This window comes from Paraburkholderia sediminicola (assembly GCF_046026855.1).
Taxonomy (GTDB): domain Bacteria; phylum Pseudomonadota; class Gammaproteobacteria; order Burkholderiales; family Burkholderiaceae; genus Paraburkholderia; species Paraburkholderia sediminicola_A.
The window spans coordinates 55,956-111,815 of record NZ_JAQQET010000020.1 but is presented as its reverse complement, the minus strand read 5'-3'; the positions used below and the strand labels follow the sequence as shown (position 1 = coordinate 111,815).

The 55,860-nt window shown below is 62.4% G+C and carries 58 protein-coding genes and 1 riboswitch (1 of these 59 cut by a window edge); of the genes, 46 read left to right on the top strand and 12 right to left on the bottom strand.

The window, feature by feature from the left end:
* Positions 1–157 precede the first annotated feature (157 nt).
* The 4 genes from pilQ (at position 158) to PQR40_RS22390 (ending at position 4,780) form a co-directional block, all read left to right on the top strand.
* On the top strand, positions 158–1,762 hold the full coding sequence (pilQ, locus tag PQR40_RS22405; RefSeq protein ID WP_408509891.1) for a type IV pilus secretin PilQ: 1,605 nt from the start codon (positions 158–160) through the stop codon (positions 1,760–1,762).
* A 106-nt stretch (positions 1,763–1,868) separates the two neighbouring features.
* Positions 1,869–2,420, top strand: a complete 552-nt coding sequence (locus PQR40_RS22400) for a shikimate kinase (RefSeq protein WP_325043536.1) — start codon at positions 1,869–1,871, stop codon at positions 2,418–2,420.
* Complete coding sequence (gene aroB / locus PQR40_RS22395) at positions 2,420–3,505, top strand: 3-dehydroquinate synthase (RefSeq protein WP_408338214.1); 1,086 nt, start codon at positions 2,420–2,422, stop codon at positions 3,503–3,505. The genes PQR40_RS22400 and aroB overlap by 1 nt, the downstream gene beginning before the upstream one ends.
* Positions 3,506–3,628: 123 nt before the next feature.
* Positions 3,629–4,780: a deoxyguanosinetriphosphate triphosphohydrolase gene (locus tag PQR40_RS22390; protein ID WP_408338282.1), complete on the top strand. Its 1,152-nt coding sequence runs from the start codon at positions 3,629–3,631 to the stop codon at positions 4,778–4,780.
* Between the two features lie 233 nt (positions 4,781–5,013).
* Here PQR40_RS22390 and PQR40_RS22385 read toward each other — a convergent pair whose 3' ends face one another.
* Positions 5,014–5,394 (bottom strand): ElaB/YgaM/YqjD family protein, encoded by a 381-nt coding sequence (locus tag PQR40_RS22385; protein ID WP_408236089.1) that lies wholly within the window; start codon positions 5,392–5,394, stop codon positions 5,014–5,016.
* A gap of 341 nt (positions 5,395–5,735) precedes the next feature.
* Positions 5,736–6,461 carry an OmpW/AlkL family protein gene (locus PQR40_RS22380; RefSeq protein ID WP_408338216.1) on the bottom strand — a complete coding sequence of 242 codons (726 nt, stop codon included), beginning with the start codon at positions 6,459–6,461 and terminating at the stop codon, positions 5,736–5,738.
* Between the two features lie 187 nt (positions 6,462–6,648).
* Here PQR40_RS22380 and PQR40_RS22375 point away from each other — a divergent pair, with 187 nt between their 5' ends.
* From PQR40_RS22375 to gltD, 3 genes are all read left to right on the top strand, one after another.
* Positions 6,649–7,356, top strand: a complete 708-nt coding sequence (locus tag PQR40_RS22375; RefSeq protein WP_054036587.1) for a transposase — start codon at positions 6,649–6,651, stop codon at positions 7,354–7,356.
* A 296-nt stretch (positions 7,357–7,652) separates the two neighbouring features.
* Positions 7,653–12,356, top strand: coding sequence for a glutamate synthase-related protein (locus tag PQR40_RS22370; RefSeq protein WP_408338218.1), 4,704 nt, complete (start codon positions 7,653–7,655; stop codon positions 12,354–12,356).
* A 131-nt stretch (positions 12,357–12,487) separates the two neighbouring features.
* Positions 12,488–13,957, top strand: a complete 1,470-nt coding sequence (gene gltD, locus PQR40_RS22365; protein ID WP_408236080.1) for a glutamate synthase subunit beta — start codon at positions 12,488–12,490, stop codon at positions 13,955–13,957.
* Positions 13,958–14,115: 158 nt separating this feature from the next.
* Here gltD and PQR40_RS22360 read toward each other — a convergent pair whose 3' ends face one another.
* Entirely contained in the window at positions 14,116–15,381 is a 1,266-nt protein-coding gene (locus tag PQR40_RS22360) for a D-amino acid dehydrogenase (RefSeq protein WP_408338220.1), read from the bottom strand.
* A 17-nt stretch (positions 15,382–15,398) separates the two neighbouring features.
* Positions 15,399–16,658 (bottom strand): MFS transporter, encoded by a 1,260-nt coding sequence (locus PQR40_RS22355; protein ID WP_408338222.1) that lies wholly within the window; start codon positions 16,656–16,658, stop codon positions 15,399–15,401.
* 251 nt (positions 16,659–16,909) lie between these two features.
* Here PQR40_RS22355 and PQR40_RS22350 point away from each other — a divergent pair, with 251 nt between their 5' ends.
* On the top strand, positions 16,910–17,836 hold the full coding sequence (locus PQR40_RS22350; protein ID WP_408236072.1) for a tyrosine-protein phosphatase: 927 nt from the start codon (positions 16,910–16,912) through the stop codon (positions 17,834–17,836).
* Between the two features lie 215 nt (positions 17,837–18,051).
* Here the strand turns inward: PQR40_RS22350 and PQR40_RS22345 are convergent, their stop codons facing one another.
* Positions 18,052–19,323 (bottom strand): ATP-binding protein, encoded by a 1,272-nt coding sequence (locus PQR40_RS22345; RefSeq protein WP_408509890.1) that lies wholly within the window; start codon positions 19,321–19,323, stop codon positions 18,052–18,054.
* Positions 19,320–20,060, bottom strand: coding sequence for a response regulator (locus PQR40_RS22340; protein WP_408236066.1), 741 nt, complete (start codon positions 20,058–20,060; stop codon positions 19,320–19,322). The genes PQR40_RS22345 and PQR40_RS22340 overlap by 4 nt, the downstream gene beginning before the upstream one ends.
* Positions 20,061–20,479: 419 nt before the next feature.
* Between PQR40_RS22340 and PQR40_RS22335 the strand changes: the two genes are divergently transcribed.
* From PQR40_RS22335 to PQR40_RS22320, 4 genes are all read left to right on the top strand, one after another.
* Positions 20,480–20,662, top strand: coding sequence for a hypothetical protein (locus tag PQR40_RS22335; protein ID WP_408236063.1), 183 nt, complete (start codon positions 20,480–20,482; stop codon positions 20,660–20,662).
* Positions 20,663–20,707: 45 nt separating this feature from the next.
* Entirely contained in the window at positions 20,708–20,875 is a 168-nt protein-coding gene (locus PQR40_RS22330; RefSeq protein WP_408236139.1) for a DUF6726 family protein, read from the top strand.
* 3 nt (positions 20,876–20,878) lie between these two features.
* A complete protein-coding gene (locus PQR40_RS22325; protein ID WP_408236061.1) occupies positions 20,879–21,589 on the top strand; it encodes a hypothetical protein in 711 nt (236 codons plus the stop codon).
* Positions 21,590–21,713: 124 nt separating this feature from the next.
* Positions 21,714–22,385 (top strand): flagellar basal body L-ring protein FlgH, encoded by a 672-nt coding sequence (locus PQR40_RS22320; RefSeq protein WP_408236058.1) that lies wholly within the window; start codon positions 21,714–21,716, stop codon positions 22,383–22,385.
* A gap of 66 nt (positions 22,386–22,451) precedes the next feature.
* On the opposite strand, the gene PQR40_RS22315 is transcribed toward PQR40_RS22320, so the two are convergent.
* The 5 genes from PQR40_RS22315 to PQR40_RS22295 form a co-directional block, all read right to left on the bottom strand.
* On the bottom strand, positions 22,452–23,192 hold the full coding sequence (locus PQR40_RS22315) for a response regulator (protein WP_408509889.1): 741 nt from the start codon (positions 23,190–23,192) through the stop codon (positions 22,452–22,454).
* Positions 23,193–23,285: 93 nt separating this feature from the next.
* Positions 23,286–23,927 carry a hypothetical protein gene (locus PQR40_RS22310; RefSeq protein WP_408236052.1) on the bottom strand — a complete coding sequence of 214 codons (642 nt, stop codon included), beginning with the start codon at positions 23,925–23,927 and terminating at the stop codon, positions 23,286–23,288.
* A 79-nt stretch (positions 23,928–24,006) separates the two neighbouring features.
* Positions 24,007–24,468, bottom strand: a complete 462-nt coding sequence (locus PQR40_RS22305) for a hypothetical protein (protein ID WP_408236050.1) — start codon at positions 24,466–24,468, stop codon at positions 24,007–24,009.
* A 233-nt stretch (positions 24,469–24,701) separates the two neighbouring features.
* Complete coding sequence (locus tag PQR40_RS22300; protein ID WP_408236136.1) at positions 24,702–25,475, bottom strand: SDR family NAD(P)-dependent oxidoreductase; 774 nt, start codon at positions 25,473–25,475, stop codon at positions 24,702–24,704.
* 59 nt (positions 25,476–25,534) lie between these two features.
* Entirely contained in the window at positions 25,535–27,286 is a 1,752-nt protein-coding gene (locus PQR40_RS22295) for an ABC transporter ATP-binding protein/permease (protein WP_408236047.1), read from the bottom strand.
* Between the two features lie 368 nt (positions 27,287–27,654).
* Positions 27,655–27,778: riboswitch (TPP riboswitch) on the top strand.
* A gap of 231 nt (positions 27,779–28,009) precedes the next feature.
* On the opposite strand from PQR40_RS22295, the gene PQR40_RS22290 reads away from it, so the two are divergent.
* The 29 genes from PQR40_RS22290 to tatC all read left to right on the top strand — a co-directional run bounded on the left by PQR40_RS22290 (position 28,010) and on the right by tatC (position 50,240).
* Positions 28,010–29,140: an FAD-dependent oxidoreductase gene (locus PQR40_RS22290; protein ID WP_408236044.1), complete on the top strand. Its 1,131-nt coding sequence runs from the start codon at positions 28,010–28,012 to the stop codon at positions 29,138–29,140.
* An 86-nt stretch (positions 29,141–29,226) separates the two neighbouring features.
* The gene (gene thiS, locus PQR40_RS22285; protein ID WP_408236041.1) at positions 29,227–29,424 is read left to right on the top strand and encodes a sulfur carrier protein ThiS; all 198 of its coding nucleotides are present in this window, start codon (positions 29,227–29,229) and stop codon (positions 29,422–29,424) included.
* A gap of 39 nt (positions 29,425–29,463) precedes the next feature.
* Positions 29,464–30,279: a thiazole synthase gene (locus tag PQR40_RS22280; protein ID WP_408509888.1), complete on the top strand. Its 816-nt coding sequence runs from the start codon at positions 29,464–29,466 to the stop codon at positions 30,277–30,279.
* On the top strand, positions 30,276–31,379 hold the full coding sequence (gene thiE, locus PQR40_RS22275; RefSeq protein WP_408509887.1) for a thiamine phosphate synthase: 1,104 nt from the start codon (positions 30,276–30,278) through the stop codon (positions 31,377–31,379). The genes PQR40_RS22280 and thiE overlap by 4 nt, the downstream gene beginning before the upstream one ends.
* Positions 31,380–31,473: 94 nt before the next feature.
* Positions 31,474–32,295 carry an ABC transporter ATP-binding protein gene (locus tag PQR40_RS22270; RefSeq protein WP_408216801.1) on the top strand — a complete coding sequence of 274 codons (822 nt, stop codon included), beginning with the start codon at positions 31,474–31,476 and terminating at the stop codon, positions 32,293–32,295.
* Positions 32,292–33,059, top strand: a complete 768-nt coding sequence (gene mlaE, locus PQR40_RS22265) for a lipid asymmetry maintenance ABC transporter permease subunit MlaE (protein ID WP_201079580.1) — start codon at positions 32,292–32,294, stop codon at positions 33,057–33,059. The genes PQR40_RS22270 and mlaE overlap by 4 nt, the downstream gene beginning before the upstream one ends.
* 91 nt (positions 33,060–33,150) lie before the next feature.
* Positions 33,151–33,714: an outer membrane lipid asymmetry maintenance protein MlaD gene (gene mlaD / locus PQR40_RS22260; protein WP_408236036.1), complete on the top strand. Its 564-nt coding sequence runs from the start codon at positions 33,151–33,153 to the stop codon at positions 33,712–33,714.
* Positions 33,715–33,725: 11 nt separating this feature from the next.
* Positions 33,726–34,784, top strand: a complete 1,059-nt coding sequence (locus PQR40_RS22255) for an MlaA family lipoprotein (protein WP_408509886.1) — start codon at positions 33,726–33,728, stop codon at positions 34,782–34,784.
* A gap of 118 nt (positions 34,785–34,902) precedes the next feature.
* The gene (locus PQR40_RS22250; RefSeq protein ID WP_408236030.1) at positions 34,903–35,535 is read left to right on the top strand and encodes an MlaC/ttg2D family ABC transporter substrate-binding protein; all 633 of its coding nucleotides are present in this window, start codon (positions 34,903–34,905) and stop codon (positions 35,533–35,535) included.
* Positions 35,532–35,825 carry an STAS domain-containing protein gene (locus tag PQR40_RS22245; RefSeq protein WP_408509885.1) on the top strand — a complete coding sequence of 98 codons (294 nt, stop codon included), beginning with the start codon at positions 35,532–35,534 and terminating at the stop codon, positions 35,823–35,825. Before PQR40_RS22250 ends, PQR40_RS22245 begins: the two co-directional genes overlap by 4 nt.
* A gap of 170 nt (positions 35,826–35,995) precedes the next feature.
* Positions 35,996–36,928 (top strand): ABC transporter ATP-binding protein, encoded by a 933-nt coding sequence (locus PQR40_RS22240; protein ID WP_408236024.1) that lies wholly within the window; start codon positions 35,996–35,998, stop codon positions 36,926–36,928.
* Positions 36,925–37,689, top strand: a complete 765-nt coding sequence (locus PQR40_RS22235) for an ABC transporter permease (RefSeq protein ID WP_325044364.1) — start codon at positions 36,925–36,927, stop codon at positions 37,687–37,689. Before PQR40_RS22240 ends, PQR40_RS22235 begins: the two co-directional genes overlap by 4 nt.
* Before the next feature lie 15 nt (positions 37,690–37,704).
* Positions 37,705–37,944 carry a BolA family protein gene (locus tag PQR40_RS22230; protein WP_006052280.1) on the top strand — a complete coding sequence of 80 codons (240 nt, stop codon included), beginning with the start codon at positions 37,705–37,707 and terminating at the stop codon, positions 37,942–37,944.
* Positions 37,945–38,055: 111 nt separating this feature from the next.
* Entirely contained in the window at positions 38,056–39,318 is a 1,263-nt protein-coding gene (murA, locus tag PQR40_RS22225) for a UDP-N-acetylglucosamine 1-carboxyvinyltransferase (RefSeq protein WP_494471433.1), read from the top strand.
* Positions 39,315–40,013, top strand: coding sequence for an ATP phosphoribosyltransferase (hisG, locus tag PQR40_RS22220; RefSeq protein WP_408236018.1), 699 nt, complete (start codon positions 39,315–39,317; stop codon positions 40,011–40,013). Before murA ends, hisG begins: the two co-directional genes overlap by 4 nt.
* Positions 40,014–40,074: 61 nt before the next feature.
* Positions 40,075–41,397: a histidinol dehydrogenase gene (gene hisD / locus PQR40_RS22215; RefSeq protein ID WP_408236015.1), complete on the top strand. Its 1,323-nt coding sequence runs from the start codon at positions 40,075–40,077 to the stop codon at positions 41,395–41,397.
* A 192-nt stretch (positions 41,398–41,589) separates the two neighbouring features.
* Positions 41,590–42,660 carry a histidinol-phosphate transaminase gene (gene hisC, locus PQR40_RS22210; protein ID WP_408509884.1) on the top strand — a complete coding sequence of 357 codons (1,071 nt, stop codon included), beginning with the start codon at positions 41,590–41,592 and terminating at the stop codon, positions 42,658–42,660.
* A gap of 113 nt (positions 42,661–42,773) precedes the next feature.
* Positions 42,774–43,361 carry an imidazoleglycerol-phosphate dehydratase HisB gene (gene hisB, locus PQR40_RS22205; protein ID WP_408236010.1) on the top strand — a complete coding sequence of 196 codons (588 nt, stop codon included), beginning with the start codon at positions 42,774–42,776 and terminating at the stop codon, positions 43,359–43,361.
* 93 nt (positions 43,362–43,454) lie between these two features.
* Positions 43,455–44,075, top strand: coding sequence for a MarC family protein (locus PQR40_RS22200; RefSeq protein ID WP_325044358.1), 621 nt, complete (start codon positions 43,455–43,457; stop codon positions 44,073–44,075).
* Positions 44,072–44,713 (top strand): imidazole glycerol phosphate synthase subunit HisH, encoded by a 642-nt coding sequence (hisH, locus tag PQR40_RS22195; RefSeq protein WP_408236007.1) that lies wholly within the window; start codon positions 44,072–44,074, stop codon positions 44,711–44,713. The genes PQR40_RS22200 and hisH overlap by 4 nt, the downstream gene beginning before the upstream one ends.
* A gap of 214 nt (positions 44,714–44,927) precedes the next feature.
* A complete protein-coding gene (gene hisA / locus PQR40_RS22190) occupies positions 44,928–45,680 on the top strand; it encodes a 1-(5-phosphoribosyl)-5-[(5-phosphoribosylamino)methylideneamino]imidazole-4-carboxamide isomerase (protein ID WP_408236004.1) in 753 nt (250 codons plus the stop codon).
* 191 nt (positions 45,681–45,871) lie between these two features.
* On the top strand, positions 45,872–46,645 hold the full coding sequence (gene hisF / locus PQR40_RS22185) for an imidazole glycerol phosphate synthase subunit HisF (RefSeq protein ID WP_054036627.1): 774 nt from the start codon (positions 45,872–45,874) through the stop codon (positions 46,643–46,645).
* A 1-nt stretch (position 46,646) separates the two neighbouring features.
* A complete protein-coding gene (gene hisI / locus PQR40_RS22180) occupies positions 46,647–47,057 on the top strand; it encodes a phosphoribosyl-AMP cyclohydrolase (RefSeq protein WP_408338238.1) in 411 nt (136 codons plus the stop codon).
* A complete protein-coding gene (locus PQR40_RS22175; RefSeq protein ID WP_408235998.1) occupies positions 47,054–47,446 on the top strand; it encodes a phosphoribosyl-ATP diphosphatase in 393 nt (130 codons plus the stop codon). The genes hisI and PQR40_RS22175 overlap by 4 nt, the downstream gene beginning before the upstream one ends.
* A 94-nt stretch (positions 47,447–47,540) precedes the next feature.
* Complete coding sequence (locus tag PQR40_RS22170; RefSeq protein WP_408216758.1) at positions 47,541–47,936, top strand: DUF4870 family protein; 396 nt, start codon at positions 47,541–47,543, stop codon at positions 47,934–47,936.
* Positions 47,937–48,018: 82 nt separating this feature from the next.
* Entirely contained in the window at positions 48,019–48,384 is a 366-nt protein-coding gene (locus PQR40_RS22165) for a histidine triad nucleotide-binding protein (RefSeq protein WP_408216755.1), read from the top strand.
* A gap of 244 nt (positions 48,385–48,628) precedes the next feature.
* On the top strand, positions 48,629–48,868 hold the full coding sequence (gene tatA, locus PQR40_RS22160) for a Sec-independent protein translocase subunit TatA (protein WP_028199650.1): 240 nt from the start codon (positions 48,629–48,631) through the stop codon (positions 48,866–48,868).
* A 39-nt stretch (positions 48,869–48,907) separates the two neighbouring features.
* Positions 48,908–49,426, top strand: coding sequence for a Sec-independent protein translocase protein TatB (gene tatB, locus PQR40_RS22155; RefSeq protein WP_408509883.1), 519 nt, complete (start codon positions 48,908–48,910; stop codon positions 49,424–49,426).
* 34 nt (positions 49,427–49,460) lie between these two features.
* On the top strand, positions 49,461–50,240 hold the full coding sequence (gene tatC / locus PQR40_RS22150) for a twin-arginine translocase subunit TatC (RefSeq protein ID WP_408235992.1): 780 nt from the start codon (positions 49,461–49,463) through the stop codon (positions 50,238–50,240).
* Between the two features lie 140 nt (positions 50,241–50,380).
* Here tatC and PQR40_RS22145 read toward each other — a convergent pair whose 3' ends face one another.
* Positions 50,381–51,607, bottom strand: coding sequence for a Do family serine endopeptidase (locus tag PQR40_RS22145; RefSeq protein ID WP_408235989.1), 1,227 nt, complete (start codon positions 51,605–51,607; stop codon positions 50,381–50,383).
* Between the two features lie 19 nt (positions 51,608–51,626).
* Between PQR40_RS22145 and PQR40_RS22140 the strand changes: the two genes are divergently transcribed.
* The 5 genes from PQR40_RS22140 to PQR40_RS22120 all read left to right on the top strand — a co-directional run.
* A complete protein-coding gene (locus PQR40_RS22140; protein WP_325044347.1) occupies positions 51,627–52,373 on the top strand; it encodes a Nif3-like dinuclear metal center hexameric protein in 747 nt (248 codons plus the stop codon).
* 221 nt (positions 52,374–52,594) lie between these two features.
* Positions 52,595–53,215 (top strand): ubiquinol-cytochrome c reductase iron-sulfur subunit, encoded by a 621-nt coding sequence (gene petA / locus PQR40_RS22135; protein WP_408236133.1) that lies wholly within the window; start codon positions 52,595–52,597, stop codon positions 53,213–53,215.
* The gene (locus tag PQR40_RS22130) at positions 53,215–54,594 is read left to right on the top strand and encodes a cytochrome b (protein ID WP_408235985.1); all 1,380 of its coding nucleotides are present in this window, start codon (positions 53,215–53,217) and stop codon (positions 54,592–54,594) included. Before petA ends, PQR40_RS22130 begins: the two co-directional genes overlap by 1 nt.
* Positions 54,595–54,617: 23 nt before the next feature.
* A complete protein-coding gene (locus tag PQR40_RS22125; protein WP_408235982.1) occupies positions 54,618–55,373 on the top strand; it encodes a cytochrome c1 in 756 nt (251 codons plus the stop codon).
* Between the two features lie 94 nt (positions 55,374–55,467).
* Positions 55,468–55,860: the 5' portion of a glutathione S-transferase N-terminal domain-containing protein gene (locus PQR40_RS22120; protein WP_006052302.1), read on the top strand. It continues 219 nt past the right edge of the window; 393 of the gene's 612 nt are visible here — the first part of the coding sequence; it begins with the start codon at positions 55,468–55,470; its stop codon lies off the right edge, out of view.

Below are 55,860 nucleotides of genomic sequence, written 5' to 3'. Positions count from 1 at the left end.
CGGTCTTGCTGCGTCGCGCGTCGGCGTTCGTGTGTGTTTTGGTCTTGGTGTGTGCCGTGGTCTGTTTGGATGCGTGCGTGGAGGCCCGCTTCACAGTCCGGTCCGCGGTACGCGTCACAGGAGGCTTCATAGCCTGATACGCGGCCTCGTCGCTGGCATGGTGATAAGCGCCGGTATCGTGCGTGCTTCGACCGCACCGCTGCCGCCGCTGCCCGCATATATGCCGCTCGACGACGCCATTGCGCCGCTTGATGCTCGACACGATGTGCCGCCGCTGCCGCGTGGCATCGCTGCCGAATTACCCAACCCATTCCACGACGATTCCGCCGACGAGCCCGGCATGTCGAGAGCGGCGGCAACCGCCGGCATCGGACGCTCCGACGACCTGGCTGGCGACGCAGACGGTTCAGTGCCGCTACGGAGGCAATCGGCAGCCTCCGCGCGCGATGACGTCACCGGAACTTCTGCGCTCGAAGGGCCGCCGGTGCCGCTGCCTCCGCTTGCGCGCCTGAGCGACGCGCCGAAAACGCCTGCAGACGCCAAACTCGCCGCCGCCGACAAACCGATCTCGCTTAATTTCCAGCGCGCCGAACTCGGCGCAGTGCTCAACGCGTTCGCCCAGTTCACTGGACTGAACATCGTCGCAAGCGAGAGAGTACGCGGCGCCGTGTCACTGCGACTCGACAAGGTGCCGTGGCGTACCGCATTCGATACCCTGCTCGACGTCAACGGGCTGGCGATGGAGCGTCACGGCAACGTGATCTGGGTCGCGCCGATTGCGGATCTGGCTACGCGTGAGCGGCAGCGTTTCGAAGCGCACGCCCGGGCGGCCGATCTTGAGCCGCTCGCGAGCCGCACGTTCGAGCTGCACTACGCGCGCGCCGAGGATGTGCGGCGCCTGCTGACCGGCGCCGGAAACCAGCGCGTGCTATCCAAACGCGGCGCTGCGACTGCCGACCCGCGCACCAACCTGCTGTTTGTCACAGATCTCGAAGGACGCCTCGCGCAAATTACGGCGTTGCTTGCCTCCGTCGACCGGCCGACCCGTCAGGTATTGATCGAAGCGCGTATCGTCGAGGGCGAGCATGGGTTTTCGCGCAATCTCGGCATGCGGCTTTCCATGGCGGCCGCCAACGCTGACGGCACTGCCCGTGGCTTGACGGGTGGCAAGGACGGCGCGGTGTACGATCTGTCGGCGCGGCCGATTTCCGGTTTCGACGCCGCCACTGCCGGCCTGACCTTGTTCGCAGCCGGGGCGACGCGGCTCCTGAACATCGAACTGAGCGCGCTGGAGGCCGAAGGGCGCGGTGAAATCGTCTCAAGCCCCCGGGTTGTGACGGCGGACCGGATGAAAGCGGTCGTCGAGCAGGGCACCGAGCTGCCCTATCAGGCGAAAGTCGGGCAGGGCGTGTCAGGCGTGCAGTTTCGCCGCGCCACGCTCAAACTGGAGGTCGAGCCGCAAATCATGCCGGACGGCCGCGTGGTGCTGGACCTCGACGTCGCCAAAGACAGCGTCGGCGAGCAGACCGACGCCGGGCCCGCAATCAACACTAAACACGTGCAAACGCGCGTCGAAGTCGAGGATGGTGGTACGGTGTCGATCGGCGGAATTTACGCGACCGACGACCGGGACGATGTGACGCGGGTGCCGGTCCTGGGCAAAATACCGGTTTTAGGCGCGCTTTTTCGCCATCGGGCCCATCGGGACCAGCGCAGTGAACTGGCAGTTTTCATCACGCCGCGCGTCGTTCAGACAAATTAGGGGCACGCTGCCGCCGCTGCCCAGCGGCGGCCTGCAGGCTCGACAAGGCAGCCGCTTTGCCAGTAAGCTGCGGCACGAACCATACCGGATTAGCCAGAGGACACCGTTGCAAGCGCGGGACGCACACGCCAATGTATTTTTTGTAGGGCTCATGGGGGCAGGCAAAACCACCGTGGGCCGGGCCATTGCGCGCCGTCTCGATCGCCCGTTCTTCGATTCCGATCACGAAATCGAGGTGCGCACGGGCGCGCGCATCCCGGTGATCTTCGAGCTGGAAGGCGAAGCGGGCTTTCGCGATCGCGAGGCGCACGTGATTTCCGACCTGACCGGACGCGACAATATCGTGCTGGCCACGGGCGGCGGCGCGGTGTTGCGGCCGGAAAACCGCGAAGCGCTGCAAAATCGGGGCGTGGTGATCTATTTACGCGCCAATCCCCATGATCTGTGGCTGCGCACCCGGCGCGACAAGAACCGCCCGCTTTTGCAGACTGAAGACCCCAAAGCGCGCCTCGAGGCGCTCTACGAAGTACGCGATCCGCTATACCGGGAATGCGCGCACTTTGTGATCGAAACTGGCCGGCCTTCGGTCAACGGACTCGTCAATATGGTTCTGATGCAGCTCGAGATGGCCGGCGTCGCCAAACATCCTGCTTCATAATGGACCATATGATTACCGTCAATGTCGAACTGGGCGAGCGCGCCTACCCCATCCATATCGGTGCCGATCTGATCGGCCAGACCGCGTTGTTCGCGCCGCATATCGCAGGCAGCTCGGTCATGATCGTCACGAACACCACGGTCGATCCGCTCTACGGCGACCAGCTGCGCGCGGCACTCGCGCCGCTCGGCAAACAGGTCTCCACGGTTGTTCTGCCGGACGGTGAAGCGTACAAGAATCTCGAAACGCTGAATCTGATTTTCGACGCGCTGCTGGGCTCGCGCGCCGATCGCAAGACCACGCTGATCGCCTTGGGCGGCGGCGTGATTGGCGACATGACGGGGTTTGCCGCGGCCTGCTACATGCGCGGCGTGCCGTTCATCCAGGTGCCGACCACCTTGCTGTCGCAGGTCGATTCGTCGGTGGGCGGCAAGACGGGCATCAACCATCCGCTCGGCAAGAACATGATCGGCGCGTTCTACCAGCCGCAGGCCGTGATCGCCGACATCGGCGCGTTGCGCTCGCTGCCGGCGCGTGAACTGGCCGCGGGCGTCGCTGAAGTAATCAAGACCGGCGCGATTGCCGATGCCGGTTTCTTCGGCTGGATCGAAGCAAATATCGAGGCGCTCAATCGCTGCGAGCCGGACGTGTTGGCCGAGGCGGTCAAGCGCTCGTGCGAGATCAAAGCGTCGGTCGTGGCGCAAGACGAGCGCGAAGGCGGGCTGCGCGCGATCCTCAATTTTGGCCATACCTTCGGCCATGCGATCGAAGCCGGACTCGGCTACGGTGAGTGGTTGCACGGCGAGGCGGTTGGCTGCGGGATGGTGATGGCGGCGGACCTGTCCGTGCGCATGGGCTACCTCGACGAAGCGGCCCGCAAGCGCCTCGTCGACGTGATCGTTGCCGCGCATCTGCCCACCCGGGCGCCCGCGCTTGGCGATTCGCGTTATGTCGAACTGATGCGGGTCGACAAGAAGGCGGAAGCCGGCGCGATCAAATTCATTCTGCTGAAGCGTTTCGGTGAGACGCTGATCACCCAGGCGCCCGACGCCGAGGTGCACGCCACGCTGGCCGCTGCCGTTTAGAAACGGCAAGGCACTGCAGCAAAGCTCTGTGCACCAGCGTCATGAGGCGCCGCCCATGTTTCGGAGAATCCGGTGACTGACAGGCGCAGCGACGATGTAAAGCATGACCCGGCAGGCACGCCCGTGAGCGGCGTGCCGTCGCAGGACGCACTCGAAGCGCATCTCGCGCCGTATGCAGCACATTCCTCCCAATCGCGCGGCCGTCGCTATCCCGAAGCCACGCCCAGCGCGCGCACGGAATTCCAGCGCGATCGTGATCGCATTGTCCACTCGACGGCGTTCCGCCGACTTGAATACAAAACGCAGGTATTCGTGAATCACGAGGGCGATCTGTTTCGCACGCGACTCACCCATAGCCTGGAAGTCGCGCAGATTGCCCGGTCCGTCGCTCGCAATCTGCGGGTCAACGAAGATCTCGTCGAAGCCATTTCGCTTGCGCACGATCTCGGCCATACGCCTTTCGGCCATGCGGGCCAGGATGCGCTGAACGAATGTATGCGCGAACATGGCGGCTTCGAGCACAACCTGCAAAGCCTCGCGGTGGTCGACGATCTGGAAGAGCACTACGGCGCGTTCAATGGCCTGAACCTCTGCTTCGAAACGCGGGAAGGCATTCTTAAGCACTGCTCGCGCGAGAATGCGCGGCGCCTCGGCGCGCTCGGCGAGCGTTTTCTGGATGGGCGGCAGCCTTCCCTTGAGGCGCAGATCGCCAATGTCGCCGATGAGATCGCGTACAACAATCACGATGTCGACGACGGTTTGCGCTCGGGCTTGCTCACCGTGGCGCAGCTTGCTGAAGTGGAGCTATGGCAGACGCACTACGCGGCGGCACGTGGCGATTTCCCGGAGATCGAAGGGCGCCGGCTGATTCACGAGACCGTGCGCCGCATTATCAATACGCTGATCGTCGACCTGATCGATACGACCGCGCTCAATCTTGCCCGGCACGCGCCAGACTCGGTGAACGCGGTGCGTGCCGCGCCACCGCTGGTCGCGCATAGCGAAGCGATCGCCGCGCAGGCAGCGGCGCTCAAGCGTTTTCTATTCAAGAACCTGTACCGCCACTATCGCGTCATGCGTATGGCTAACAAGGCGCGCCGCGTGGTGGCCGGCCTGTTCGACGCGTTCACGGAAGATTCGCGGCTATTGCCACCCAGCTATCAGTCCACGGACGCATCGTTGCAACCGCGCCTGATTGCCCACTACATCGCGGGTATGACGGATCGATATGCGGTGAAGGAGTATCAGCGGCTGTTCGTGATCGACGACAACTGACCCAATTGGCGCCAGCGGGTGTTGTTGCTCGATAAGCGCGGCGCAAACCGGCGCCCGCGTGGGGGCAAGGCTGGGTGAGCATCGACAGCCGCGGGCGAACGTTGATGCAGGACCGCGCGCTAGCAGACGCCGGCACTGAAATCCAATGCCGGCGCAATTCCATTTCCGCAATCAAAGCGGCCGGCGCGGCGCCCCGTCTCGCCGTTCAGTGCAGCCGGCTCAGCACAATCCGCCTAGCGCAGCCGCGACGCGAACAGCGCGCCCGCGATCAGCGCAACGCCGCCGACGATCGCTATCGTTTGCCAAGGGTTTTCGTGCACATAGTCGTCGGCATCGGAAATTGCCACCTCTGCGCGTTCCCGCATGGCTTCGCGGGTGTCGTTCAAACGGGCGCGCGCGGTATCGAGCTGCTTGCGCAATTTGCCGCGCAGCGCCACGGCGTCTGCCTGGGTCCCGTCTGCCAGGGTGGACTCCAGCTCCGACATCAGGTGGCGCAGTTCACCAGCGATATCTTCGGCCGCATGGCGGCTATGGCGAGCGATACGCCGCGCACGGCGGCTGGTGGTCGTCCAGGATTCGCCGAGGGCGTCTCGTGTGTTCGGAAGTGCTGTCATGGTCGCTCCGTCGATGAGGGTGAAAAGATCCCACGCTGTCACACAGACACGTTGCCACGCGGGAAACACCTTGAGGACGCAACTTCGGTGCCAAACCGGCAGCCCCTATGCACCGTGGCGCCGATGCACATTCCTCAGCAGATATTGCACGGGCCGACCCGATAGCGGGTCAAATTTACAAACACCCCCGCCTGCCCGCTGCGTGACTGACTTCCGCACGTCGCGAACCGTCTCTCGAAGCGAGCCCAAAATAAAAAACGCCGCCATTTGATATATGACAGCGTTGTCCAAGCCACGAAAATTCGACTACCCTAACTTAACGGCCCCAATTTCGTGAAGCGTTAGAAACGGTAACCGATGTTGACGTAGGTAACGATCGGGTTCAGCTTGATCTTGGTTTGCGATTGCACATTCAGCGTTCCGACCGGCGTGCTTGCAGCGGTGTTCAGCTTGGCGGTTGTGCTGAGCGGCAGGTACGAAATCGAGACGCCCGCGAACCAATGCTGGTTGAACGCATAGGTGAAACCCGCATTAAACACCGGCTCCCACGAACTATCCGTAGTGACACTGGTCGGACCATGCAGGACGTTTGCTTCGAATGCGCTGTTGGTGATCCTTTCGTCGGAGAACCAGATGCGGCTCACACCAACGCCGAGATACGGGCGGAACGTGGCGGTCGGAGCGTTGAAGTAGTACTTGAACAGCAGAGTCGGGCTCCACTGTTTTGCCTGACCGAGCTTGCCGAATTGTTCGAGGCTACCCGTGCCGTTCAGGTCGAACGAAGGCGGATAGCCGATCACGAATTCGGTGGCGATGTGATCGGTGATGAAGTAGCCGGCGGTCAGGCCGATAGTATCGGCCGAACTCAGTGATGCGCCGGTGTTGGGTTCGGTGATGTTGGTCGGGCTGCCGCCTATGCTTGTCACTCTCAACGGGTCGCTGCTCGATTGAGGCGCAAGATGGAACCAGCCTGTCGTGACGTAAAAGCTGCCGGCCGATTGCGCGTGCGCTGCTGTGCTCATGCAGGCTAGCGCCGCGATCCCCGTTACGGCCTGTTTTAATTTCATATGTGCTCCTCCAGAAAAGGCCCGCTCATTATGACTACAACGTTTGAAACAAACCATACGCGGCGGTTAGAGCTTTCTCCCTAGGCTCCGCGCGGTTTCTGGCTTAGCCGTGCTGCGCCGAACCCCGGGCGCGCACGGTTCTTCGGACCTTCGGGTATGTACCAACGCGACTATTGGATACTCCAGCATGGCACGGCTTGCACGTCTCTATGTCCCTGACCAGCCGCAGCACGTCATCCTCCGTGGACTCGATCAGCAGCCCGCATTTGTCGACGACCAGGACTACGAGCTTTTCATCGACTGTTTGAAAGCGGCTTCACGCGACCATCACTTGTCCATCCACGCGTATGCGTTGATGCCGGGCTCGGTCCAACTGCTCGTCACGCCCACTGAGGAGTCGAGCCTGCCGAAGGCCATGCAGGCAGTGGGGCGCCGCTACGTTGCGCACTTCAACCGGCGTTATGCGCGCCGCGGCACACTGTGGGAGGGTCGCTACCGTGCCACGGTAATCGAAGGCGAGCGGTATTTCCTGCTGGCGAGCCGCGTTGTCGAGATGTCGCCGGTGCGCGCCGGGCTGGTGAGCGCGCCGGAGGACTACCGCTGGTCGAGTTATCGCCATCACATCGGCCTGACGCTCGACAGCCTGATTACCGACCATCCGTTGTACTGGTCGCTCGGCAATACGCCATTCGAACGGCAGCGCGCTTACCGTGAACTGTGCGAGCAGCCGCTCGACGAACGCGAAGCCAGTCAGCTTCAGCAGGCCACCCTGAAAGGCTGGGTTCTGGGCAGCGATACCTACCGCGAATGGGCGGCGCGTGCCGCCAACCGGCGCGTTTCTCCGTTGCCGCGTGGGCGGCCGCGCAAGGTACGCGAAACGCCGCAGACGCAATAAAGCGTTTCACATCAAAGGGCCGCACCCGGAACGGCATCTTCGTATGCCGTTTTCTTTTGCACCTTTATGATATGACACCAATAAAAAACTCCCGCAATGCACCAACTTGATAATTAGGGATCGATCATCACGTTTTATTTGCTATTCCATTGATTCGTCGCGTATATTCCGAATTCCGGCGGATTTTGATACGCGTAGCATCAAGCGTGCTGAGTCGCCGACGCGGTTGCGGTGCGAGCTGCGGCAATAGAAAAACGGTTTAACGGCCTGTCCGGCCCCTCACAGACGGTGTCCCCATGAACGACCACCAGCAACCGACTCACCCGGTTCCCGCCGCGCAGGGTCTGTACGACCCGCAAAACGAACATGACGCCTGCGGCGTCGGTTTCGTTGCCCATATCAAGGGCAAGAAAAGCCACGAGATCATCGAGCAAGGCCTGAAGATTCTCGAAAACCTCGACCACCGGGGCGCCGTCGGCGCCGATCCGCTGATGGGCGACGGCGCGGGCATCCTGATCCAGATCCCGGACGGTTTCTATCGTGAGGAAATGGCCAGGCAGGGCGTGGTGCTGCCCCCGAACGGCGAGTACGGCGTCGGCATGGTCTTCCTGCCGAAAGAACACGCATCGCGTCTCGCATGCGAACAGGAACTGGAACGCACGGTAAAGGCCGAAGGCCAGGTCGTGCTGGGCTGGCGCGACGTGCCGGTCGACCACACCATGCCGATTTCGCCCACCGTCAAGGCGAGCGAGCCGCTGATCCGCCAGATCTTTATCGGCCGTGGCAAGGACATCATGGTGACCGACGCGCTCGAGCGGAAGCTGTATGTGATCCGCAAGACCGCGAGCCACCGTATCCAGGCGCTCAAGCTCCAGCACGGCAAGGAATACTTCGTGCCGTCCATGTCGGCGCGCACGGTCGTCTATAAGGGTCTGCTGCTGGCAGGCCAGGTCGGCGTGTATTACCGCGACCTGCAGGACGAGCGCACGGTGTCGGCGCTGGCGTTGGTGCACCAACGCTTCTCGACCAACACGTTCCCGGCGTGGGAACTGGCTCACCCGTACCGCATGATTGCCCACAACGGTGAAATCAACACGGTGAAGGGCAACGTCAACTGGCTGAACGCCCGTACCGGCGCGATCGCCTCGCACGTACTCGGCGACGACCTGCCGAAGCTGTGGCCGCTGATCTACCCGGGCCAATCCGACACTGCCTCGTTCGACAACTGTCTCGAACTGCTGGTGATGGCTGGCTACCCGCTCGTCCATGCAATGATGATGATGATCCCGGAAGCCTGGGAACAGCACACCCTGATGGACGACAACCGCCGCGCGTTCTACGAGTACCACGCCGCGATGATGGAGCCGTGGGACGGCCCCGCTGCCATCGCCTTCACCGACGGCCGTCAGATCGGCGCCACGCTCGACCGTAACGGCCTGCGTCCGGCACGCTACATCATTACCGACGACGACCTCGTCATCATGGCGTCGGAAGCGGGCACGTTGGTGATTCCCGAGTCGAAGATCGTCAAGAAGTGGCGTCTGCAGCCGGGCAAGATGTTCCTGATCGACATGGAGCACGGCCGCATCATCGACGACAAGGAACTGAAGGACAACCTTGCCAACGCCAAGCCATACAAGAGCTGGATCGACGCGGTCCGGATCAAGCTCGACGAAATCGAGCCTAAGGCCGAAGACGTCGCGACGGAACGCCGCGAACCCGCTGCCTTGCTGGATCGTCAGCAGGCGTTCGGCTACACGCAGGAAGACCTCAAGTTCCTGATGGCGCCGATGGCGCAAGCCGGCGAAGAAGCCGTCGGTTCGATGGGCAACGACTCGCCGCTGGCGGTCATGTCCAACAAGAACAAGACGCTCTATCACTACTTCAAGCAGCTGTTCGCGCAAGTCACGAACCCACCGATCGACCCTATCCGTGAAAACATGGTGATGTCGCTGGTGTCGTTCGTCGGTCCGAAGCCGAACCTGCTGGACACGAACAACATCAACCCGCCGATGCGTCTCGAAGTGTCGCAGCCGGTGCTCGACTTCAAGGACATCGCAAAGATCCGCGAGATCGATCAGTACACGGGCGGCAAGTTCAGCTCGTACGAACTGAACATCTGCTATCCGGTGGCGTGGGGCAAGGAAGGTATCGAGGCGCGTCTGGCTTCGCTGTGCGCGGAAGCCGTGGATGCGGTCAAGTCCGGCTACAACATGCTGATCGTGTCGGACCGCAAGACCGACCGCGACAATGTCGCGATCCCGGCATTGCTGGCTACCGCCGCGATCCACACGCACCTCGTTCAGCATGGTCTGCGCACGAGCGCGGGCCTGGTTGTGGAAACTGGCTCGGCGCGTGAAACGCACCACTTCGCGTTGCTCGCGGGCTACGGCGCGGAAGCCGTGCACCCGTACCTCGCAATGGAAACGCTCAGCCAGCTCGCTGCGGGCCTGAAGGGTGACCTGTCGCCGGAAAAGGCGGTCTACAACTTCACCAAGGCAGTCGGCAAGGGCCTGCAGAAGGTCATGTCGAAGATGGGCATTTCGACCTACATGTCGTACACCGGCGCGCAAATTTTCGAAGCAGTCGGTCTGGCTGAAGATCTGGTGTCGAAGTACTTCAAGGGCACCTCGTCGAAGGTCGGCGGTATCGGCCTGTTCGACGTTGCGGAAGAAGCGATCCGTCTGCATCGCGACGCATTCGGCGACAACCCGGTGCTCGCGAACATGCTCGACGCGGGCGGCGAGTACGCCTATCGCGTGCGCGGCGAAGAACACATGTGGACGCCGGATGCGATCGCCAAGCTGCAGCACTCGGCGCGCAGCAACTCGTATCAGACGTACAAGGAATACGCGCATCTGATCAACGATCAGACCAAGCGCCACATGACGTTCCGTGGCCTGTTCGAATTCAAGTTCGATCCGACCAGGGCGATCGCGCTCGACGAGGTCGAATCGGCGAAAGATATCGTCAAGCGTTTCGCGACCGGCGCCATGTCGCTGGGCTCGATCTCGACCGAAGCCCACGCCACGCTGGCTGTCGCGATGAACCGCATTGGCGGCAAGTCGAACACCGGCGAAGGCGGCGAGGACGTGAACCGTTATCGCAACGAACTGCGCGGCATTCCAATCAAGAACGGCGACACGATGAAGTCGCTGATCGGTGACGAGGTCGTTGTCGACATTCCGCTGAAGGACGGCGATTCGCTGCGCTCGAAGATCAAGCAGGTGGCATCGGGCCGTTTCGGCGTGACGGCGGAATATCTCGCGTCGGCCGATCAGATCCAGATCAAGATGGCGCAAGGCGCAAAGCCGGGCGAAGGCGGTCAGTTGCCGGGCCACAAGGTGTCGGAATACATCGGCAAGCTGCGTTACTCGGTGCCGGGCGTCGGCCTGATTTCGCCGCCGCCGCACCATGACATCTACTCGATTGAAGATCTGGCGCAACTTATTCACGATCTGAAGAACGCCAACTCGGCGGCGAGCATTTCGGTGAAGCTGGTGTCGGAATCGGGCGTCGGTACGGTTGCTGCCGGTGTCGCCAAGGCGAAGGCCGATCACGTCGTGATCGCCGGCCATGACGGCGGCACGGGTGCATCGCCGCTGTCGTCGGTGAAGCATGCCGGCACGCCGTGGGAACTGGGTCTCGCTGAAACGCAGCAAACGCTGGTGCTGAACCAGCTGCGCGGGCGCATCCGGGTGCAGGCCGACGGTCAGATGAAAACCGGCCGCGACGTCGTGATCGGCGCGCTGCTGGGTGCGGACGAGTTCGGCTTCGCGACGGCGCCGCTTGTCGTCGAAGGCTGCATCATGATGCGCAAGTGCCACCTGAACACCTGCCCGGTCGGCGTCGCGACGCAAGATCCGGTGCTGCGTGCGAAGTTCCAGGGCCAGCCGGAACACGTCGTCAACTTCTTCTTCTTCGTTGCGGAAGAAGCGCGCGAAATCATGGCGCAACTGGGCATCCGCAAGTTCGAAGATCTGATCGGCCACGCCGAACTGCTCGACATGAAGAAGGGCGTCGAACATTGGAAGGCGAAGGGTCTCGACTTCTCGCGTGTGTTCTATCAGCCGCAGGTTTCGGCTGAAGTCGCACGCAAGCACGTCGACGTGCAGGACCACGGTCTCGAGAAGGCGCTGGATCACGTGCTGATCGAGAAGTCGAAGGCCGCGATCGAGAAGGGCGAGCACGTCTCGTTCATCCAGCCGGTGCGCAACGTGAACCGCACGGTCGGTGCGATGCTGTCCGGCACGATCGCGAAGAAGTACGGCCACGACGGCCTGCCTGACGACACGATTCACATCCAGTTGAAGGGCACCGCGGGCCAGAGCTTCGGCGCGTTCCTCGCGAGAGGCGTCACGCTGGATCTGGTCGGCGACGGTAACGACTACGTCGGCAAGGGTCTCTCGGGTGGGCGCATCATCATTCGTCCGACCAACGATTTCCGTGGCAAGTCGGAAGAAAACATTATCTGTGGCAACACGGTGATGTATGGCGCGATCGAAGGCGAAGCGTTCTTCCGCGGCGTCGCCGGCGAGCGTTTCTGCGTGCGTAACTCCGGTGCGACGGCGGTTGTCGAAGGTACCGGCGACCACGGTTGCGAATACATGACGGGCGGCACGGTTGTCGTGCTCGGCGAAACGGGTCGTAACTTCGCGGCGGGCATGTCGGGCGGTATCGCTTACGTGTACGACCCGGACAGCACGTTTGCCGGCAAGTGCAACAAGTCGATGGTCGCGCTCGATCCGGTCCTGCAACAGGCCGAACAGGAACGCACGGTCGACAAGGGCTTGTGGCACAGCGGCGCAACCGACGAAGCGCTGCTCAAGGGTCTCATCGAACGTCACTTCCAGTTCACGGGTTCGCCGCGTGCAAAGGCGCTGCTCGAAAACTGGGATGCGTCGCGCCGTCAATTCGTGAAGGTGTTCCCGACCGAATACAAGCGCGCGCTGGGCGAGATGGCAGCGAAGAAGGCGAACAAGGAAGTGCTCGCAGCCTGACTTGTCGCAAGCAACTTTGCTGATCATCAGCGCAGAAGACGTCACATTTAGCCGTACCCGCCGCCTCTCGATTATTCGACGTGCGGCGGGTGTAGATCACCTCACCTGATACAGATAGAGAAGAGAACCACATGGGCAAGGCAACCGGTTTTCTCGAGTTCGAGCGCCGCCACGAGGCGTACGAAGCTCCGCTCACGCGTGTGAAGCATTACAAGGAATTCGTTGCGGCACTGACCGACGACGAAGCGAAGATCCAGGGCGCGCGTTGCATGGACTGCGGTATTCCGTTCTGCAACAACGGCTGCCCGGTGAACAACATCATCCCGGACTTCAACGACCTGGTGTTCCACCAGGACTGGAAGACTGCGATTGAAGTGCTGCACTCGACGAACAACTTCCCCGAGTTCACGGGCCGCATCTGCCCGGCGCCGTGCGAAGCGGCGTGCACGCTCGGCATCAACGACGACGCGGTCGGCATCAAATCGATCGAACACGCGATCATCGACAAAGCGTGGACCGAAGGTTGGGTTGCGCCGCTGCCGCCGAAGCACAAGACCGGCAAGAAGGTCGCGGTGGTCGGTTCTGGCCCCGCCGGTTTGGCCGTCGCGCAGCAACTCGGGCGTGCGGGGCACGATGTAACCGTGTTCGAAAAGAATGACCGTATCGGCGGCTTGCTGCGTTACGGCATTCCTGACTTCAAGCTGGAAAAGTGGCTGATCGATCGCCGCATGCGCCAGATGGAAGCCGAAGGCGTCACGTTCCGCGCTAACGTGTTCATCGGCCGTGCGGATTCGCTGCCGGCACACATCGGCAATACAGCGAAGGAAACGATCACGCCGGCCGAGCTGAAAGAACAGTTCGACGCGGTGGTGATCGCCGGTGGTTCGGAAACGCCGCGTGATCTGCCGGTGCCGGGCCGTGAGCTGGAAGGCATCCACTACGCGATGGAATTCCTGCCGCAGCAGAACAAGGTCAACGCCGGCGACAAGGTCGCGAACCAGCTGCTCGCCAAGGGCAAGCACGTGGTCGTGATCGGTGGCGGCGATACGGGTTCGGACTGCGTCGGTACGTCGAACCGTCATGGCGCGAAGAGCGTCACGCAATTCGAACTGCTGCCGCAACCGCCGGAAGAAGAGAACAAGCCGCTCGTGTGGCCGTACTGGCCGATCAAGCTGCGCACGTCGTCGTCGCATGACGAAGGTTGCTCGCGTGATTGGGCGGTTGCGACCAAGCGCCTCGAAGGCAAGAACGGCAAGGTCGAGAAGCTGATCGCCGCACGCGTCGAATGGAAGGACGGAAAGATGCAGGAAGTGCCGAACTCGGAATTCGAAATGAAGGCCGATCTGGTGCTGCTCGCGATGGGCTTCACGCAACCGGTGTCGCCGGTGCTCGAAGCGTTCGGCGTCGATAAGGACAACCGCGGCAACGTGCGTGCTGCGACCGAAGGCGACAAGGCGTATTACACGTCGGTGGACAAGGTCTTCACCGCGGGCGATATGCGTCGTGGTCAGTCGCTGGTGGTGTGGGCGATTCGCGAAGGCCGTCAGTGCGCACGTTCGGTCGACGCGTTCCTGATGGGTCATTCGGAACTGCCGCGCTAACGTCTCAGGTTGGTTTGCGCCTGTTGGCGCAGAAACCAGCTAATACTTGCAGGACGAGGTGGAGACGACAAAGCGGTACATAAGCAGTACACCAAAGCGGTAGAAAACAAAGCCGGGCACCTGGAAGGGTGACCCGGCTTTTTAACGTCTGCCCGCGGTCATTTCCGATAGCGCGCCAGCGTCAGTCCGTCGAGATCGATCTCCGGCTTGTGCTGCGTAATCAAATCCGCGACCACGCGGCCCGAACCCATCGACATTGCCCAACCCGTTGAACCGTGCCCGACGTTCAGCCAGAGATTGTCCACGCCGGACGGACCGAGTAACGGCGCGCCATCGGGCGTCATAGGACGGCGGCCCACCCAGAAGTGCGCGGAAGTCGGATTGGCGGCGTGCGGAAACCAGTCGCTGAGCACTTTCATCAGTGTCTGCAAGGCCTGCTCGCGTAAGGTTGTCTGGCGATTGCCGAGTTCCGCGGTGCCGGCCACGCGCAGATTGGTGCCGAAGCGCGTGATCGCCGTTTTCAGCGACTCATCCATCAGGGCCGCATGCGGGGCTTTTTCTTCGTCGGTGACGGGCAATGTCGCCGAATAGCCTTTGACCGGGTAGAGCGGCACTTTCACGCCGAGTGGCGCGAGCAACGCCGCACTGTCGACGCCCAGCGCCACTACCACCGCATCCGCTTGCAACGTCTCACGGCCGCGTTCACTCTCGATACGCACACCGCGCACTGCACCGCCTTGCACATCGAGCGCCGCGACGCGTGTGTCGAAGCGGAACTGCACACCGTTGCGCTCGCAGATCGCACGAAGTTCGCGGGTAAAGCGGGCGCAATCGCCGGCTTCGTCGTCGGGGAGGTAGAGACCCGCGAGTGGTGTCTGACGCGCCCAGCGCAAACCCGGCTCGATCTCGACGCACTGTGCCGCGCTGACTTCCCGATGCACGATGCCCGCGTCGCGCAGGATAGCCAACGCCGGTTGCGCAAGTTCGACGTCGTACTCGCTGCGGAACAACTGCAGATAACCCTGGCTGCGGCCGTAGTCGAACGGATGACGGCCACGGAATTCGTGCAGACAGTCGCGGCTGTAATAGGCGATGCGTTGCATGCGCTGCTTGTTGACGCGAAAGCGTTCGAGGTCGCATTCACGCAGCCAGCGCGCGATCCAGCGCCATTGGGCCGGATCGAAGGTGGGGCGGAAGATCAGCGGCGAGGCTGGCTTGAACAGATATTTGAGGATTTTCGCCGGCATGCCGGGCGCGGCCCACGGCGTCACGTACCCCGGCGCAATCACGCCGGCATTGCCGAAACTGGTGGAGAGCGCGACGTCCGGCTCGCGCTCGATCACGGTAACGTCGCAGCCTTGCTGGCGCAGGTAAAAAGCGGTGGTGACGCCGATCACGCCGCCGCCCAGAACAATCGTTTTCATGTGGTAGTACAGCGATTTCAGGCGGTGGGGCTGGTCGCGCCGAGCACTTTGCCCTTGGTTTCCGGCAGACACACTGCGGCGACGATCACCAGCAGATAGCCCGAGCCGGCGACGATACCCATCGCCTTAACAAGCGTCATGGTTTGCGACAGTGTACCGACCAGGATCGGAAAGAACGAGCCAAGACCGCGGCCCAGGTTGTAGCAGAAGCCTTGCCCCGATCCGCGGATCGAGTTCGGATACAACTCCGACAAATAGGCGCCAACGCCGGCGAAAATCCCTTGCACGACGATGCCGAGCGGGAACCCGAGCGCGAGCATCATGCCGTCGGTGATCGGCAGCATCGTGTAGACCATGCCGAGCACGAATGAGCCGATCGCGAACAGCACAAACGACGCGCGCCGGCCGATCTTGTCGCACAGAATCGCCCCGACGATGTAGCCGGTGAACGAGCCGACGATCAGCACGATCAGATATCCGCTGGTGTTGAAGACCGACAGATGGCGCACGGTTTTCAGATAGGTCGGCAGCCAGGTGGTGATCGCGTAATAGCCGCCGAGCATGCCGGTGCATAGCACGCTGCCTAACAGCGTCGTTTTGAGGTACGGGAAGGAGAATATCTGCAGGAAGTGCGAGGTATCGAAGCCGCTTTCGCGGGCGCGGCGCGTTTCGAGAAAGATTTCAGGATCGCTGACATTGCGGCGGATGTAGATGATCCACAGCGCGGGCAGCAGGCCGATCCAGAAGCAGGCGCGCCATGCGTACTGCTCCGGCAACAACGCGAAGAACGCCCAATAGATGATGGCCGCCGCGGCCCAGCCGAAAGACCAGCTGCTTTGCACGGTGCCGACCGCTTTCGCACGATGCTGAGGTGAACGGATGGTTTCGGCCATCATGATCGTCACGACCGACCATTCACCGCCGAAGCCGATGCCTTGCAGCGTGCGCGTGGTGAGCAGTTGCCAGAACGAGTGGGTGAAGCCTGACAGGCAGGTGAAGATCGCGAAAGTGGCGATGGTCCACTGGAGCACCCGCACTCGTCCGTAACGGTCGGCAAGGATGCCGGCGAGCCAGCCGCCGATCGCCGACGAAATTAGCGAGCTTGTCGCGATCATGCCGGCTTCGCTTTTGGTCATACCCCACGTCGCGATCAGCGTCGGAATGAGGAACGAATAGATCATGAAGTCGAAGGCGTCGACTGCGTAGCCGCCGAAGCCAGCGTAGAGGGTGCGGCGTTCGCGCTGGGTCAGTTCTGTGAACCATTGAAGAGAGGGCATGTTTTTTTGTGGTCTCCGGGCGGTTTTTGCCGACCGGTGCCTTCCGGCGGTTTGATAGTGGATTTTTGTATTCTAAGGGGACGAGGTGTTGTGCGGCCAGTTGTGGTCAAAAATGGCGACAAGTAAGGAATTTCGCTCCGGTTTCTTACCAACTACTACGATGTAACCCAAAGATTATTAACCACGGTTAAACTGCGCCCGCAGCACTTGAGCTGCGAAAATCCTCCTCACGCCGGCGCTCGCCACCCTTAATGCTCGTAACCGCAAAAACCTGCTCGCCATCCCGTCGCTCCGCGAGTACGCCTTTGCGAGCACACCAATCGCGCCGTGCGTTCCTGAAATCTTCGGCAAGCGTGCTGCTGCTTTCGGGCGTGAGTAGTTCGTTGCTGTCGGCTTGCGGGGGCGGAAATCTGGACGCTGGTGTGCCGGAAACGCCACGTCTGGCGTCGGTGAATAACTTCCGCGATGTGGCGGGTGCGGCTGCCGGCTACCCCACAGTCGACGGCAAACAGATGCGCCGCGGCACCTTCTATCGCGCGAACGCGCTGACCCTTAGCGCCGCCGATGCAACCGCCCTCGAGAAACTCGGTATCGCTTCGGTCTACGATCTACGCACGCCAGGCGAAATCGCGCGTACCGCGGATATCCTGCCTGCCGGCTCCACATCGCAAGCACTCGACGTCCTGGGTATCAGCGACTTCGTCGCGCCAACGTTCGATACGACAGGCGCCGCCGTGGGGTTCATGGAAGCCCAGGCGCGTGCCTATGTCACCGGCGCCGCCCAGCGCGTCGGCTATGGCGAGCTCCTTACGCGGCTCGCCAATGGCGCAGGCGCGCAGCTGTTTCATTCCAACGCGGGTAAGGATCGCACCGGTTGGGTCGCGGCACTCCTGCTCAGCATTGCCAACGTGCCGCTCGACGTCATCATGCAGGACTATCTGCTCAGCAACGTCTATCTGGCTCAATCGATTGCGGCGCAGACCGAGACGCTGCGGGCACAGGACGGTGATGCGGTCGCAACGATCGAGTCGCCGTTGCTCAACGTCCAGGAAAATTATCTGCAAGCGGGGTTCGATCAGGTGCAGACGAGCTACGGCACGATGGCGAGCTATCTGACGCAGGGCCTTGGCATGTCGCAAGCGACGATCGACGCTCTGCGCGACCGCCTGGTCGCCTGACTGGCTTTCGTCTGTGGCTCGCTGCGCCCGGCGTTGCACAGAACGCGTCGGCAGGTACAGACGAAAAAAAGTCCGCCCCAAATAACTGGGCGGACGGAGAAGGGCGGCATCGAGGTTGCCGGGGGCGACTATAAGGCCATAGCCATCGCGAAACCCCCCTCCAGTAAGGGCGCGTAAGTGCCCGCGCTCAATGCAGCCTCCCCTTCGCATCATCCTCACGTGTAGGCCGGGCCAACCGGCAATTCGATCCGTACTTCCAGCCCGCCTTGCGCGTGATTGCGCACATGGCAGCGTCCGCCGCGATCGTGCGCGAGCCGCGCGACAATCGCGAGCCCCAGGCCGCAATGACCTTCGCCGCCACGTGCGGCGTCAAGTCGTACGAACGGTTTCATCGCTGCGGCGATGCGGTCGTCGGGAATGCCGGGGCCGTGGTCGCGTACGCTGATTACCCAATGCCGGTCAGTGCGCGCCGTGGCGATATCCACCGGCGGCGAGCCGTGCTCGAGCGCGTTATCGACGAGGTTCGTGACCAGCCGGTCGAGCAAGGTGCGCGGCAGCGTGAATGACGAACCGGCGTGCAGAGCGAGCGTGAACAGCGGCGTCTCGGTGCTGTCGCTGGCGGAAAACTGTTCCTGCAGGAATTCGTCGACGCCGACCGGCGGCCCGGCGTCGGCGGACTGGCCGGCAAACTCCAGAAACTGCTGGACGATGTTGGTCAGCGAGTCGACGTCGCGGATCAGTCCGGCCCGCTCGCTTTCCGCGACCAGCACGCTTGCACGCAATTTGAGCCGCGTGAGCGGCGCTTTCAGATCGTGCGCGACGCCGGCCAGCATCACTGCCTGGTCGTCGCCGGCCTCATTGATGCGTCGCATCATGTCGTTGAAGGAGCCGATCAGATCGCGCAGTTCACGAGGGCCTTGCACGGTCACGGGCTCCGGCCGGCCGCCGGAACCGAACGCGCGGGCGGCGTCGGCCACGCGCGACAGCGGCCGCTGCATCTGCCAGACCGCGAACAGCGACAGGATCAGCGCAGCTAGCAGCATCGAGATGGATTCGACCAGGAAGCGCGGGCGCGGCGGAACGTCGACCGGCACGACAACCCAGTTCGATCTGCCGGGAAACAGGACCCATAACTGCGGGGGACGCAGGTCGTCGACAGCGATTTGCGTGCCGGGCGGCAGGTTCTCGCGCAAATGCCGGCTCAGTTCGACCAGCGGATGCATGGTCGGCGTGTGCAGATGAACGCTCGACGGCATGTTCCAGGTGGGCACGAGGTGCACACGCATGGCGGGCGCGAGCGCGGCGCCCTTCATCGGTTCGCCGTTGATTGCCTGCAGCACCAGCAGAATGCCACGCGCGAAGCCGTCGATTTCGTGGCGCGGCGGCTGCATCACCACCAGCACGAACCACCCGGCCTGAATCGCGAACAACACCGCCGTAGACAGCAACGCCATTCTGCCGAACAGCGTGTTCAGCGGGTTTCTCATGCGCTTGAGGCAGCCTCGTCGGCGAACGGCGTGCCGTCGGCGTCGGGCACGAACACATAGCCTTTGCCGCGCACCGTCTGCACGTAGCAGGGATTGGAGGGGTCGTCTTCGATCACGCGGCGCAGGCGCCAGATCGGCACGTCGAGGCTACGGTCGCGGAAGGCGAGATTGTCGCGGTGCACGAGGTCGTGAATCAGCACGCGCGACAGCACCTTGTACGGATTGTTGACGAAGATCTTTAGCAGCGCGAATTCACTGTCGCGCAGCGGCAGCTTCGAATCGTCGCGCGACAACGCGCGCGTGGCGAAGTCGAGTTCGAACGGGCCGAAGCGATACGGCTTGCGGGATTCCGGCGCGCTCGTCGTGGATGGCCCGCGGCGACGCAGCACCGTGTGGATGCGCGCGAGAAGTTCGCGCGGATCGAACGGTTTGGTCAGGTAGTCGTCCGCACCGAGCGAAAGCCCGACAATGCGGTCGGCCACCGTACCGCGCGCCGTCACGAAGATCACCGGGATGTCGTCGCCGGCGGCCCGCAACGCAGTGAGCGCGCGCAAGCCGTCGGTGTTCGGCATCATGATGTCGAGCACGACGACCGACGGCCGTTCACGTTCGAGCCGGCGTTGCAAATGGGTGCCGTCATGCAGCACCGACGCATCGAAGCCGTTCGTCTGCAGAAACTTGCAAAGCAGATCGCGTACGACCGGATCGTCGTCGACGATAAGGACCTGTGGATTCATGGCGAAATTCTAGACTGCCTCACGCGACGCGCGATCTGGTGTTTTCTTACCAATACTTACGTAAAGCCATGCTGGGCCGGCCGATTCGGGCGTCGGGCCCGCTACCAAAGGCTCACGCCATATTTCACGGCCGCCATATTTGGCAACGCTTACCGACGTTCAGCACGGCGCGGCAGTCATTTTGCATCGCCTAAATTCCGCCGATGAAAGAATCTGCGCGAAATTGCTACTGACGGAAACGGGTCGCAACGGGTCGTAAGAACCGCCGGAAAGCGCGCGTTCCTTCGTGCATCGCCACCGCGTGTGCGGCGAGATGATTCGTCGTGCAGTACGTTGCGTCGCATGCCGAAAACAGCCTAACGCCTTGGGCCCACGGCAGGCGGCGTGAAATCGAAACCTAGCGCCACGCGAGGCTCATCATGACCGTTCACAGCAATCTCACTTCAACCCGCTTTTCTTCGCTCGCACCGACGCGGGCTGCGGAGAAACCTGCTCCCTCAAGTACGCCGTCGGCCACACCGCAGGAACGGGAGTCCGTCACCGAGGCGCTGCCCTCGCTGCCGTCCGGGCTGGTCGGGCATAACGTCAACACGACTGCCTGACGCACCGAGGCCCGTGTGTCGACCTCGAGCATTCCTGAGCGTTTTATCCGAGTCGCTGCGTGGTTGACGCTCGGCACGGCGCTGCTGCCACTCGGCGGCTGCGCCGTCGCCGCGCTGCCGTGCCGGCTGACCTCGGCCACGCTGAAAATCATCCCGGTCGTCGGCCATGCCGCGGCCACACCGTTCGACATGTGTTCATCCGCCATCGACTGAATCATGACACTCAAACGGATTGCCTGTGTGCTGGCGCTGCCAGGCGTCATGTTCTCGATGACCGCCCAGGCGCAGCCGGTCGCGCGTGAAGCGAGTGCGGCCAGCACCGTGTCGAAGGGCGCTAGCGCTGAAGCACGCCGGCGTCCGCAGGACAGGCCGTTCGCCTTTCGCGGCATAGCGCTTGGCATCACGCTCGACGAATTCCGCGCCGGCTCGAGCGTGCGGGCTACACCGCTCGGCAGTGTGCCCGTCTGCGAGACGGATGTGCAGGCGGGCGCGCTCGGCATGCGACTGAAATCGCAAGAGAGTCTGACGGTCGCGTGCCGCTGGGCGCATCACGCGGACGACGGCTGGGCGGTGTCGCAAGCGGTCGTCGACGGTGTACCGGCACAGGAGCACGTACTGCGCTTTGCACGTGTCGACGGGCAGAGCGCGCTGCGTCTGTACGAGATTTCTTTTGTGATCGACGAGATCACCGCCGAAGACTTGCGCGACGCGCTCGCCGACCGTTATGGCGCACCGCGTCTGGTGACACAAAGCGTGTCGTCGGGCGCGATGCCGGTCTACGTGTGGGAAAACGCGGTGAGTTCGATCACGTTGTGCTTTCTGCCAGGGACTCGCAACGGCACGCTCACCTATCTGCTGAAGGGCTCGGATGCATGGGTGAAATCGGTCGTTCGGCAATGGCAGGCGAGTGGTGCCGAGGCGGGGTGATGTGCATCATCCATCGCTCCGTTTGCGGGCTGATCTGTGATCTCGATTGCATCGTTGAGCGAAGCGTCGGCACTGCAACCGCAAAGTCCGTTTTCAATCCGGCCGATCGGGCCAAGGAGCATGTATGACTGCGCTACGTCTCACTGTCGCGCTAGGCGCGGCGGCCTGTCTCGCGGCTTGCTCGAGCAGCCAGCAGCCGTCAATCGTTGAAACGCCGATGTCGCCGCCGCTCACGTCGGCGCCGCTGAACGTCAACACGCAGGGTGCGATCTATCAGGCCGGCTCGCCGTTGCTGCTCTACGAGACGCCGCGTGCGCAGCATATCGGCGACGTGCTGACAATCCGCTTGTCGGAGTCGTACAGCGGCAACAATAGCGCGACCGCCGCCGCGAGCCGTTCGAGCAGTATCACCGCGACCGCCGCCGATCAGTCGACCAACGCCGCCGCGCGGCTCGCGAGGCTGTTCAATATCGGCTCCGCCAGTACCGACTATAAAGGGCAGGGCAGTCTTACCGATACGAGCGGCATGACAGGCACCTTGGCCGTGACCGTGATCGGGACCATGTCGACGGGCAATCTGGTGGTGTCGGGCGAGAAGATGATCGCGATGAGCGGCAACCGCGACCGTCTGCGCCTGTCGGGCATCGTCAATCCGAAGGATATCGAAGCAGGCAATTACGTGGCGTCGAGCAAGGTCGCGAATGCGCGCATCGAGCAGGCCGGCGTGGGGATGGTGTCCGACTCCACCACGATGGGCTGGCTGCAGAGAATGTTTCTGAGCGTGCTGACTTTTTAAAGTCGGTGCAGGGCGTGCGCAAGTGCACGCGAGATGCGTGACACAGCGCACACATTCTCTCGTGTTCTATGCAAGCGGCGGTGCGCTGCGTTCCGCCGCGCCGATTTCACCGTCTGGCACGAACACATAGCCGCGTCCCCAGACGGTTTGCACATAGCGAGGCTCGGACGGATCCACTTCGATCAGCCGTCGCAAACGCCAGATCGATACGTCAAGACTGCGATTGCGATGCGCCTCGCTATTGCCGTGCAGTTTCTCCAGCAACTGCGCGCGCGTGAGTACGGTCATCGCATGTGTGACGAACACCTTCAGCATTGCGAATTCGCTCGAACGCAGCGGGATGCGCTCGTTATCGCGGCGCAATTCGCGTGCCGGAAAATTCACCTCGAAGCGGCCGAAACGATAGGGCGCGCGTTGCTCCGGCGCGCTCGGCGCAATCGAGCCGCGGCGGCGCAGGACCGTGCGAATCCGTGCGACCAGTTCGCTCGGTTCGAATGGCTTGCCGAGATAGTCGTCGGCGCCGAGTTCGAGGCCGATCACGCGGTCGATCGGATCGGCGCGCGCGGTCAGCAGGATCACGGGAATATCGTCGCCGGCGACGCGCAATGCGCGCAGCGCGCTGATGCCGTCGAGCTCCGGCATCATGATGTCGAGCACGATCAGCGCGGGACGCTCGTTTTGCAATGTGCGTTGCAGCGCCATACCGTGTTCGAGCGTGGACACCTTGAAACCACGCCCTACCAGATATTCGCTGACGAGCTCGCGTACGACAGGGTCGTCGTCGACGACCAGAATGGATTGGTTCATCCAGGTCATCTTAGTGATCCGCGCGAGCGGCGCAAAGCGCATAACACTTTCGAATCCTTTCTCGTGTAAGAGAAAGCAAGCAGGTTGGCGCGCTTAATTTGCCAGTGATGTCTGGATGGTCTGCATTGGCTGCCGGGCCAGGTCGGTTTGATCGACCACCATCTTGTCGATCAAACCATTGAGCTTGGTCGATGCGGTGGAGAAGCGGTCGGCGTTGAGACCGCCGGTCTGGTAACGCGCGGTGACGAGAATACGCCCGTGCTGGATCAATGTCAGATCGATGATCGACAGATACTGGATGGTTTCGTCGCTAAACGAGCGGCGGCCGTAGTCGATTGCGGCGTTGTAGACGAGGCGCGCCTCGCATCCGGCCGGTGAGGTGCCCGGATTGTAGACATCCGAACGAATGCCGTGCCGGTCGAGCGCAAGTTGCAGTGCCGGCACGAAATCGCCGACCGACACCGTCTGATTCACTTCGATGCAGACGTTATGCACGTCCGCCGGACGGCCGTTGACGAAGGTCGGCGATGAATAGTTCGCCGCGATCGCGTAGCCCGCCTGAATCACGGAGCCGGTGGCATCGGCCGCCGAGATCAGTGTCCACGCGCAGCCGTTCAGACCGAATGCGAGGGTAGCCGTCGCGGCGAGCCACGTGCAAGGCCGCCGCAACGTGACCCACGCGGCCAAAGGGGCCCGCGTGAAAGCGTAAGCGTGCAAGCTCGGCATAGAGGTCATGATGCGGTGCCTGGTGGCGATGGACAGGTGCGGCGAATAACAGCGGGTCGCAGCGGATAGCGGCAAAAACCGGCCACGCTCAGCGCGTGACGCGCAGGCGCAGTTCGTTTTGCCCTTGCACGCTTGCCGTCACGTTCACGCGCCGATCGTCGGTGGTCACGATGAAATGCTGACGCGTCGGCGTGTTGACGTCGTGTACGACGTTCGGGAAGCAGGCGGCGATATCGGCACCGATTTCTTCGAGCGGATCGTTGACGACACCGTCAGCCTGCCAGTGCGCGCGCCAGTGGCAGTCGTAGGCGTGCGTGTTCGCGCGGCAGTCGTCCGCGGGTGACATGCCCGGCAGTTGCGCGGCGGGTTGCGTGTGCAGCTGTTTGAAGTCGGGCGCGTCGACGATGTGTTTGAGCGCGGGGCAAACGTCCGCCGGCTCGTTGGGCTGGGTGGCTTGCGCAGCGTATGCGGCGCTCGTGAGCAGCAGGGCTGCGCCGAGAGCAAGCGCGGCGCGCTGGGTCAAAAGATAGGAGCGGCGATCGAATGACATGTGCGGAGAGTCCAGTATCAGTGAGTGGCGAAGCGGGCCGGACGTGGTACGGCTCGCACGACTATCGTCGCTGCTACAGGGGCTTTTCAAAGCGGGGAACAGCTTGCCCGCTTCGCAAATGCTTTCGAACTCTTCTCGGGTGTTTCCGGATGTTGCGGTGTGTTGCCTGGCCGCGCGGAAGATTGGGAGCGTGTGCGGCGCGCGCAGGGTTGCGCTGACGAGTGGCGTGTTGCCTAACCGAGCGTGAGTCCACCGTCGATATGGATCACCTGGCCGGTGATGTGACGCGCTTCATCGGAAAGCAGAAACGCGATCAGCGCCGCGATATCCGCGGGTTCGGCGACATGACCGAGCGGCGTCGCTTCGGCGGCGCGGGTCCACGCCGATGCGTTATCGGCACTTGGGCCGCGATCTTTACGGGTATAGCCGGGCGCCACGCAATTGACCGTCGCGCCATGCGGCGCAAGTTCGGCGGCTGCGGTTTTCGCCAACGATTCGAGCGCTGCTTTCGCCGCCGCCGTGGCGGCGAACGGTGTATCCGCCCGATAGCGATGCGCGACGAACGAACTGAGCGCGACCACGCGACCCCGCTTCGAGGTTTCCAGGGCGGGCGTCGCACGTTTGACGAGCGCGGCGAACGCGGCCGGCATGGCGGCGAAGGCGGCGCTGAACGCATCCGCGTCGAGTGCGCTGAGCGTTTGCCGTTGCGCGTGGCCGGCGTTCGCGACCAGTTGATCGAGTGCGCCGAAGCTCGCGAGCGTTTGATGAACCACGTGTTCGGCGGCGCCGCGTTCGGCCAGATCGCCGAACACCGTCGCGCAGCGCGCGCCGTTTGCGCTGCAATCGGCGGCGACTTGCGCAAGACGCTGGCGGGATTCGTCGTCGGCACCGCGTGCGTGCAGCATCAACGCGGTGCGTGGCGCAGCGATGCGCCGGGCCAGTGCCGCGCCGATGCCGGAGCCCGCGCCGGTGATCAGGACGACGCGATCGAGTTCGGCGCCGCTCATGTCAGTCGTGCTGCTCGCGTCACCGGTGCTGCTCGTATCGCTCACGTTGTACATGCTGTTCACGCGGCAATCGGTTCGCCGGAGCGCTCGACGTCGAGCGTGTCGCCGTGGAACGCCGCCAGCGATTCGCGATGCGCGACGCTGACGATCGCCGCCTTCGGCAGCCGCTCGGTGAACAGGTGATAGAGACGTGCTTCGTTTTCCGAATCGAGCGCGCTGGTCGCTTCGTCGAGGAACAGATAGTCCGGCTTGTGCAGCAGCACGCGGGCGCCGGCGAGACGCTGTTGTTCGCCCGGCGAGAGAATGCGCGTCCAGTGTCCCGATTCCTGCAGGCGGTCGGCGTAGTCCGACAGGTGGCAGGTGACAAGCGCTTCGCGGCATTCGTCATCGGAATAGGTGTCCGCGGAGGACGGATAGGCGAGCGCGGCTTTCAGCGTGCCGATCGGCATGTAGCTGACTTGCGGAATGAACATCATGCGCGCGTTGACCGGGGCGTCGATCGAGCCGTCGCCGAATGGCCACAAGCCGGCGAGTGCGCGCATCAGCGTGCTCTTGCCCGAGCCGGACGGGCCACGCACCAGCCAGCGCGAGCCCGGCTTGATCGCGATATCGCGGATGCGCGACAGCGGGTTGCCGTTCGGCAGTGAGAGCTGGAGGCCAGCGGTGGTGAGCTTGTCTTCGTCGACAAAGTGAAGATTGATGCCGCCATGCGCGGTCGCGGGCGATGTGGCTTCTTTCATGCGCGACTCATGGACGACCCGCTTGAATTCCCGCAGACGGTTAACAGTAGCGCGCCAATCGACCAGGCTGCCGTAACTGTTGATGAACCAGGAGAACGAATCGCTGACGGTACCGAACGCCTGCTGAATTTGCATCAACACGCCGAACGTGAAAGCGCCAGCGAAGTAGCGGGGCGCCGCGACGACGAGCGGAAAAATGATTGCGATCTGACCGTAGAAACTCAGCACGAAGCTGAGTCGCTTGGTGTATTTCATCACGCGCCACCAGTTGTCGCGAATGCGTGCGAAGACACCTTGGGCGTTGGCCTTTTCCGTCTCCATGCCATCGTAAAAAGCGATCTGTTCAGCGTTTTCGCGCACGCGGATCAGGCCGAAACGGAAGTCAGCCTCAACGCGTTGTTGCTGGTAAGTGATCGATACGAGGGGGTGGCCGAGCTTGTGAATGACATACGAGCCGCCGAGCGCGTACAGCGCCGCGACCCATACCATGTAGCCCGGAATCACGAGCGGCATGCCGCCGAGCGTGATGCTCAGTGCGCCGGCCAGACCCCAGAGGATGGTGATGAACGAAACGAGTGTGACGACCGTCGACAGCAGATCGAGCGACAGCGACAGGGTGTTGGTGGCGAACGACTGCAGGTCGTCGCTGATCCGCTGGTCGGGATTATCGGCGAGCCCATCGCGCTCGATCCGGTAGAACGCGCCCTTGCCCAGCCATTCTTCGAGGTATTCGTTGGTGAGCCACTGGCGCCAGCGGAAGCCGAGCATCTGGCGCAGATACCGGCCATATACGAAGAGAATGATCATCGGGAAGACGATCAGGCAGAAGACCACCATCAGATGCGGAAAGTCTTTGACGTTCTTGCTTTGCAGCGCGTTATAGAACTGCCCGCTCCACGTGTTGAACTTGACGTTCAGCCAGACGCTGGTGAGGTTGATGGCGATGATCGCAACGAGCAGGCTCCACGCCAATTTCCATTCTTTCGAAACCCAATAAGGTTTGATCAGGCTCCAGGCGGAGACTTTTTCGTCCGGCGGCAGCGCGGGGCTGGAAGCGGTATTCGGTGTCATGAGCATCCTGGTGAAGTGCTGGCCCATGCCGGGCTGGCCTCAGTCGGGCCGGCTCAACGGTGGGTTTGCGGTGCGTGCTCCCGGGCGTCGTGCTCGACGAACGCACGTCCGGGTGAGCGTCCGATTCTGGCGCGAAGCCCTTAAGTGAAAATTAATTTCCGCTCGGGGGCCTCGCCTCGATACCGCATGTTGCGCGTGCAACCAGGCGTGTCGCCCGCGCGCAGCTCCTGCGGTATCCGGTCCCGGCATTGTGCCAGAGCGCTGCATGCGGCCGTATTGATGAATCGAAAGATAGTGACGGATCAATTGCACACGACGGCGCAGGTCGCTGGTTTGCGGGCGCCGCGCCTTTTATGGTCTAATGACCTTCGACGAAACAGGGGTGCTTTGCCCACAGGCTGCGTGATTCGCACGCAGCGGCGGCGAGGCTGAGAGAGACCCTTTGCACCCGATCCGGGTAATACCGGCGCGGGAAGTTTCCGGAAGCAGCCAGTCTTCCATTCCCCGCCGGGCGGCGTCCGTCATTGGACACGTGTATTGCCCGGCCGGCCTCACCCGCCGGTTTCGTCCTGGGTACGTGCGTTTTTTGCCGTACGGAAAGGACTCGATGACCGCCTATTCTTCAGACATGTGTTTTGACTCTTGCCACGCTCTCGTCGGTTATGTCGGCGTGCCGTGCAGCTTTGGCTTTGCCTGCCATTGCTGTGCCGCGGAGCGCGCGCGATGACTCGTCTTGCGCAACCCGATTTCGCGGTGCTTGGCGGCGGCCTTTGCGGGCGTTTGGTCGCGTGGCGTCTCGCCGGCCAGGGGCATCGCGTCGCCCTCTATGAACGTGGCGACGCCGCCGGTTCGCAAGCGGCAGCCTGGGTCGCCGCAGCAATGCTGGCGCCGCTTGCCGAAGCCGCCAGTGCTGAACTGCTGATTACGCGCCTCGGTGCGAGTTCGCTCGAAACCTGGCCGCAAGTCCTCGCTGAATTGCCGGAACCGGTGTTCTTTCAGCGCAACGGCACGCTGGTCGTGTGGCATCACGCCGATCGCACCGAAGCGCCGTTGTTCGAACGCCGTGTACGCTCGAACGCGCCTGCTGAATTGCTCGACGGCGGCTTCGTGACGCTGGCGGGTGCCCAGGTCGGCGCTGCTGAACCCGCGTTGGCGGGTCGCTTCAACCAGGGCTGGCTGCTGCCGCGCGAAGGCCAACTGGATAACCGTCAGGTACTGTCTGCGCTGGCCGCGGGCCTTGCCGAGCGCGGTGTCGAAACGCACTGGAACACGCCGGTTGACGATCACGCTTTGCCGCCTGCGCGTGTCACGATCGACTGCCGGGGTTTGGGCGCGAAGCCCGTGCTGCCCACACTGCGCGGTATTCGCGGCGAAGTCGCTCGCGTGCATGCGCCGGGTATCAAGCTGACGCGGCCGGTGCGCCTGCTGCATCCGCGTTACCCGCTGTATATCGCGCCGAAGCCGGACGATCTCTACGTGATCGGCGCGACCGAGGTGGAAGGCGAGGACATGTCGCCGGTCAGCGTGCGCTCGGCGCTCGAGCTGTTGAGCGCGGCGTTTTCCGTGCATCCCGGCTTCGGCGAGGCACGCATCCTCGAACTGAATTCGCAGTGCCGTCCGACTTTGCCGGACCACCGTCCGGCCTTGCTGTGGGATGGCGCGCAGACACTGCGCGTGAACGGCCTGTACCGGCACGGCTACATGATCGTGCCCGAAGTCGCCGACGAAGCCGTGCGCTTCGCCGCAGCGCTGCTCGACGGCCGCATCGGCGATGCCGATGCCTTCGCCGACTGGCAAAGCGCCGCGCGCTGGAGCGAGCTGTTTCAACTGGATTCCACGCGGGAACCGGCGTGAGCGTTGCGCGTCTGCTGGTGAAATAACCGCAGGCAAACAAGCGAGCCGCACCGTTACCGCCATCGATTGAACTGTATTCGAACACTATGGACATTCATATCAATCAGAAGCCGTTGTCGCTGCCCGAAGGCGCGACTGTCGCCGATGCGCTCGCCGCGTTCGGCGCGCGTCCGCCGTTCGCGGTCGCGCTGAACGGTGATTTCGTCGCACGCACCCAACATGCGGCGCGCGCGCTGCGGCCGGGCGACAAGCTCGATGTCGTGCAACCCGTGGCCGGCGGCTAAATCCCGCGCCACGCATTGCCGGAGACCAGGACTATGCAAATGACTTCCCCCCAAACCGCCGACGCACTCACGCTCTACGGCCAAACTTTCGCGAGCCGCGTGCTGCTCGGCACCTCGCGCTATCCGTCGCTGCAGTCGCTGTCGGATTCGATCGACGCGGCCCGGCCCGGCATGGTGACCGTTGCGCTGCGCCGGCAGATGAACGAAGGCGGCGCCGGAGCCGGTTTCTTCGACCTGCTCAAGCGCCATGGTGTGCCGCTGCTGCCCAACACCGCCGGCTGTCTGACCATCGGCGAGGCGGTGACGACCGCGCATATGGCGCGCGAAATCTTCGAAACCGAGTGGATCAAGCTCGAACTGATCGGCGACGATTACACGTTGCAGCCCGACCCGATTGGGCTGATCGAGGCGGCTGCACAACTGATCAAGGACGGCTTCAAGGTGCTGCCGTATTGCACCGAAGATCTGGTGATCGGTCGCCGTCTGCTCGATGTGGGCTGTGAGGCGCTGATGCCGTGGGGCGCGCCGATCGGCACGGGTAAGGGCGTGATCAATCCGTATGGCCTGCGTGTGTTGCGCGAACGGCTGCCCGATGTACCGCTGATCGTCGACGCCGGCCTCGGTGTGCCATCGCACGCGGCGCAAGTGATGGAGTGGGGTTTCGACGGCGTGCTGCTGAACACCGCTGTGTCACAGGCGACGCACCCCGACGCGATGGCGCGCGCCTTCGCGCTGGGCGTCGAAGCGGGCCGCCAGGCTTTTCTGGCGGGGCCGATGGCCGAGCGCGAAAGTGCGCACGCGAGCACGCCGGTGGTCGGCATGCCGTTCTGGCATCAAGATGGGAGCGCCGCATGACGCAAACTTTGCCTTTGACTGGTCGCGACCTCTTCTGGCCGCCCGCCGATGAACTCACCGAAGCCGCCGAGCGGATCCGCGCCCGCCTGGGCGAGTGGCCGCCGACGCATGCGCCATGGCGCATCTGCCTGACCGCGCCGGACGCGCCGAACGGCGGGGACCTGATCGTCGTCGCCGACGCGCAGCAGCATGGCGAGCAGGTGGCGCGCTGGCAGGTGCAGGGCGCCGGCGTGATCGTCGCCGCGGAGTACACGGCGACGCTGCATTTGGGCGGCGAGAAATACGCTCTGGAAGGCCATCTGGCGGAAGACTGGATTCCCGCGCTGGCTGCGTTTCTGGACTGCGGCTTCGATCCGCATGACGCCCTGGTGCTGGCTCTGGCGTGGCGCGACGGCGACGAAACCAAAGCGGCCGACGCCTTTCCGGCCGATATCGCGCACTTCCCACGCCTCGCCGGTCTGCCGGCCGCGCCGGCGCAAGCGTTCGCGCGTTGCCCCGACCGGCTGGGACTGTATCCGGTGCTGCCGACCGCGGAGTGGGTCGAGCGCGTGGTGGGCTTTGGCGTGAAAACGGTCCAGTTGCGCCGCAAGTCCACCGAACCCGCCGACGAACTGAAGCGCGAAATCGCTCGCTGTGTCGCCGCGGGCCGTCAGCATGACGCCGAGGTTTTCATCAACGATCACTGGCAAGCCGCGCTGGAAGCAGGTGCCTACGGTGTCCACCTGGGGCAGGAAGACGTGCATACAGCCGATCTGTCGGCGCTCGCCACCGCCGGCATCCGGCTCGGTCTGTCGACGCACGGGTTCTACGAAATCCTGAAGGCACTGCATTTCCGGCCGAGCTACATTGCATTGGGCGCGGTGTTCCCAACCACCACCAAGGTGATGCCGACGGCGCCGCAGGGCCTCAAGCGTCTGGCGCGATATGTACGCCTGCTCGACGGCGTCGTGCCACTGGTGGCGATTGGCGGGATCGATCTGCAGGTGCTGCCCGACGTGCTGGCGACCGGTGTGGGCTGCGCGGCCGTCGTGCGCGCCGTGACCGAGGCCGCCGACCCGGCCGGCGCAGTTTCTGCGCTGCAACATGCGTTTACGCAATAATCGTCAAGTTCCGTAAAGGGACAGGGCACCTCACGGCAGCATTTCCATGATGGCCCTATAATTCGGCCTTCCGTGTAAAAGGACTGTCAGTTTCGTGTCTTCCTCCCCCGAGACCTTACTCGAGCTGCGCGACGTCGACTTCGGTTATGGCGACCGGCTCGTCCTGTCGAACCTGAATCTGCGCTTCAAGCGCGGCCAGGTCGTCGCGGTTATGGGCGGCTCGGGTTGCGGCAAGACCACGGTGCTGCGTCTGATTGGCGGTCTGGTGCGTGCCCAGCGCGGCCAGATCCTGTTCCAGGGCCAGGACATCGGCGCGCAAACCCGCGACGGCCTGTACGCGCTGCGCCGCAAGATGGGCATGCTGTTCCAGTTCGGTGCGTTGTTCACCGATATGTCGGTGTTCGAAAACGTCGCTTTTGCCCTGCGTGAGCACACCGACCTCCCCGAAGAACTGATTCGCGACCTCGTGTTGATGAAGCTCAATGCGGTCGGCTTGCGCGGCGCGCGTGACCTGGCGCCGTCGGAGATTTCGGGCGGCATGGCGCGGCGTGTAGCGCTGGCCCGCGCGATTGCGCTCGACCCCGAGCTGATGATGTACGACGAGCCGTTCGCCGGCCTCGATCCGATCTCGCTTGGCATCACCGCGAACCTGATTCGCGCGCTGAATCAGGCACTTGGCGCAACGTCGATCCTGGTCACGCACGACGTGCCGGAATCGTTCGCGATTGCCGATTACGTCTATTTTCTCGCCAACGGCGGGGTGCATGCCGAAGGTACGCCGGCTGAGTTGCGCGCGTCGACCGATGCTACGGTGCGCCAGTTCATCGACGGCGCGCCGGACGGTCCGTTCAAGTTCCACTATCCCAGCCAGACGCCGCTCGCGGCGGACTTCGGCATCGGCGGAGGTCAGTCATGATCAGTGCGCTTGGTCGCTCGGTGATCGGTGGGCTGGGCACGGCCGGCTACGCCACGCGGTTTTTCTTCCGGCTGCTGCTCGAATTTTTCCCGCTGCTGCGCCGGCCGCGCCTTGTCACGAAGCAGATCCACTTCGTGGGTAATTATTCGCTGGTGATCATTGCTGTTTCGGGGCTGTTCGTCGGCTTCGTGCTCGGCCTGCAGGGTTATTACACGCTGAATCGCTACGGTTCCGAGCAGGCATTGGGGCTGCTCGTCGCGCTTTCTCTCGTGCGCGAACTTGGGCCGGTGGTGACCGCGCTGTTGTTCGCGGGCCGCGCCGGCACGTCGCTGACGGCCGAAATCGGTTTGATGAAGGCGGGTGAGCAACTCACCGCGATGGAAATGATGGCGGTGGACCCGGTCAAGGTCGTGGTCGCGCCGCGCCTGTGGGCGGGCATCATTTCCATGCCAATTCTGGCCGCGATTTTCAGTGCGGTCGGCGTGTTCGGTGGTTATGTAGTGGGTGTGCTGCTGATCGGCGTCGACTCCGGCGCGTTCTGGTCGCAGATGCAAGGCGGCGTCGATGTCTGGCGCGATGTCGGCGCCGGGGTCATCAAGAGCGTGGTGTTCGGCCTCGCGGTGACCTTCGTGGCGCTGTTTCAGGGCTATGAAGCCAAGCCGACGCCGGAAGGCGTGTCGCGCGCCACGACCAAGACGGTCGTGTACGCGTCGCTTGCGGTGCTCGGCCTCGACTTTCTGCTAACAGCACTGATGTTCAGCTAAAACTGCGTTGCACGTTTCCGCTCAGCGGGCGCACCTCGGATTGCGCGTGACGGGAATGGAAGCAGCGTGGCGGATTCACTTTGGGATGACGATGAAAAAGACTGCTCTCGACTTCTGGGTCGGCCTGTTCGTGGTGTTGGGTTTCGTGGCGTTGCTGTTTCTCGCGCTGAAGGCCGGCAACATGAGCTCGTTGTCGTTTCAGGCAACGTACCCGGTCAAGCTCAAGTTCGACAATATCGGCGGACTGAAGGCGCGCGCACCGGTGAAGAGCGCGGGCGTGACGGTCGGCCGGGTTGCCTCGATCGGCTTTGACAGCAATGCGTATCAAGCTGTCGTCACGATCGATATCGACAAGCAATACCCGTTTCCGAAAGACACTTCGGCGAAGATCCTGACTTCGGGTCTGCTCGGCGAGCAATACATCGGGCTCGAACCTGGTGGCGACAGCGAGATGCTTAAAGCGGGTGACACAATTTCGATGACACAATCGGCGATCGTGCTCGAAAACCTGATCGGACAATTCCTGTATAGCAAGGCCGCGGACTCGGGCGCATCCAAGCCGGGCGCGGGTTCGGCCGCACCTGCGGCCGCCTCCGCCACGGCGCCCGCGCCGGCGGCGCCGACTCTGCCCGCCTCTGGCGCGGCCGGTCAATAAGGAGAATAAAAATGCAGACCATACGCATAAGGGGTGTGCGCACCGTCCAGATAGCGACGTTCGCGCTCGCGGTCGCTACGCTCGTCGGCTGCACGACCGTGCAGACGCCGACCAAGGGCGATCCGCTCGAGGGCTTGAACCGCACGATCTTCACCGTCAACGACAAGCTCGACCAGTACGCGCTGAAGCCAGTCGCGCAGGGCTATGTCTGGGCGACGCCGCAACCGGTGCGCGACAGCGTCACTAACTTCTTCTCGAACATCGGCGACGTCTACATCGCGGCGAACAACCTGCTGCAGTTGAAGATCACGGATGGCGTCGAAGACATCATGCGGATCGTGATCAATACAGTGTTCGGTGTCGGCGGTCTGTTCGACGTGGCGACGCTCGCCAAATTGCCCAAGCACGACAACGACCTCGGTCTCACGCTCGGTCACTACGGCGTGCCGGCGGGTCCGTACCTCGTGCTGCCGCTGTTTGGGCCGAGCACGTTGCGCGACGCGGTCGGCTCGATTGGCAACTACTATGTGAATCCGCTCAGCTACATTCATCCGGACGGTCTGAGCTGGGCGCTGTATGGTCTGAACGTGGTCAACACGCGCGCGAACCTGCTGAGCGCGAGCGGCTTGCTGGAAGGCGCCGCGCTCGACAAGTACTCGTTCGTGCGTAACGCGTATCTGCAACGCCGCCAGTATTTGCTGTCGGACGGTAAGCAATCGCAGGCGCTGCCGAACTACGGCGACGAAGCACCATTGCCGAAGTACGACGACGTCGATGGCGGCGCGGCTGCTGCGCCGGCAGGCGCTACGACCGGCGCGGCAGGCACGCAAGGTGCTGCTGCGAAGGCGGCGGCTGCCTCGGGTACGGCAGCGGCGACACCGCCGCAAGCTGCTTCGGCAACTGGAGCAACCACGGGCGCGACCGGCACAGCGGCTGCACCTGAAGCCGCCTCCGGCAGCTCTGAAACGCCGCCGCTCGACCTGAACGGCGGTCCGGAAACGACACAGATCCCGGCCGGTCAACTGGTGCCGCCAACGCGTTTCAACTTCCCGTCATTCAAATTGCGTTGATCGTGTGGCCGTAACAGATCGATACGACTCTCGCAGTTTGCGCATGGATTGCTGCTGAACTCGCGTGCTAATGTCGGCTCAAACGGGTGCACTATTTCTAAGGCAAGCAAGGTTCGATATGAAAAAACTATTCCTGATTCCGTTGTTCGCTGCGTTGTTTTCTTTCACGAGTGCCGGTGCATCGGCACAAACGGTCGATTCCAATTCGCCGGACGGCCTGATCAAGACGGTCACGCAGCAGGTGATCGACGCGGTGCGCGCCGACAAATCGATCCAGCAAGGCGATATTTCGCACATCACCCAGCTCGTCAACGAAAAAATCCTGCCGTACACGGATTTCCGCCGCACCACGCAACTGGCGATGGGCCGCAACTGGCGCACTGCGACGCCTGAGCAGCAGAACCAGGTGGTCGATCAGTTCAAGATGCTGCTGATCCGCACGTATTCGGGTGCGCTCGCGCAAGTACGCGACCAGCAGATCCAGTACAAGCCGTTCCGCATGAATCCGGACGACACCGATACCGTGGTGCGCTCGGTGGTGATGAACAACGGCTCGCCGATCGAACTCGACTACCGTCTGTACAAGACCCCGCAAGGCTGGCGCGTATATGACATCAACGTGCTCGGCGCATGGCTGATCCAGGCGTATCAGCAACAGTTCAACGAGCAGATCCAGCAGAAGGGTGTTGACGGACTGATTCAGTTCCTCACGCAGCGTAACCAGCAACTCGCCTCGGGCAAGCAGTCGTGAGCGAAGTGCTGAACGCCGTCGTAAGCCGCTTCGAAAGCGGCACGACACTGACCCACGAGAGCGCGAAAGCCGCGCTCGAGGCGGGCTTGCAGCGCATCGCTGCGGGCGCGAAGGGTGTAGATTGCGCGCCGCTCGCGCAATTCGATTCGTCCGCGCTTGCCATCCTGCTCGCGTGGGAGCGTGCCGCGCAGGCACGCGGCATCGCGTTCGAGATCGTCAACCTGCCGGCTGGTCTCGCCAGCCTCGCACAAGCCTACGGCGTCGACACCCTCCTCCCGGTGCGACATTGACGCTCCAATAGCGTCACTTCCAATCCCCCCGGCTGAGTCGGGGCTGCCGATTTTTGCCCTATAATCAAACGTTTTTTGGGGCATTTAACCGGCCCCAATTTCGTCCCTTCCAGTACTTTTGCGCCCCCTCAGGGCTCCTTTAGGCGCCGCGCCGCACGCGGCCCACAGTCATGTCAGCCATAGAAATTCGTAACGTCAAGAAGCGCTACAAAGATTTGCAAGCGCTCAAGGGCGTGAGCCTCACGGTGGAAGAAGGCGAGTTCTTCGGACTGCTCGGTCCGAACGGCGCGGGCAAGACGACGCTCATCAGCATACTCGCCGGTCTCGCGCGCGCCGATGAAGGCAGCATCGCGGTGCGCGGGCACGACGTAGTCAGCGATTTCCGCGACGCACGCCGGGCGCTCGGCGTAGTGCCACAGGAGCTCGTGTTCGATCCGTTCTTCACCGTGCGCGAAACCTTGCGCATCCAGTCCGGCTACTACGGGCTGCGCAATAACGACGCGTGGATCGACGAGATCATGGCCAATCTCGATCTCACCGACAAAGCCGACGCCAACATGCGCGCGCTGTCGGGCGGCATGAAGCGCCGCGTGCTCGTGGCGCAGGCGCTGGTGCACCGGCCGCCGGTGATCGTGCTGGATGAGCCGACTGCGGGCGTCGACGTCGAGTTGCGTCAAACCTTGTGGAAATTCATCTCGCGCCTGAATCGCGAGGGGCACACGATCGTGCTGACCACGCACTATCTGGAAGAAGCCGAATCGCTGTGCGACCGAATCGCGATGTTGCGGCGCGGCGAGGTCGTCGCGCTTGAGCGCACCAGCACGCTGCTGCAGCGTTTTGCCGGCATGCAACTGTTCCTGCGCTTCACGCAAGGCGCGCTGCCGGCCGAGCTGCGGCCGCTCGAAGTAGAAAGCGGCCCGGGCAATGGCAACGGCCGCCAGCATCTCCTGCGGCTCGCGAGCTACGACGACGTTGAGCGGATTCTCGCGCAGTGCCGCGCAGCGGGTTGTACATTCGAAGAAATCGAGGTCCGCAAAGCTGATCTCGAAGATGTGTTCGTTCAGGTGATGAACGGTCCGGAAGTGATCGAGGGGCTTGCATGAGCGGCTATGGTGGTTTCAGCACGCTGTTTTACAAAGAAATCCTGCGTTTCTGGAAGGTGTCGTTCCAGACCGTGCTGGCGCCGGTCATCACCGCGCTGCTGTATCTGACGATTTTCGGCCACGCGTTGCGCGGTCACGTTCAGGTCTATCCGGGCGTGGAGTACACGAGTTTCCTGATTCCTGGCCTCGTGATGATGAGCGTGTTGCAGAACTCGTTTGCGAATAGCTCGTCCTCGCTGATCCAGTCGAAGATCACCGGCAACCTGGTGTTCGTGCTGCTGCCGCCGTTGTCGCACTACGAGATGTTCGGTGCGTATGTGCTCGCCGCCGTGGCGCGCGGGTTGGCGGTCGGTTTCGGCGTGTTCATCGTGACGATCTGGTTCGTGCCGGTCAGTTTTAGCGCGCCGCTCTACATTATCGCGTTCGCGATTTTCGGCGCGGCGATCCTCGGCACGCTCGGTTTGATCGCCGGCATCTGGGCCGAAAAGTTCGATCAGCTTGCCGCATTTCAAAACTTTCTGATTATGCCGCTCACGTTCCTCTCGGGCGTGTTCTACTCGACGCATACGTTGCCACCGGTGTGGCGCGAAGTGTCGCGGCTCAATCCCTTTTTCTACATGATCGACGGCTTTCGCTACGGTTTCTTCGGGATGTCGGATATCAATCCGCTCGTGAGCCTCGCGATCGTTGCCGGTTTCTTTGTGGTGCTGGCCGTGGTGGCGATGCGCATGCTCGCCTCCGGCTACAAACTGCGCCACTGATCAGGAGCTTCTCTCATGTTGCCGACTCCCGAACAGGTCAAGCAATACATCGCGGCTGGGCTCGCTTGCCAGCATCTCGAAGTCGAGGGCGACGGTCAGCATTTCTTTGCGACGATCGTTTCGCCGAGCTTCGAAGGCAAGCGTCTGATCCAGCGCCATCAACTCGTGTACGCGGCGCTTGGCGACCGCATGCGCGAAGAAATCCACGCGCTCAGCATGAAAACGCTGACGCCCGCCGAATGGCAGAACGCGTAATCTGGAAATTTAGTGCGAATTACTCAAGAAAGGCGCGACGCCGGTAGCGGCGCGTCGAACACAGTCAAAGCAGACCCGTCTGAAGCCCGGGTCAATCAGGAACTGACAGGCATGGATAAACTCGTCATTGAAGGTGGCTACCCGTTGTCGGGTGAGGTCGTCGTCTCAGGTGCGAAGAACGCGGCGTTGCCGATCCTGTGCGCGAGTCTGCTCAGCGCGGAACCGGTCGATCTGGAAAACGTGCCCGACTTGCAGGACGTGCGCACGATGCTCAAGCTGCTTGGCCAGATGGGCGTGCGCATCGAGAGCGGTGAGGGGCGCGTGTCTCTGGATGCCTCGAAGGTCGACAACCTCGTCGCACCGTACGAGATGGTGAAGACCATGCGTGCGTCGATCCTGGTGCTGGGTCCGCTGGTCGCGCGCTTTGGTCATGCCAGGGTGTCGCTGCCGGGCGGCTGCGCAATCGGTGCACGCCCCGTAGATCAGCACATCAAGGGTCTGCAGGCCATGGGCGCCGAGATCACGATCGAGCATGGCTTCATCGAAGCGCGTGCTACGCGTCTGAAGGGCGCACGCATCGTGACCGACATGATTACCGTGACGGGCACCGAAAACCTGCTGATGGCGGCGGTGCTGGCCGAAGGTGAAACGGTTATCGAGAACGCGGCGCGTGAGCCGGAAGTCGGCGACCTCGCGCATCTGCTGGTCTCGATGGGCGCAAAGATCGAAGGTATCGGCACGGATCGCCTGGTGATCCAGGGCGTCGACAAGCTGCATGGCGCGAAGCACACGGTGATCCCGGACCGCATTGAAGCCGGCACGTTCCTGTGCGCAGTCGCGGCTGCGGGCGGTGACGTCACGCTGCGTCGCGTGCGCCCGCTGATCCTTGAGGCCGTCACCGAAAAGCTGCGTGAAGCCGGCGTCACGGTCGAAGAGGGCGACGACTGGATGCGCGTGCGTATGGACAAACGTCCGAGCGCCGTCAGCTTCCGCACGTCTGAATATCCGGCGTTCCCGACCGACATGCAGGCGCAGTTCATGGCGCTCAATACGATCGCGGACGGCACCTCGCAAGCCGTCGAGACGATCTTCGAGAACCGCTTCATGCACGTGCAGGAATTGAACCGCCTCGGCGCGAATATCACGATCGACGGCAACACCGCGCTCGTGACCGGCGTCGACAAGCTCTCCGGTGCGAAGGTGATGGCGACCGATCTGCGTGCCTCGGCAAGCCTGGTGATCGCCGCGTTGCGCGCCGAAGGCGAAACGCTGATCGACCGTATCTATCACCTGGATCGTGGTTACGACCGGATGGAGACCAAGCTCAACGCCATTGGCGCCAGGGTGCGCCGCATCGCCGGGAGCCAGGCATGAGTTCGATGCCGCAAACGTCGTCTTCGCCGGCCGTGAGTGCACCCCTTACGCTGGCATTGTCGAAAGGGCGTATCTTCGAAGAGACGTTGCCGCTACTCGCCGCGGCCGGCATTGAAGTTGCCGAAGATCCGGAAACTTCGCGCAAGCTGATCCTGCCCACTACGGACGCGAACGTGCGTGTGATCATCGTGCGCGCCACGGACGTGCCGACCTACGTCGAATACGGCGCCGCCGACTTCGGCGTGGCCGGCAAGGACGTGCTGCTCGAGCACGGCGGCAGCGGGCTGTATCAGCCGGTCGACCTGGATATCGCGCGTTGCCGGATGTCGGTCGCAGTGGCAGCCGGTTTCGACTACGCGAATGCGGTGCGCCAAGGCGCACGCCTGCGCGTGGCGACCAAGTACGTTGAAACCGCACGTGAGCACTTTGCCGCCAAGGGCGTGCACGTCGACCTGATCAAGCTATACGGTTCGATGGAACTGGCGCCGCTGGTTGGCCTCGCCGATGCGATCGTCGACCTGGTGAGTTCGGGCAATACCCTGCGTGCCAACAATCTTGTCGAGGTGGAGGAGATCATGCAGATTTCGTCGCGCCTCGTTGTGAACCAGGCGGCGCTGAAGCTTAAGCGCGCCGCGCTGCGGCCGATTCTCGATGCATTCGAACGCGCGTCGAAGGCCGGCACTGCGGCAGTCTGAATAGTTTGACCGCGCGCGTGGTCAAACTTTTAACGCGCGCCTTACCGAAACGGATACCCGTATGTCTATCAAGATTCGCAAACTCGATTCCAGCGCACCCGACTTTCAAAAGTCGCTGCACGCGGTGCTCGCGTTCGAGGCGAGCGAAGACGAAGCAATCGAGCGCTCGGTCGCGCAGATTCTGAACGACGTGAAGACACGCGGTGACGCTGCGGTGCTCGAGTACACGGGCCGCTTTGACCGTGTCGAGGCGAAGAGCGTCGGGGCGCTCGAGTTGCCGATGTCCGAACTCGAAGCGGCGCTCGAAGGCCTGGAGCCGAAGCGCCGTGCGGCGCTCGAAGCGGCGGCGGCGCGCGTGCGCGGTTACCACGAGAAGCAGAAGATCGAATGCGGCAGCCATAGCTGGCAATACACGGAGGCCGACGGCACCGTGCTCGGCCAGAAGGTCACACCGCTCGATCGCGCGGGTATCTATGTGCCGGGCGGCAAGGCGGCGTATCCGTCGTCGGTACTGATGAACGCGATTCCGGCACGCGTGGCCGGTGTACGCGAAATCGTCATGGTCGTGCCTACGCCGGATGGCGTGAAGAATCCGCTGGTGTTGGCGGCTGCATTGCTGGGCGGCGTGGATCGCGTGTTCACGATCGGCGGCGCGCAGGCAGTGGGCGCATTGGCCTATGGCACGGAAACGGTGCCCGCGGTCGACAAGATCTGCGGCCCGGGCAACGCTTATGTCGCGTCGGCCAAGCGCCGCGTGTTCGGCACCGTTGGGATCGACATGATCGCCGGGCCGTCGGAAATTCTCGTGCTGTGCGACGGCACGACCGACCCGCGCTGGATCGCGATGGACCTGTTCTCGCAAGCCGAGCACGACGAGCTCGCGCAATCCATCCTGCTGTGCCCGGACGATGCATTCATCGCCCGCGTGCGCGACGCGATCAACGAGTTGCTTCCGACCATGCCGCGTCAGGACGTGATCCGCGCATCGCTCGAAGGACGCGGTGCGCTGATCAAGGTGCGCGATATGGCTGAAGCCTGCTCGATCGCCAACGACATCGCGCCGGAACACCTCGAAATCTCCGCGCTGGAACCGCATCAATGGGGTCAGCTGATCCGCCATGCCGGTGCGATCTTCCTCGGCCGCTACACCAGCGAAAGCCTCGGCGACTACTGCGCGGGCCCGAACCACGTGTTGCCTACGTCTCGTACCGCACGGTTCTCGTCACCTTTGGGCGTCTATGATTTCTTCAAGCGTTCAAGCGTGATCGAAGTCAGTGCGGAAGGCGCGCAGACGCTCGGCGAGATCGCCGCTGAACTCGCCTACGGCGAAGGCCTGCAGGCGCATGCCCGCAGCGCCGAATACCGGATGCGTCAGAACGGCTGAAGGTGAGGCACAAGCGCCTGAATGCGGCGAATCCGATGATGGAGCAAGCGGGCGCGAACTGACGCCCGCGAACCTCACCGACGGATTTCGCGCGTTTCCCCGTTAAATAACGACAATACAGACCAACCTGGAACGGCCGGCGTGCCGCCGGTGCCAGGCCGGATTCTCCCTTGCGGCCCGGTCCGCTGACTTATGACGACACCTCAAGACATCATCCGCCGCGACGTGCTCGCGATGACGAGCTATCCGGTTCCGGACGCTACGGGTTATATCAAGCTTGACGCGATGGAAAATCCGTTTCCGTTGCCGCCGGTGCTCGCCGCGCATCTGGGGGAGCACCTGGCCGGCGTCGCGCTAAACCGTTACCCCGCGCCGCGCCCGGAAGCGCTGATCGAAAAGATCAAGCGCGTGATGGCCGTGCCCACGGGTTGTGACGTGCTGCTCGGCAACGGCTCGGATGAAATCATCAGCATGGTGTCCGTGGCGTGCGCGAAGCCGGGCGCCAAGGTGCTCGCGCCGGTCCCGGGTTTCGTGATGTATCAGATGTCGGCGAAGCTCGCGAATCTGGAATTCATCGGCGTGCCGCTGAAGCCCGATTTCACGCTCGACACCGAAGCGATGCTGGCGGCGATTGCCGAGCATGAACCGGCGATCGTCTATCTGGCCTATCCGAACAACCCGACCGGCACGTTGTACGACGACGCGGACATGGAGCGCATCATCGCCGCGGCGAACCAAAGCCTCGTGGTGATCGACGAGGCGTATCAGCCGTTTGCCCAGCAAAGCTGGCTGCCGCGCGCCGATGCGTTCGACAACGTCGTTGTGATGCGTACCGTGTCCAAGCTCGGTCTGGCCGGCATCCGCCTCGGTTACCTGGTCGGTAAGCCCGCCTGGCTCACCGAATTCGATAAGGTGCGGCCGCCCTACAACACCAATGTGCTGACGCAAGCCGCCGCCGATTTCCTGCTCGACCACGTCGACGTGCTCGACGCTCAGGCCCAGCAACTGCGCGAAGAGCGCACGAAACTTGCGCACGCGGTGGCCCAATTGTCGGGTGCCGAAGTGTTCCCGAGCGCCGGTAACTTCCTGCTGGTGCGTGTGCCGGATGCATCCGTTATGTTCGAAACGCTGCTGGCAGCACGGGTTTTGATCAAAAACGTGAGTAAAATGCACCCATTGCTGGTCAATTGCGTGCGTTTGACGGTCGGTTCGCCCGAAGAAAACGCCCAGTTGATCGCCGGACTGAAACTCGTGTTGCACTGAACGGCGTGCCGAATGGCCGTGAGCGCTTTTCCGCCCAGCGGACAAGCGCGCGCGGCCCGCCGTGTTCCCATCCCACACTACTATCGCTTTCTAGCTAGATTCGAGGAATTACCATGCGCCTTGCGGAAGTCGTTCGCAACACAAGCGAAACGCAGATCCGTGTGAAGATCAATCTGGACGGCACCGGTCAGCAGAAGCTGGCCACCGGTGTGCCGTTCCTTGATCACATGCTCGACCAGATCGCACGGCACGGATTGTTCGATCTCGACATCGAAGCGCATGGCGACCTCGAAATCGACGACCACCATACGGTTGAAGACGTCGGCATCACGCTCGGCCAAGCCGTTGCGAAGGCAATCGGCGACCGCAAGGGCATCCGCCGCTACGGCCATTCTTACGTACCGCTCGACGAAGCGCTGTCGCGCGTCGTGATCGATTTTTCCGGCCGTCCGGGCCTCGAATTCCATGTGCCGTTCACGCGCGCGCGTATCGGTACGTTCGACGTCGATCTCTCCATCGAATTTTTCCGCGGCTTCGTGAATCACGCCGGCGTCACGCTGCATATCGACAACCTGCGCGGCCTGAACGCCCATCATCAGATGGAAACGGTGTTCAAGGCGTTCGGGCGTGCGTTGCGCATGGCCGTCGAACTGGACGAACGCGCGGCGGGGCAGATTCCGTCGACCAAGGGCAGCCTTTAAGCGCTCATTTACCCGCTTATTGACCGGCTCATTGACCGGCTCATTGACCGGAATTAGAACCAGGACCGGCCGCTTGCGCGTGCCCGGTGTGCGATGGACATTCTGAAGTCGTTTATTTCGCTGCTGGCGCTGATCAACCCGGTCGGCGCCATCCCGTTCTTCATGAGCCTCACTGCGCTTCAGAGCGACGTAGAGCGGCGCAGAACCATCCGTATCGCGGCGATTTCGGTGTTCTGCGTGATCGCGGTGACCACGCTGCTCGGACAGCAGATCATCAGTTTCTTTGGCATTTCGGTCGGGTCGCTCGAAGTGGGTGGTGGGATCATCATGCTGCTGATGGCGATCAACATGCTGAACGCGCAGATTGGCAACAGCCGTTCGACGCCGGAAGAGCGCCATGAAGCCGAGCAGAAGGACAATATCGCGGTCGTGCCGCTGGCGATCCCGCTGTTGACCGGCCCGGGCGCGATCAGCACCACGATCATCTACGCCGCCGGCTCGACGCATTGGTACGACCGGCTGAGCCTTGTCGCAATCGGCGCGGTGCTGGCGGCCATCTGTTTTTTTTCGCTGCGGCTCGCTGAACCGATTGCTCGCTGGGTAGGTCGCACAGGTATCAATATCGGTACGCGGCTCATGGGTTTGATGTTATCGGCGCTGGCGGTGGAATTCATCGTCGACGGATTGAAGGCATTGCTGCCTAACTTGAAATGAAAACTTCGATAGCGATTGTGGATTACGGAATGGGCAACCTCCGCTCGGTTGCTCAGGCATTGCGCCACGCCGCGCCAGAGGCGGACGTGGCGATCGTCGACCAGCCCGAGGCAATCCGCTCGGCCGACCGCGTGGTGCTGCCCGGCCAGGGTGCGATGCCCGACTGCATGCGCAGCCTGGCCGAATCCGGCTTGCAGGAAGCGCTCATTGAAGCCGCGCGCACCAAGCCGCTGATGGGCGTGTGCGTCGGCGAGCAGATGCTGTTCGACTGGAGCGCCGAGGGCAGCACGCCCGGTTTGGGCCTATTGCCCGGCAAGGTGTTGCGCTTCGACCTGGAAGGTCAGGTGCAGGACGACGGCTCGCGCTTCAAGGTCCCGCAAATGGGCTGGAACCGCGTGCGTCAGGCCCAGCCGCATCCTCTGTGGGAGGGCGTCGCGGATAACGCGTTCTTCTACTTCGTGCACAGCTATTACGTCGTACCGGACAACGCCGCCCATACATCGGGCGAAACGGTGTACGGTGTGCCCTTTACCTCGGCGGTGGCGCGGGATAACATCTTCGCGACCCAATTCCACCCGGAAAAGAGCGCCGAAGCGGGGCTGCGCGTATATCGCAACTTCGTGCACTGGAACCCGTGAGCGCCTTTCTTCATCCTGTTGCCGTGCGCCGTTCCGCCACAAGTGGAGCGTCGACCGTGCGCCATGACCGCAGCAAGACGATTTCACTCCAATACGGCGCTCCGCAAGGGCGTCGAAAGAGTTGTACTAAACTAGCGAAACGGCGTTGTGGTGGGCTGGTTTGTCAGCCGCTGCCGCCGACCTTCAACCACCTCCCAGACAACACCCGATTGCTATGCTGCTGATTCCCGCCATCGACCTGAAAGATGGTCACTGTGTACGCCTCAAACAGGGCGATATGGACCAGGTGACGATATTTTCCGAGGAACCGGCGGCGATGGCCCGACATTGGGTCGACCGCGGCGCCCGGCGTCTGCACCTCGTCGACCTGAACGGCGCGTTCGCCGGCAAGCCGAAAAACGAAGACGCGATCCGCGCGATCATCGAGGAAGTGGGCGGCGCGATTCCCGTCCAGCTGGGCGGTGGTATCCGCGACCTGAACACGATCGAGCGTTATCTGGACGACGGTTTGTCGTACGTCATCATCGGCACGGCTGCGGTGAAGAATCCGGGCTTTTTGCAGGATGCGTGCACGGCTTTCGGCGGCCATATCATCGTCGGCCTGGATGCGAAAGACGGCAAGGTTGCCACCGACGGCTGGAGCAAGCTGACCGGCCACGAAGTGGCTGATCTGGCGCGCAAGTTCGAGGATTACGGCTGCGAGTCGATCATCTACACCGACATCGGCCGCGACGGCATGCTGCAAGGCATTAACATCGAAGCGACGGTGCGGCTCGCGCGCGCGGTGAAGATTCCGGTGATCGCGAGCGGCGGGCTGTCGAACCTCGCGGACATCGAGTCGCTGTGCGAAGTCGAGGGCGAGGGCATCGAAGGTGTGATCTGCGGCCGGGCGATCTACTCGGGCGATCTGGACTTCACGGCTGCGCAGACCCTCGCGGACCGGCTGCGCGAATCGGACGACGCTTAAGGCTCAAGCTCGAGGCGTCGCGGTCGACTCAGAATCGACCCAGCAGCGGACTCAGAGCGGACGCAACGGCGCGTCCTGAAAGCGCGTCAAGCCGCTTGCGGCCTGACGCGGCTCGCCGCGCCGGCACTGTGCCGCTCGTTGAAGATTTACGCGAGCGGCCTCATCAGCGGTATTGGCAGAATTGCAAGATCATGGCTCTAGCTAAACGCATCATCCCCTGTCTCGACGTCACGGCTGGACGCGTGGTCAAGGGCGTCAACTTCGTCGAACTGCGCGATGCGGGCGACCCGGTCGAAATCGCGCGCCGCTACGACGACCAGGGCGCCGACGAACTGACCTTCCTCGACATCACCGCCACTTCCGACCAGCGCGATCTGATCCTGCCGATCATCGAAGCGGTCGCCTCACAGGTGTTCATTCCGCTGACGGTCGGCGGCGGCGTGCGCGCTGTTGAAGACGTGCGGCGGCTGTTGAACGCGGGCGCGGACAAGATCAGCATGAACTCGTCGGCGGTCGCGAATCCGCAACTCGTGCGCGATGCGACGGACAAATACGGCTCGCAATGCATCGTCGTCGCCATCGACGCGAAGCGCGTGTCTGCAGACGGCGAACCGCCGCGCTGGGAAGTCTTCACGCATGGCGGGCGCAAGGCCACCGGCCTTGAAGCCGTCGAATGGGCGCGCAAGATGGCCGAACTGGGCGCGGGCGAAATCCTGCTGACCAGCATGGACCGCGACGGTACCAAGAGCGGCTTCGATCTTGCGCTCACGCGCGCGGTGTCCGATGCGGTGTCCATTCCGGTGATCGCCTCGGGCGGCGTCGGCTCGCTGCAGCATCTGGCCGACGGGATCAAGAGCGGCCACGCGGACGCCGTGCTGGCCGCCAGTATCTTCCACTACGGCGAACACACCGTGGGCGAGGCCAAGCGCTTCATGGCCGATCAAGGCATTTCGGTGAGGTTGTGACGTGGTGAATCCTTCTGCAGCAGAGTGGCTCGACAAGGTCAGATGGGACGCGAACGGCCTCGTGCCGGTGATCGCGCAGGAAGCGTCGACCAACGACGTGCTGATGTTCGCGTGGATGAACCGCGAAGCATTGGCGAAAACCGTCGAAACCGGCCGCGCGGTGTATTTCTCGCGCTCACGCCAGCGCTTGTGGTTCAAGGGCGAGGAGTCCGGCCACGTGCAGCATGTGCATGAAGTACGGCTCGATTGCGACGAAGACGTCGTGTTGTTGAAGGTCGAACAGGTGTCGGGCATCGCGTGCCACACCGGCCGTCACTCGTGTTTTTTCCAGAAATTCGAAGGCACGGTTGAAGATGGTGGCTGGGTCGCCGTCGATCCCGTGCTGAAAGACCCCGAACACATCTACAAATGACGCAATCCACTCAATCCACGGAACCCTCTTCGTCCGCCAACGACACGCTGCTGCGTCTCGCGGCCATCATCGACAGTCGCAAGGGCGGCGATCCGGACGTCTCGTACGTGTCGCGCCTGTTCCACAAGGGCGATGATGCGGTTCTCAAGAAGATCGGCGAAGAAGCCACCGAAGTCGTACTGGCCGCCAAAGACGTGCGTCAGGGCGGCGCGCCGAACGCGCTGGTCGGCGAAGTGGCGGACCTGTGGTTTCACTGCCTCGTGATGCTGTCGCATTTTGACTTGAGCCCGGCGGACGTGCTTGCCGAACTCGAGCGCCGTGAAGGCCTGTCGGGCATCGAGGAAAAGGCGCTGCGCAAGAGCCGCGAGCGCGAGCAGAACGGCGACTGATTGTCCGGATTTGTCCGCCCTGTCTTGAAGTGGCGAACGTCGGTACCCACATTGCACTGAACGCATAGGATCGCATCCTCGGGAGGACGCAAGCATGGAACAGTCGCAAGGAAATTATCCGCCGCCGGTTTATCGCAACGCGATCGAGCCAGAGCGCGAACGGAGTCTGCGCACGCTCACGCATGTGCTGTACGGCCTGTATGCGGTCCACTGGCTGACCGGCGGCCTGACGATTCTGATCGCGATCATCATCAACTACGTGAAGCGGCCCGATGTGGTGGGTACGCCTTACGAAGCGCACTTCGAGTGGCAGATCCGCTCGTTCTGGATGGCCTTGCTGGGTTATGCGATCGGTGGCGTGCTGCTGTTCGTGGTGATCGGTATTCCGGTTCTGTGGGCCGTCAGCATCTGGATGCTGTACCGTATTATCAAAGGCTGGCTGTATCTGTACGATAACAAGCCGCTCGCGAATCCGCGCGGCTGGTTCTGAGTCGAGTCCGGCTGTGGTCGGGTTGGGCATGAGCCACGTCGTGTCGCGCTTCGCGCTCTAGCCATACTGTGTCAGGAATACGATGAGTCACGACCCGAACTGCCTTTTCTGCAAGATCGCCGCCGGCGAGATTCCGTCGACCAAAGTCCACGAAGACGAGGAGTTTGTTGCCTTCCGCGACATCCGTCCGGCAGCGGAAACGCATGTGCTGGTGATTCCCCGCAAACACATCGCCACGCTGTCGAATTGCACCGAAAGCGATACACCGCTGCTTGGTAGAATGCTTGTGTTGGTGGCGCGTCTGGCCGACCAATTGGGCGTGGCGTACACCGGTGGTGAAACCGGTTTTCGCACGGTAATCAATACCGGTCCGGGCGGCGGGCAAGAGGTGTATCACCTGCACGCGCACATCCTCGCAGGGCCGCGTCCGTGGCAGCGAATGGGCTGACAGATAACTGCGGGCCGTGAGGCGCGCGGCGAGTTTTGGCGGTCGACAATAGCGCGGCCGTTGTTTTTGCCGCACTGTAATGACGCCGACGCGATCGTCAGGTCACAATGACACGCCGTGTTGCCGGTTGCATCGGAACAGCTCGCGGCAACGTATAGATGGAGCGTACGCGCTTCGATTCACGCCGCAAGGCGCACGAGTTTTGCCGCATCAAGATGCGGTGTCGGGGTTAAGGAGAGTAGTCATGGGTTCGTTGAGCATTTGGCATTGGCTGATCGTGTTGCTGATCGTGGCGCTCGTGTTCGGCACGAAGAAGCTGCGCAATATCGGCACCGATCTGGGTGGCGCGGTGAAGGGTTTCAAGGAAGGCATGAAGGAAGCCGAAACGCCCGCAGGTGAAGCGCAACAGCGCGAACTGCCGCGTAACGGCACCGTGGATGTGGATGCGAAGGAAAAGACGCCGCGTTCCGGCGATTACCGCTAAGCCGCGGCCCAACCGCGTTACTGACGGACACTCCACTTCATGCTGGACCTCGGTCTAACCAAGATGGCGCTGATCGGCGTCGTCGCGCTGGTCGTACTCGGGCCTGAGCGCCTGCCTCGCGTCGCCCGCACGGCCGGCGCGTTGTTCGGCCGCGCGCAGCGGTATATCAACGACGTAAAGGCTGAAGTCACCCGCGAAATCGAACTCGACGAATTGCGTCGCATGAAAACCGAGTTCGAAGCGGCGGCCAGCAACGTCGAAACCAGCGTTCAGGACAATCTGCGCAAGCACGAGTCCGAACTGAACGACGCGTGGAATAGCGGCACGTCGGTGTCGCCGAGCATTGCCAGCGGGGCGCTCGAAGATGCCGGCAATTCGCCGTGGCGAACCAGCACGCCACCGGCAGGCCCCAAACGCAAGAACTGGCGCGTCAAGCAGGCGGCCATGCCCACCTGGTACAAGCGCGCCACCACGCGCCGCACGCGCGTGCAGTCGGGCGCTGCGCGGGTGGCGCGGCATACGCCGGCCACCATGCGTCGTCAGACGCGGTTCTTCTGATGATCAGAACGACAATCTCTAACCGAGGGCCGGTGTGAGCGACCCCCAGCAGACCCAGGACGAAGGCACTGAAGAGACCTTCATTTCCCACCTCGTTGAATTGCGCGACCGTATCATTCGCGCCGGCCTTGCCGTCATCGTGGTGTTTGTCGGGCTCGTGTATTGGGCGCCGGATATCTTCCGGCTGCTGGCGCGGCCCCTGATGCAGAATCTGCCGAAGGACGGCAAGATGATCGTCACGGATGTGACCGGCTCGTTCTTCGTGCCGATGAAGGTGACCATGATGGTCGCCTTCGTGATTGCGCTGCCGATCGTGCTGTACCAGATCTGGGCGTTCGTCGCGCCGGGTCTGTATCAGCATGAGAAGAAACTGGTCGGGCCGCTGGTGGGCAGCAGCTACACGCTGTTCCTGTGCGGCATGGCGTTCGCGTACTTCGTGGTGTTTCCGACCATCTTTCGCGTGATGGCGCACTACAACGCGCCGCTCGGCGCGGAGATGAACACCGATATCGACAACTACCTGAGCTTCGTGCTGACCATGTTCCTCGCGTTCGGGGTGACGTTCGAAGTGCCGATTGTCGTGGTGCTGCTGGTCCGCATGAACGTGCTGACCATCAAGAAGCTCAAGGAAATCCGTCCGTATGTGATCGTGGCTGCGTTCGTGATTTCAGCGGTGGTGACGCCGCCGGACGTGTTCTCGCAGCTGATTCTGGCGGTTCCGCTAATCGTGCTGTACGAGGTGGGCATCATTGCTGCGCGGTTGATTGTCGGCAAGCAGCGGGCGGTTGTTGAGGATGCGAGTCCGCCGAATTGATGTAATGTGCCTCGGGCGCTGGTCGCGCTAGGCGGAAGGCCGGGCGCAGCAAAAAGGGCAGTCCATTGCGGACTGCCCTTTGTTTTTGCGGTGGCGGTGCTGTCTTGGTTTGCCGTGCCCGCTGAAGCGCCACTCCGTTTTCAACCGCCGTCGTCGTCCTGCTGATCGCCGCCGCCGTTGTCGTCTTCCGCCGGTTGCTTTGGCGGCGGCGGGCGTTTGCCGATGGTCACGTCCAGATCCATCTCGTGGCTCTTGCGCACCAGGTGAACCTTCGCCGCCGTGCCCGGCTTGATCTGCGCGATGACGTTCAACAGACGCGTGGTGTCAGTGATCTCCTGGCCGTCCACGCTCACCAGGATGTCGCCCGGCTTGATGCCGGCCCGGTCGGCCGGCCCGTTTTTCAGCACGCCTGCGACGATCGCGCCCGACTTCTGCTGGAGCCCAAACGATTCGGCGATTTCCGGCGTGACGTCCTGCGGCTCCACGCCGATCCAGCCGCGCGTGACCGAGCCCGTCGTGATGATGCTCTCCAGCACGCTGCGCGCGGTCGAGACAGGAATCGCGAAGCCGATGCCGAGCGAGCCGCCCGAGCGCGAATAGATGGCGGTATTGATGCCGAGCAGGTTGCCGTTCACGTCGACCAGAGCGCCGCCCGAGTTACCCGGGTTGATGGGCGCGTCGGTCTGAATGAAGTTTTCGAACGTGTTGATGCCGAGGTGATTGCGCCCGAGCGCGCTAACAATACCCATGGTCACCGTCTGGCCGACGCCGAATGGATTGCCGATCGCCAGCACCACGTCGCCCACGCGCGTCTGATCCATACGGCCGAGCGTGATGGTGGGCAGGTTGGTCATGTTGACCTTCAGCACGGCCAGATCGGTCTCAGGATCGACGCCGATCACCTTGGCATTGGTGGTGCGGCCGTCGGCGAGCGCGATTTCGATCTGATCGGCGCCGTCCACGACGTGCTGGTTCGTTAGAATGTAACCTTCCGAACTCACGATCACACCTGAGCCGAGATTCGAGGCCGGTTGTTCCTGCTGCTTGCCTTTGTTCTTGTCGCCGAAGAAATAGCGGAACAACGGGTCTTTCGCGCGCGGGTCGGGTGGCAGTGAGCCATCTTTGCTGGAAAACACATTGACGACCGCCGGCATGGCTTTTTGCGCGGCGTCTGCATAGGACGCCTGCGCAGGGCCGGTGCCGATGCCTGGCGCCACTTCCCGAAGCGCGACGATCGGTTCGGCGAGTTGCTTGCCGAATTGCCCTTGACGCTGGAGCCACTGCGGTTTGAGGGTCGCAATGATGAACATCAGCGCCAACAGCACGGTCACCGCTTGGGCAAAGAACAGCCAAAAGCGTCTAAGCATCTGAAGACTAGAGGTTTATATGGATCGGATCGAACTTGAATTGTACTTGAACAATGTTCTTGAAACCGCGCGCTTCAAGGACTATTGCCCCAATGGATTGCAGGTGGAAGGGCGCCGCCGGATCAATAAGCTCGCGACCGGCGTGACGGCTTCAGTGGCCTTTCTCGAGGCCGCGCTCGACTGGGGCGCGGATGCGGTGCTGGTCCATCACGGCTACTTCTGGCGCAACGAGGCGCCGCAGATCACCGGGCGCAAACACGCGCGGCTGAAGCTGCTGATCGCCAACGACCTGAACCTGTTCGCCTATCACCTGCCGCTCGACGACCATCCCGAGTTCGGCAACAACGCGCAGATCGGCGCGAAGATGGGCTGGATCAGCGACGCGCGCTTCGGTGAGAACGATCTCGGCTGGCTCGCCACGTTTCCGATGCCGATCACGCTTGCGCACTTCACCGCGCAAGTCGAGCAGACGCTCGGCCGCACGCCGCTTGTGTTCGGCGACCCGGATCGCGAACTGCGCCGCGTAGGCTGGTGCACGGGCGCCGCGCAAGGCATGTTCGAGGCCGCGATCAATGCCGGCGCTGACGTCTACCTGACCGGCGAAGTGTCGGAATCGGTGATGCACACGTCGGCGGAAAGCGGCGTCGCATTCCTCGCAGCCGGCCATCACGCCACCGAGCGTTTCGGCGTGCAGGCGGTGGGCAAGCATCTGTCCGAGCAGTTCGATATCGAGCACCTGTTTATCGATATCCCCAATCCCGTTTGAATTGAAATTCGGCATTAGATAAGAAAAAGGCACGAATAACGCAGAGGACGCTTAAAAGGAGGTGCAAAAAAGTTTGCGATCCGTACGGAGAAACCCTGACTTATCAAGGGCTTCGCACGGTTTTTGGCAATGGGGCCTTGTAAATGCCGACTCCATTCGCGCAAACTAGCGGCGGTAGAAGCGACGTGAAGGAAAAATCCAACTCAGAAGTGGGGCGTGTAATGCGAGACAAGGAAGATGAACGCGTCGACGGCGGCCGCCGTACCTGGCTGATAGCGACGACCGTAGCAGGTGGCATAGGAGGCGTTGCCACTGTCGTACCCTTTGTTAGTTCGTTTGCACCATCTGAAAAGGCCAAGGCGGCAGGCGCCCCGGTCGAAGTCGATATCAGTGATCTCAAGCCTGGTGACATGAAGACCGTTGCCTGGCGTGGTAAGCCGGTGTGGATCATCAACCGCACCGACAGGATGCTCGCCGATGTCCAGAAAGCCGATAACGAAGTAGCGGATCCTCACACCAAGAATCCTTTTTCGATGCCGTTGCCGGAGTATTGCAACAACGAATTCCGTTCACGCACCGACCACAAGAATCTTTTCGTCGCCGTCGCCGTATGCACCCATCTGGGCTGCACGCCGACGCCGCGCTTCCAGGAGGGGCCGCAGCCCAATCTTCCTGACGACTGGCCAGGCGGCTTCCTCTGCCCTTGCCATGGCTCGACCTATGACATGGCCGGCCGCGTCTTCAAGAACAAACCTGCGCCGCAGAACCTCGACATCCCGCCTTACATGTTTACGTCGGCCACCGGCCTCGTGATCGGCAAGGACGAGAAAGGAGAAGCGTAATGGCGATCGAACATGAAGTAGAGACGACCGGGCTGGTCGGCTGGATCGACCGGCGCTTTCCTCTGACGTCCACCTGGAAGAAGCACGTTTCCGAGTACTACGCGCCGAAGAACTTCAACTTCTGGTACTTCTTCGGGTCGCTCGCACTGCTGGTGCTGGTCAATCAGATCGTCACCGGCATCTTCCTCACGATGAACTACAAGCCCGACGCGACGCTCGCGTTCTCGTCGGTCGAGTACATCATGCGTGAGGTGCCGTGGGGCTGGCTGATCCGCTATATGCACTCCACGGGCGCGTCGATGTTCTTCGTCGTCGTGTATCTGCATATGTTCCGCGGGCTGATGTACGGCTCGTACCGTAAGCCGCGCGAACTGGTGTGGGTGTTCGGCTGCGCGATCTTTCTGTGCCTGATGGCCGAGGCGTTCTTCGGCTACCTGCTGCCGTGGGGCCAGATGTCGTTCTGGGGCGCGCAGGTGATCGTGAACCTGTTCTCGGCGATTCCGTTCATCGGGCCGGATCTGTCGCTGTGGATTCGCGGCGACTATGTCGTCTCGGACGTCACGCTGAACCGCTTTTTCGCGTTTCACGTAATCGCGATTCCGCTGGTGCTGATCGGGCTGGTGGTCGCTCACCTGGTGGCGTTGCATGAAGTGGGTTCGAACAACCCCGACGGCATCGAGATCAAGGCGAAGAAGGGCCCGGATGGCATTCCGCTCGACGGTATTCCTTTCCATCCGTACTACTCCGTGCACGATTTCATGGGCGTGTCGGTGTTCTTGATGATCTTCGCGGCGATCATTTTCTTCGCGCCGGAGATGGGCGGGTATTTCCTTGAAGCGAATAACTTCATTCCCGCCAATCCGCTGCAAACGCCGCAGGAAATTGCGCCGGTGTGGTACTTCACCGCCTTCTATGCGATGCTGCGTGCCACCACCGATCCGTTCAAGATCGTGTTGATGATCATCATCGCGCTGCTCGGTCTGTTCGCGCTGGTGCGCGCACGCGGCAAGTGGAAGCTCGGTTTGCCGGTGCTCGCGGTGCTGGTGGTTCTGGCCATGGCGTTCACCGAATCGAAGTTCTGGGGCGTGGTGGTGATGGGCGGCGCGGTGATCTCGCTGTTTTTCCTGCCGTGGCTCGACCGCTCGCCGGTGAAGTCGATCCGGTACCGGCCGTTTTTTCACAAGGTGTTCTACGGGATCTTCGTGCTCGCTTTCCTGACGTTGGGTTTCCTCGGCACCAAACCGCCGTCGCCTGCCTCGACGTTGATTGCACAGGTGTGCGCGCTGATCTACTTCGCGTTTTTCCTCGGTATGCCCGTCTGGACGAAGCTTGGCACGTTCAAGCAGCCGCCCGAGCGGGTGCGGTTCAAGCCCCACTAATCGCGAGCCAGGAGAACACGAAGATGAAAAAACTGCTTTCGACGTGCGCGCTGATCGGCGCGACACTGCTCGCGGTGCTGGCAGGACCGGCGCACGCGGACGAGAATTTCCCTCTCGACCGCGCGCCCGATAACGCGGAGAATTTTGCTTCGTTGCAGCACGGCGCTCAATTGTTTGTAAACTATTGCCTGAATTGTCACAGTGCGAACCTGATGCGCTATAGCCGGCTGACCGACCTCGGCATTACGCCGAACGAAATTCAGTCGAACCTGTTGTTCACCACGGATAAAGTCGGCAACACCATGACCGTGGCGATGCGCCCGGACGACGCGAAAGCGTGGTTCGGTGCGAGTCCGCCAGATTTGTCTGTGGAAGCGCGGGCGCGCAGCAAGGACTGGCTGTACACGTATCTGCGCAGTTTCTATCGCGACAATACGCGGCCGACCGGCTGGAACAATCTGGTGTATGAGAACGTGAGCATGCCTCACGTGCTGTGGCAGCTTCAGGGGCAACGTACCGCGAAGTTCGGTGACGAAGTCGACGAGAAAACAGGTGAAACGGTACACAAGTTTGTCGGCTTTCAACAGGTCACGCCGGGGACAATGTCGCCGGTAGATTATGATTCTGCTGTGGCCGACCTCGTGTCGTACCTGTCATGGATGTCCGAACCGACGCAGAAAACCCGCAAACAGCTTGGCGTGTGGGTACTGCTGTTCCTCGGGATCCTGAGCTTTTTCGCCTGGCGATTGAACGCCGCGTACTGGAAAGATATCAAATAATCACGCTGTCACCGGCGTGGGGCCGGCGCCAGGAAGAACCTGTGATACGGTTTTTCTGCGCGCTGGCCTTTCAGCTTTTTGAGGAAACGTAAACATGATGGTTCTGTATTCCGGCACAACTTGCCCGTTCTCCCAGCGCTGCCGGCTGGTGTTGTTCGAAAAGGGCATGGACTTCGAAATCCGCGACGTCGATCTGTTTAACAAGCCGGAAGACATCGCTGTGATGAATCCGTATGGTCAAGTGCCGATTCTTGTCGAACGGGACCTGATTCTGTACGAATCGAACATCATCAACGAGTATATCGACGAGCGCTTCCCGCACCCGCAACTGATGCCGGCCGATCCGGTTCAGCGTGCGCGCGCCCGCCTGTTCCTGCTCAATTTCGAAAAGGAACTGTTCGTTCACGTCGGCACGCTCGAAAACGAAAAGGGTAAGGCCGCTGAGAAGAATCACGAGAAGGCACGTCTTGCGATCCGCGATCGTCTC

Excerpts from the sequence above, each read along its gene's own strand:
- petA (WP_408236133.1), top strand. The coding sequence starts at position 52,595 with ATGCGAGACAAGGAAGATGAACGCGTCGACGGCGGCCGCCGTACCTGG.
- hisF (WP_054036627.1), top strand. The coding sequence starts at position 45,872 with ATGGCTCTAGCTAAACGCATCATCCCCTGTCTCGACGTCACGGCTGGA.
- PQR40_RS22360 (WP_408338220.1), bottom strand. The coding sequence starts at position 15,381 with ATGAAAACGATTGTTCTGGGCGGCGGCGTGATCGGCGTCACCACCGCT.
- PQR40_RS22175 (WP_408235998.1), top strand. The coding sequence starts at position 47,054 with ATGACGCAATCCACTCAATCCACGGAACCCTCTTCGTCCGCCAACGAC.
- PQR40_RS22300 (WP_408236136.1), bottom strand. The coding sequence starts at position 25,475 with ATGAGCGGCGCCGAACTCGATCGCGTCGTCCTGATCACCGGCGCGGGC.
- thiS (WP_408236041.1), top strand. The coding sequence starts at position 29,227 with ATGGACATTCATATCAATCAGAAGCCGTTGTCGCTGCCCGAAGGCGCG.
- PQR40_RS22290 (WP_408236044.1), top strand. The coding sequence starts at position 28,010 with ATGACTCGTCTTGCGCAACCCGATTTCGCGGTGCTTGGCGGCGGCCTT.
- PQR40_RS22320 (WP_408236058.1), top strand. The coding sequence starts at position 21,714 with ATGACTGCGCTACGTCTCACTGTCGCGCTAGGCGCGGCGGCCTGTCTC.
- thiE (WP_408509887.1), top strand. The coding sequence starts at position 30,276 with ATGACGCAAACTTTGCCTTTGACTGGTCGCGACCTCTTCTGGCCGCCC.
- PQR40_RS22370 (WP_408338218.1), top strand. The coding sequence starts at position 7,653 with ATGAACGACCACCAGCAACCGACTCACCCGGTTCCCGCCGCGCAGGGT.
- pilQ (WP_408509891.1), top strand. The coding sequence starts at position 158 with ATGGTGATAAGCGCCGGTATCGTGCGTGCTTCGACCGCACCGCTGCCG.
- PQR40_RS22125 (WP_408235982.1), top strand. The coding sequence starts at position 54,618 with ATGAAAAAACTGCTTTCGACGTGCGCGCTGATCGGCGCGACACTGCTC.
- PQR40_RS22305 (WP_408236050.1), bottom strand. The coding sequence starts at position 24,468 with ATGTCATTCGATCGCCGCTCCTATCTTTTGACCCAGCGCGCCGCGCTT.
- hisD (WP_408236015.1), top strand. The coding sequence starts at position 40,075 with ATGTCTATCAAGATTCGCAAACTCGATTCCAGCGCACCCGACTTTCAA.
- PQR40_RS22235 (WP_325044364.1), top strand. The coding sequence starts at position 36,925 with ATGAGCGGCTATGGTGGTTTCAGCACGCTGTTTTACAAAGAAATCCTG.
- PQR40_RS22145 (WP_408235989.1), bottom strand. The coding sequence starts at position 51,607 with ATGCTTAGACGCTTTTGGCTGTTCTTTGCCCAAGCGGTGACCGTGCTG.
- hisA (WP_408236004.1), top strand. The coding sequence starts at position 44,928 with ATGCTGCTGATTCCCGCCATCGACCTGAAAGATGGTCACTGTGTACGC.
- PQR40_RS22310 (WP_408236052.1), bottom strand. The coding sequence starts at position 23,927 with ATGACCTCTATGCCGAGCTTGCACGCTTACGCTTTCACGCGGGCCCCT.
- hisC (WP_408509884.1), top strand. The coding sequence starts at position 41,590 with ATGACGACACCTCAAGACATCATCCGCCGCGACGTGCTCGCGATGACG.
- PQR40_RS22165 (WP_408216755.1), top strand. The coding sequence starts at position 48,019 with ATGAGTCACGACCCGAACTGCCTTTTCTGCAAGATCGCCGCCGGCGAG.
- PQR40_RS22335 (WP_408236063.1), top strand. The coding sequence starts at position 20,480 with ATGACCGTTCACAGCAATCTCACTTCAACCCGCTTTTCTTCGCTCGCA.
- mlaE (WP_201079580.1), top strand. The coding sequence starts at position 32,292 with ATGATCAGTGCGCTTGGTCGCTCGGTGATCGGTGGGCTGGGCACGGCC.
- PQR40_RS22325 (WP_408236061.1), top strand. The coding sequence starts at position 20,879 with ATGACACTCAAACGGATTGCCTGTGTGCTGGCGCTGCCAGGCGTCATG.
- PQR40_RS22240 (WP_408236024.1), top strand. The coding sequence starts at position 35,996 with ATGTCAGCCATAGAAATTCGTAACGTCAAGAAGCGCTACAAAGATTTG.
- gltD (WP_408236080.1), top strand. The coding sequence starts at position 12,488 with ATGGGCAAGGCAACCGGTTTTCTCGAGTTCGAGCGCCGCCACGAGGCG.
- murA (WP_494471433.1), top strand. The coding sequence starts at position 38,056 with ATGGATAAACTCGTCATTGAAGGTGGCTACCCGTTGTCGGGTGAGGTC.
- PQR40_RS22295 (WP_408236047.1), bottom strand. The coding sequence starts at position 27,286 with ATGACACCGAATACCGCTTCCAGCCCCGCGCTGCCGCCGGACGAAAAA.
- PQR40_RS22255 (WP_408509886.1), top strand. The coding sequence starts at position 33,726 with ATGCAGACCATACGCATAAGGGGTGTGCGCACCGTCCAGATAGCGACG.
- hisG (WP_408236018.1), top strand. The coding sequence starts at position 39,315 with ATGAGTTCGATGCCGCAAACGTCGTCTTCGCCGGCCGTGAGTGCACCC.
- PQR40_RS22200 (WP_325044358.1), top strand. The coding sequence starts at position 43,455 with ATGGACATTCTGAAGTCGTTTATTTCGCTGCTGGCGCTGATCAACCCG.
- tatA (WP_028199650.1), top strand. The coding sequence starts at position 48,629 with ATGGGTTCGTTGAGCATTTGGCATTGGCTGATCGTGTTGCTGATCGTG.
- PQR40_RS22345 (WP_408509890.1), bottom strand. The coding sequence starts at position 19,323 with ATGAGAAACCCGCTGAACACGCTGTTCGGCAGAATGGCGTTGCTGTCT.
- tatB (WP_408509883.1), top strand. The coding sequence starts at position 48,908 with ATGCTGGACCTCGGTCTAACCAAGATGGCGCTGATCGGCGTCGTCGCG.
- hisH (WP_408236007.1), top strand. The coding sequence starts at position 44,072 with ATGAAAACTTCGATAGCGATTGTGGATTACGGAATGGGCAACCTCCGC.
- PQR40_RS22170 (WP_408216758.1), top strand. The coding sequence starts at position 47,541 with ATGGAACAGTCGCAAGGAAATTATCCGCCGCCGGTTTATCGCAACGCG.
- PQR40_RS22375 (WP_054036587.1), top strand. The coding sequence starts at position 6,649 with ATGGCACGGCTTGCACGTCTCTATGTCCCTGACCAGCCGCAGCACGTC.
- PQR40_RS22340 (WP_408236066.1), bottom strand. The coding sequence starts at position 20,060 with ATGAATCCACAGGTCCTTATCGTCGACGACGATCCGGTCGTACGCGAT.
- PQR40_RS22355 (WP_408338222.1), bottom strand. The coding sequence starts at position 16,658 with ATGCCCTCTCTTCAATGGTTCACAGAACTGACCCAGCGCGAACGCCGC.
- PQR40_RS22130 (WP_408235985.1), top strand. The coding sequence starts at position 53,215 with ATGGCGATCGAACATGAAGTAGAGACGACCGGGCTGGTCGGCTGGATC.
- PQR40_RS22315 (WP_408509889.1), bottom strand. The coding sequence starts at position 23,192 with ATGAACCAATCCATTCTGGTCGTCGACGACGACCCTGTCGTACGCGAG.
- PQR40_RS22350 (WP_408236072.1), top strand. The coding sequence starts at position 16,910 with ATGCTCGTAACCGCAAAAACCTGCTCGCCATCCCGTCGCTCCGCGAGT.
- PQR40_RS22140 (WP_325044347.1), top strand. The coding sequence starts at position 51,627 with ATGGATCGGATCGAACTTGAATTGTACTTGAACAATGTTCTTGAAACC.
- mlaD (WP_408236036.1), top strand. The coding sequence starts at position 33,151 with ATGAAAAAGACTGCTCTCGACTTCTGGGTCGGCCTGTTCGTGGTGTTG.
- hisB (WP_408236010.1), top strand. The coding sequence starts at position 42,774 with ATGCGCCTTGCGGAAGTCGTTCGCAACACAAGCGAAACGCAGATCCGT.
- PQR40_RS22280 (WP_408509888.1), top strand. The coding sequence starts at position 29,464 with ATGACTTCCCCCCAAACCGCCGACGCACTCACGCTCTACGGCCAAACT.
- PQR40_RS22380 (WP_408338216.1), bottom strand. The coding sequence starts at position 6,461 with ATGAAATTAAAACAGGCCGTAACGGGGATCGCGGCGCTAGCCTGCATG.
- PQR40_RS22230 (WP_006052280.1), top strand. The coding sequence starts at position 37,705 with ATGTTGCCGACTCCCGAACAGGTCAAGCAATACATCGCGGCTGGGCTC.
- PQR40_RS22385 (WP_408236089.1), bottom strand. The coding sequence starts at position 5,394 with ATGACAGCACTTCCGAACACACGAGACGCCCTCGGCGAATCCTGGACG.
- PQR40_RS22250 (WP_408236030.1), top strand. The coding sequence starts at position 34,903 with ATGAAAAAACTATTCCTGATTCCGTTGTTCGCTGCGTTGTTTTCTTTC.
- aroB (WP_408338214.1), top strand. The coding sequence starts at position 2,420 with ATGGACCATATGATTACCGTCAATGTCGAACTGGGCGAGCGCGCCTAC.